The 57,671-nt window shown below is 58.1% G+C and carries 46 protein-coding genes, 6 pseudogenes and 1 other annotated feature (1 of these 53 running past the window's edge); of the genes and pseudogenes, 21 read left to right on the top strand and 31 right to left on the bottom strand.

Features of this window, described 5'->3' with window-relative positions; genetic code table 11:
- The 5 genes from AC27IQ_RS02365 to AC27IQ_RS02345 form a co-directional block, all read right to left on the bottom strand.
- On the bottom strand, window positions 1-305 hold the 5' portion of the coding sequence (locus AC27IQ_RS02365; protein ID WP_487087953.1) for a ubiquitination-like system serine protease family protein. The gene continues 28 nt to the left of window position 1, outside the view; 305 of the gene's 333 nt are visible here — the first part of the coding sequence; the start codon lies at window positions 303-305; the stop codon falls past the left edge of the window.
- On the bottom strand, window positions 302-1,693 hold the full coding sequence (locus tag AC27IQ_RS02360) for a ThiF family adenylyltransferase (protein ID WP_487087951.1): 1,392 nt from the start codon (window positions 1,691-1,693) through the stop codon (window positions 302-304). Before AC27IQ_RS02360 ends, AC27IQ_RS02365 begins: the two co-directional genes overlap by 4 nt.
- The gene (locus AC27IQ_RS02355; protein ID WP_487087949.1) at window positions 1,690-2,796 is read right to left on the bottom strand and encodes a multiubiquitin domain-containing protein; all 1,107 of its coding nucleotides are present in this window, start codon (window positions 2,794-2,796) and stop codon (window positions 1,690-1,692) included. The genes AC27IQ_RS02360 and AC27IQ_RS02355 overlap by 4 nt, the downstream gene beginning before the upstream one ends.
- Window positions 2,797-3,014: 218 nt before the next feature.
- Window positions 3,015-4,241, bottom strand: a complete 1,227-nt coding sequence (locus AC27IQ_RS02350; protein WP_487087947.1) for an ImmA/IrrE family metallo-endopeptidase — start codon at window positions 4,239-4,241, stop codon at window positions 3,015-3,017.
- Window positions 4,242-4,273: 32 nt separating this feature from the next.
- On the bottom strand, window positions 4,274-4,519 hold the full coding sequence (locus AC27IQ_RS02345) for a type II toxin-antitoxin system HigB family toxin (protein ID WP_487087945.1): 246 nt from the start codon (window positions 4,517-4,519) through the stop codon (window positions 4,274-4,276).
- Between the two features lie 233 nt (window positions 4,520-4,752).
- On the opposite strand from AC27IQ_RS02345, the gene AC27IQ_RS02340 reads away from it, so the two are divergent.
- From AC27IQ_RS02340 to AC27IQ_RS02320, 5 genes are all read left to right on the top strand, one after another.
- On the top strand, window positions 4,753-5,361 hold the full coding sequence (locus AC27IQ_RS02340) for a restriction endonuclease subunit S (RefSeq protein ID WP_487087943.1): 609 nt from the start codon (window positions 4,753-4,755) through the stop codon (window positions 5,359-5,361).
- A gap of 8 nt (window positions 5,362-5,369) precedes the next feature.
- Entirely contained in the window at window positions 5,370-6,884 is a 1,515-nt protein-coding gene (locus AC27IQ_RS02335) for a type I restriction-modification system subunit M (RefSeq protein ID WP_487087941.1), read from the top strand.
- 98 nt (window positions 6,885-6,982) lie between these two features.
- Entirely contained in the window at window positions 6,983-8,284 is a 1,302-nt protein-coding gene (locus AC27IQ_RS02330) for a restriction endonuclease subunit S (RefSeq protein ID WP_487087939.1), read from the top strand.
- A complete protein-coding gene (locus AC27IQ_RS02325) occupies window positions 8,281-11,595 on the top strand; it encodes a type I restriction endonuclease subunit R (protein WP_487087937.1) in 3,315 nt (1,104 codons plus the stop codon). The genes AC27IQ_RS02330 and AC27IQ_RS02325 overlap by 4 nt, the downstream gene beginning before the upstream one ends.
- A 2-nt stretch (window positions 11,596-11,597) precedes the next feature.
- Window positions 11,598-12,344 carry a M48 family metallopeptidase gene (locus AC27IQ_RS02320; protein ID WP_487087935.1) on the top strand — a complete coding sequence of 249 codons (747 nt, stop codon included), beginning with the start codon at window positions 11,598-11,600 and terminating at the stop codon, window positions 12,342-12,344.
- A 341-nt stretch (window positions 12,345-12,685) separates the two neighbouring features.
- On the opposite strand, the gene AC27IQ_RS02315 is transcribed toward AC27IQ_RS02320, so the two are convergent.
- From AC27IQ_RS02315 to AC27IQ_RS02305, 3 genes are all read right to left on the bottom strand, one after another.
- The gene (locus AC27IQ_RS02315) at window positions 12,686-13,456 is read right to left on the bottom strand and encodes a DNA/RNA non-specific endonuclease (RefSeq protein ID WP_487087933.1); all 771 of its coding nucleotides are present in this window, start codon (window positions 13,454-13,456) and stop codon (window positions 12,686-12,688) included.
- Window positions 13,457-13,695: 239 nt separating this feature from the next.
- The gene (locus tag AC27IQ_RS02310; protein WP_487087959.1) at window positions 13,696-14,643 is read right to left on the bottom strand and encodes an IS5 family transposase; all 948 of its coding nucleotides are present in this window, start codon (window positions 14,641-14,643) and stop codon (window positions 13,696-13,698) included.
- Window positions 14,644-14,966: 323 nt separating this feature from the next.
- Window positions 14,967-15,932 carry a phospholipase D family protein gene (locus tag AC27IQ_RS02305; RefSeq protein WP_487087931.1) on the bottom strand — a complete coding sequence of 322 codons (966 nt, stop codon included), beginning with the start codon at window positions 15,930-15,932 and terminating at the stop codon, window positions 14,967-14,969.
- A gap of 103 nt (window positions 15,933-16,035) precedes the next feature.
- On the opposite strand from AC27IQ_RS02305, the gene AC27IQ_RS02300 reads away from it, so the two are divergent.
- Both AC27IQ_RS02300 and AC27IQ_RS02295 read left to right on the top strand, forming a co-directional pair.
- Window positions 16,036-16,353 carry a GNAT family N-acetyltransferase gene (locus tag AC27IQ_RS02300; protein WP_487087957.1) on the top strand — a complete coding sequence of 106 codons (318 nt, stop codon included), beginning with the start codon at window positions 16,036-16,038 and terminating at the stop codon, window positions 16,351-16,353.
- Window positions 16,354-16,406: 53 nt separating this feature from the next.
- Window positions 16,407-17,405 (top strand): DUF4238 domain-containing protein, encoded by a 999-nt coding sequence (locus AC27IQ_RS02295; RefSeq protein WP_487087929.1) that lies wholly within the window; start codon window positions 16,407-16,409, stop codon window positions 17,403-17,405.
- Between the two features lie 243 nt (window positions 17,406-17,648).
- Here AC27IQ_RS02295 and AC27IQ_RS02290 read toward each other — a convergent pair whose 3' ends face one another.
- The 8 genes and pseudogenes from AC27IQ_RS02290 to AC27IQ_RS02255 all read right to left on the bottom strand — a co-directional run bounded on the left by AC27IQ_RS02290 (window position 17,649) and on the right by AC27IQ_RS02255 (window position 25,800).
- Window positions 17,649-18,599, bottom strand: coding sequence for a hypothetical protein (locus AC27IQ_RS02290; RefSeq protein ID WP_487087927.1), 951 nt, complete (start codon window positions 18,597-18,599; stop codon window positions 17,649-17,651).
- Window positions 18,600-18,825: 226 nt separating this feature from the next.
- A complete protein-coding gene (locus AC27IQ_RS02285; RefSeq protein WP_487087925.1) occupies window positions 18,826-21,390 on the bottom strand; it encodes a CHAT domain-containing protein in 2,565 nt (854 codons plus the stop codon).
- A 213-nt stretch (window positions 21,391-21,603) separates the two neighbouring features.
- A pseudogene (locus AC27IQ_RS02280) lies at window positions 21,604-22,145 on the bottom strand (transposase family protein); the annotation flags it as partial.
- Window positions 21,751-21,867: a sequence feature (AL1L pseudoknot), on the bottom strand. (Overlaps the previous pseudogene by 117 nt.)
- A gap of 76 nt (window positions 22,146-22,221) precedes the next feature.
- Complete coding sequence (locus tag AC27IQ_RS02275; RefSeq protein ID WP_487087923.1) at window positions 22,222-22,986, bottom strand: DUF6602 domain-containing protein; 765 nt, start codon at window positions 22,984-22,986, stop codon at window positions 22,222-22,224.
- Window positions 22,987-22,995: 9 nt separating this feature from the next.
- Window positions 22,996-23,901: a CBASS oligonucleotide cyclase gene (locus tag AC27IQ_RS02270; RefSeq protein ID WP_487087921.1), complete on the bottom strand. Its 906-nt coding sequence runs from the start codon at window positions 23,899-23,901 to the stop codon at window positions 22,996-22,998.
- On the bottom strand, window positions 23,901-24,401 hold the full coding sequence (locus AC27IQ_RS02265) for an HORMA domain containing protein (protein WP_487087919.1): 501 nt from the start codon (window positions 24,399-24,401) through the stop codon (window positions 23,901-23,903). The genes AC27IQ_RS02270 and AC27IQ_RS02265 overlap by 1 nt, the downstream gene beginning before the upstream one ends.
- Window positions 24,398-24,805 carry a hypothetical protein gene (locus tag AC27IQ_RS02260; protein WP_487087917.1) on the bottom strand — a complete coding sequence of 136 codons (408 nt, stop codon included), beginning with the start codon at window positions 24,803-24,805 and terminating at the stop codon, window positions 24,398-24,400. Before AC27IQ_RS02260 ends, AC27IQ_RS02265 begins: the two co-directional genes overlap by 4 nt.
- A 65-nt stretch (window positions 24,806-24,870) precedes the next feature.
- The gene (locus AC27IQ_RS02255) at window positions 24,871-25,800 is read right to left on the bottom strand and encodes an AAA family ATPase (RefSeq protein ID WP_487087915.1); all 930 of its coding nucleotides are present in this window, start codon (window positions 25,798-25,800) and stop codon (window positions 24,871-24,873) included.
- Between the two features lie 254 nt (window positions 25,801-26,054).
- Here AC27IQ_RS02255 and AC27IQ_RS02250 point away from each other — a divergent pair, with 254 nt between their 5' ends.
- From AC27IQ_RS02250 to AC27IQ_RS02240, 3 genes are all read left to right on the top strand, one after another.
- Complete coding sequence (locus AC27IQ_RS02250) at window positions 26,055-26,753, top strand: response regulator transcription factor (protein ID WP_487087913.1); 699 nt, start codon at window positions 26,055-26,057, stop codon at window positions 26,751-26,753.
- Window positions 26,725-27,651, top strand: a complete 927-nt coding sequence (locus AC27IQ_RS02245; RefSeq protein ID WP_487087911.1) for a hypothetical protein — start codon at window positions 26,725-26,727, stop codon at window positions 27,649-27,651. Before AC27IQ_RS02250 ends, AC27IQ_RS02245 begins: the two co-directional genes overlap by 29 nt.
- A gap of 244 nt (window positions 27,652-27,895) precedes the next feature.
- Window positions 27,896-28,909 (top strand): sensor histidine kinase, encoded by a 1,014-nt coding sequence (locus tag AC27IQ_RS02240; protein WP_487087909.1) that lies wholly within the window; start codon window positions 27,896-27,898, stop codon window positions 28,907-28,909.
- A gap of 113 nt (window positions 28,910-29,022) precedes the next feature.
- On the opposite strand, the pseudogene AC27IQ_RS02235 reads toward AC27IQ_RS02240, so the two are convergent.
- Window positions 29,023-29,277: pseudogene (locus AC27IQ_RS02235) on the bottom strand (hypothetical protein); the annotation flags it as partial.
- Between the two features lie 26 nt (window positions 29,278-29,303).
- Here AC27IQ_RS02235 and AC27IQ_RS02230 point away from each other — a divergent pair.
- Window positions 29,304-29,643 (top strand): annotated as a pseudogene (locus tag AC27IQ_RS02230) (transposase); the annotation flags it as partial.
- 316 nt (window positions 29,644-29,959) lie between these two features.
- On the opposite strand, the gene AC27IQ_RS02225 reads toward AC27IQ_RS02230, so the two are convergent.
- The gene (locus AC27IQ_RS02225) at window positions 29,960-30,826 is read right to left on the bottom strand and encodes an HNH endonuclease signature motif containing protein (RefSeq protein ID WP_487087907.1); all 867 of its coding nucleotides are present in this window, start codon (window positions 30,824-30,826) and stop codon (window positions 29,960-29,962) included.
- Window positions 30,827-31,062: 236 nt separating this feature from the next.
- On the opposite strand from AC27IQ_RS02225, the gene AC27IQ_RS02220 reads away from it, so the two are divergent.
- From AC27IQ_RS02220 to AC27IQ_RS02210, 3 genes and pseudogenes are all read left to right on the top strand, one after another.
- The gene (locus AC27IQ_RS02220) at window positions 31,063-31,329 is read left to right on the top strand and encodes a transposase (protein WP_487087905.1); all 267 of its coding nucleotides are present in this window, start codon (window positions 31,063-31,065) and stop codon (window positions 31,327-31,329) included.
- A 217-nt stretch (window positions 31,330-31,546) separates the two neighbouring features.
- Window positions 31,547-31,813 (top strand): annotated as a pseudogene (locus AC27IQ_RS02215) (integrase core domain-containing protein); the annotation flags it as partial.
- Between the two features lie 477 nt (window positions 31,814-32,290).
- Entirely contained in the window at window positions 32,291-33,499 is a 1,209-nt protein-coding gene (locus AC27IQ_RS02210) for a hypothetical protein (protein ID WP_487087903.1), read from the top strand.
- 8 nt (window positions 33,500-33,507) lie between these two features.
- Here AC27IQ_RS02210 and AC27IQ_RS02205 read toward each other — a convergent pair whose 3' ends face one another.
- The 3 genes from AC27IQ_RS02205 to AC27IQ_RS02195 are packed head-to-tail and all read right to left on the bottom strand — an operon-like array spanning window position 33,508 to window position 37,354.
- Window positions 33,508-34,422, bottom strand: coding sequence for a hypothetical protein (locus AC27IQ_RS02205; protein ID WP_487087901.1), 915 nt, complete (start codon window positions 34,420-34,422; stop codon window positions 33,508-33,510).
- Between the two features lie 9 nt (window positions 34,423-34,431).
- Entirely contained in the window at window positions 34,432-36,438 is a 2,007-nt protein-coding gene (locus AC27IQ_RS02200; protein ID WP_487087899.1) for an ORC-CDC6 family AAA ATPase, read from the bottom strand.
- Window positions 36,439-36,445: 7 nt separating this feature from the next.
- The gene (locus AC27IQ_RS02195) at window positions 36,446-37,354 is read right to left on the bottom strand and encodes a phosphoribosyltransferase-like protein (protein WP_487087897.1); all 909 of its coding nucleotides are present in this window, start codon (window positions 37,352-37,354) and stop codon (window positions 36,446-36,448) included.
- Window positions 37,355-37,552: 198 nt separating this feature from the next.
- Here AC27IQ_RS02195 and AC27IQ_RS02190 point away from each other — a divergent pair, with 198 nt between their 5' ends.
- Window positions 37,553-37,756 carry a hypothetical protein gene (locus AC27IQ_RS02190; RefSeq protein WP_487087895.1) on the top strand — a complete coding sequence of 68 codons (204 nt, stop codon included), beginning with the start codon at window positions 37,553-37,555 and terminating at the stop codon, window positions 37,754-37,756.
- A gap of 334 nt (window positions 37,757-38,090) precedes the next feature.
- Here AC27IQ_RS02190 and AC27IQ_RS02185 read toward each other — a convergent pair whose 3' ends face one another.
- Window positions 38,091-38,327: a hypothetical protein gene (locus AC27IQ_RS02185; RefSeq protein ID WP_487087893.1), complete on the bottom strand. Its 237-nt coding sequence runs from the start codon at window positions 38,325-38,327 to the stop codon at window positions 38,091-38,093.
- Between the two features lie 250 nt (window positions 38,328-38,577).
- On the opposite strand from AC27IQ_RS02185, the gene AC27IQ_RS02180 reads away from it, so the two are divergent.
- Window positions 38,578-38,742, top strand: coding sequence for a hypothetical protein (locus AC27IQ_RS02180; RefSeq protein ID WP_487087891.1), 165 nt, complete (start codon window positions 38,578-38,580; stop codon window positions 38,740-38,742).
- 249 nt (window positions 38,743-38,991) lie between these two features.
- A complete protein-coding gene (locus tag AC27IQ_RS02175) occupies window positions 38,992-41,196 on the top strand; it encodes an ankyrin repeat domain-containing protein (RefSeq protein WP_487087889.1) in 2,205 nt (734 codons plus the stop codon).
- A gap of 225 nt (window positions 41,197-41,421) precedes the next feature.
- Here the strand turns inward: AC27IQ_RS02175 and AC27IQ_RS02170 are convergent, their stop codons facing one another.
- The 4 genes and pseudogenes from AC27IQ_RS02170 to AC27IQ_RS02155 all read right to left on the bottom strand — a co-directional run bounded on the left by AC27IQ_RS02170 (window position 41,422) and on the right by AC27IQ_RS02155 (window position 46,875).
- Window positions 41,422-43,284 carry a LeoA/HP0731 family dynamin-like GTPase gene (locus AC27IQ_RS02170; RefSeq protein ID WP_487087887.1) on the bottom strand — a complete coding sequence of 621 codons (1,863 nt, stop codon included), beginning with the start codon at window positions 43,282-43,284 and terminating at the stop codon, window positions 41,422-41,424.
- A gap of 18 nt (window positions 43,285-43,302) precedes the next feature.
- Entirely contained in the window at window positions 43,303-45,576 is a 2,274-nt protein-coding gene (locus tag AC27IQ_RS02165) for a hypothetical protein (protein ID WP_487087885.1), read from the bottom strand.
- Between the two features lie 399 nt (window positions 45,577-45,975).
- Window positions 45,976-46,113 (bottom strand): annotated as a pseudogene (locus AC27IQ_RS02160) (IS30 family transposase); the annotation flags it as partial.
- Window positions 46,114-46,224: 111 nt separating this feature from the next.
- Window positions 46,225-46,875, bottom strand: a complete 651-nt coding sequence (locus AC27IQ_RS02155; protein WP_487087883.1) for a hypothetical protein — start codon at window positions 46,873-46,875, stop codon at window positions 46,225-46,227.
- Window positions 46,876-47,650: 775 nt separating this feature from the next.
- Between AC27IQ_RS02155 and AC27IQ_RS02150 the strand changes: the two genes are divergently transcribed.
- From AC27IQ_RS02150 to AC27IQ_RS02140, 3 genes are all read left to right on the top strand, one after another.
- Entirely contained in the window at window positions 47,651-47,992 is a 342-nt protein-coding gene (locus AC27IQ_RS02150; protein WP_487087881.1) for a hypothetical protein, read from the top strand.
- A 663-nt stretch (window positions 47,993-48,655) separates the two neighbouring features.
- Entirely contained in the window at window positions 48,656-49,105 is a 450-nt protein-coding gene (locus AC27IQ_RS02145) for an HAD domain-containing protein (RefSeq protein ID WP_487087879.1), read from the top strand.
- Between the two features lie 90 nt (window positions 49,106-49,195).
- Window positions 49,196-51,028 (top strand): hypothetical protein, encoded by a 1,833-nt coding sequence (locus tag AC27IQ_RS02140; protein ID WP_487087877.1) that lies wholly within the window; start codon window positions 49,196-49,198, stop codon window positions 51,026-51,028.
- Between the two features lie 43 nt (window positions 51,029-51,071).
- Here the strand turns inward: AC27IQ_RS02140 and AC27IQ_RS02135 are convergent, their stop codons facing one another.
- The 5 genes from AC27IQ_RS02135 to AC27IQ_RS02115 all read right to left on the bottom strand — a co-directional run bounded on the left by AC27IQ_RS02135 (window position 51,072) and on the right by AC27IQ_RS02115 (window position 57,078).
- Entirely contained in the window at window positions 51,072-51,875 is an 804-nt protein-coding gene (locus AC27IQ_RS02135) for a hypothetical protein (RefSeq protein ID WP_487087875.1), read from the bottom strand.
- A 653-nt stretch (window positions 51,876-52,528) separates the two neighbouring features.
- Window positions 52,529-53,512 (bottom strand): TniQ family protein, encoded by a 984-nt coding sequence (locus AC27IQ_RS02130; RefSeq protein ID WP_487087873.1) that lies wholly within the window; start codon window positions 53,510-53,512, stop codon window positions 52,529-52,531.
- On the bottom strand, window positions 53,509-54,426 hold the full coding sequence (locus AC27IQ_RS02125) for a TniB family NTP-binding protein (protein ID WP_487087871.1): 918 nt from the start codon (window positions 54,424-54,426) through the stop codon (window positions 53,509-53,511). Before AC27IQ_RS02125 ends, AC27IQ_RS02130 begins: the two co-directional genes overlap by 4 nt.
- Window positions 54,423-56,357, bottom strand: coding sequence for a transposase (locus AC27IQ_RS02120; RefSeq protein WP_487087869.1), 1,935 nt, complete (start codon window positions 56,355-56,357; stop codon window positions 54,423-54,425). The genes AC27IQ_RS02125 and AC27IQ_RS02120 overlap by 4 nt, the downstream gene beginning before the upstream one ends.
- A gap of 1 nt (window position 56,358) precedes the next feature.
- Window positions 56,359-57,078, bottom strand: a complete 720-nt coding sequence (locus AC27IQ_RS02115) for a TnsA endonuclease N-terminal domain-containing protein (RefSeq protein WP_487087867.1) — start codon at window positions 57,076-57,078, stop codon at window positions 56,359-56,361.
- A gap of 98 nt (window positions 57,079-57,176) precedes the next feature.
- On the opposite strand from AC27IQ_RS02115, the pseudogene AC27IQ_RS02110 reads away from it, so the two are divergent.
- Window positions 57,177-57,599, top strand: a pseudogene (locus tag AC27IQ_RS02110) (ATP-binding protein); the annotation flags it as partial.
- Window positions 57,600-57,671: the final 72 nt, after the last annotated feature.

The raw sequence follows: 57,671 nt of genomic DNA, 5'->3' as shown, positions 1-57,671 counted from the left end.
CGAATCCAGAAGTGCGACTGGCAGCCGTCACGAAGCCACACCGAAGGGGTTAAGGATGGGCGACCTTTCTGGTCCAGGTCCAGATCCCAGCGTGGCGCAGCTTCTTTGATCAACAGAAGTTCGATCTTCCTGCCACACCCGCAGGGGCAGCGCATCCCTACACACCAGTCTTCGCCGTCGTCCCGCGCCAGCACCAGGGCCCTGACCGGCAGCCTCGGAGGCAGGCTGTCTCCACTGAGTACCTGAACACGGCGAGCCGGGGCCACGTACTCGAACAGCCTCAACAACAGCCGCTTGGCATTCATGCGAATGCCTTCGACTTCGGAGTGCGAAGAGTGGGTAGACCCAGAAGCGGCTCCAAGTCGCCGCGTGCGAACTGCGGGTTGGTCGTCGTCGGGAACGACTCAACCGGGAACGATTCCTCTTCGTTCGCAGCGAGGCTGAATCGCGTTCTGGCGTACGCAGCGTTGGACTCATGGCGAAACGGGTAGGCCCGCGCGATAAACTCCATCACGCATGCGGATGCCGCCCTCATGTTCAACGCAATGACTGCTGGCGCTTCTTCGGTGACGCCGCGCAAATAGCCGGCCTGCATCTCTTCTCTGTGTGCATCCGGTGCTGTGCGCCGCAGGTACTCCGCGCGCAGCGAGGCGGGATCGTAGACCCCACGATCTTGAAGCGTCGGGCCGCCCGGGTGGACGTAGTCGATTCGCCCGCAGACGTCAGCGATTGCAGATCCCCGCGTCGCCCTTCTGGTTGGAATCGAGACCCCTACGTCGAACAGCGGGATCAAGAAGCTGGCGGCCAAAAGATCTGCGATCTGTCGAGCGTCAAGGGTGTCGACGCACGAGAACATCACGTCGGCTTGGCTGGCGTACAGCACAGCTTCGCGTGCCGAGATTGACGCGTTCACTGGTACCGCAACCCCCTCTCCCCTGTAGCTGGTCACAGCTTCAGCGAACGCGACGACCTTCGATCTCTGAGCCTTTGCGTCTTCCAGCGTCGAGTTGACGATTCGATTCAGGTTGCGCGGTTCGATCTTGTCGAAGTCGATGAGGATCACCTGGCCGAATCCAAGCCTCGCGAGTTGCTCCGCGACAAGCGAACCCGTCCCAGACACACCGATGACGCAGGCACTGAGGCGACCGAGCTCTTGGGTCGCCTCGCTGGTGAATGCTATTGGTCGAGGGCTGAACTTCCTGTCGGCCCAATGCCAGGTGAGGTCATCACCGGCAACCATCACAGACTCGACCGAGATCGGTGACAAGTCCTGCCGGTGAAGACGCGCCAACATAGCGCCATCAGGGGTCATGATCGCTGTGCCGTGTAGTCCGCCAAGCGCTTGAAAGAGGCTGGGCACCGTCACCAGATCGCTTCGGTCATCGTGCCGCGAGAAGCCGAACAGACCACCGGGATGCGAGTGGGTCAGCACCAAAGAGAGGCCATCAGCTTCCGCCAAGTCGATGGCCTCTTCGATCGCCGACCCCGGCCAAACCAGGTAATCCGAACGCCGCTCCTTGCAAGCGGAATGCGGCACCAACAGGACCTGCTTCACGAGCAGGCGCACTCGTGGACCAGGAGTTCGAGCGCAGAGCAAGATGGCGGCTGCCTCGAGACCATCGCCTGGAAAGAGGTGATCTCGCAGTTTCCGGTGGTCTGCGTTCGTGATCGTCAGGTTGGTAGGCGGGTTCATTGCGGCACCTCTTTGGCGAGCGCCGACTCGACCAAGGCAAGGTGAGTCACGACGTTGTCGGACTCTGGTCGCCACTGACAGGCATCGGACCGATGGCGTGACCACCGCTGGTAGGACTGGCCACAGATGGCTTCCTGTACCTGCGTGCACTCAAGCGCTTGACCACTGTTGAGCGCGAGACTCGGGAAGACATAGAACATGTCGATTTGCGCCCCGGGGTAGGTCGGCGGCACTTCGAGGGCCAAGGTGATCTGCTGTTGGTTGTAGCCCGCGGGAACCGAATATCCAAAGATCAGCAGCCAGCGCCGCTGGTTGTCGAGCACCGTCTCCCACTGGGCGAAGTGCTCGTCGAGGAAGCGTTCGTCGGCATCCAGCAGCGGGAAGTCACGGCGAAGAGCTTGTGCCGCTTCACCGTTGCTCACGTCTTTCGGGGTCAACCGGATTTTCTCGATGCCGGGCGCCCGCAGGTCAACGACAGAGGTGAGTTCCAGCGCCTTCTTCGGTTGTCCGGCCACCTTGAGGAAGATGTGCCAGCCTTGATTGGTGTCAAAGCCCGCTTGGCGCATCGCATCACTGACAACGATCGTTGGCGTCGGCACCTCGAGGCGGACGCCCTGCATGTTGAGGATCCAGACGGGGGCTCGGCTGTAGAAGGCTTCCACCCCTGCATGGCCGAGATCGACCAAGTCGTGGTCTTGGACGACAACGTCAGCCTTGTCCTGACGCTCCAGGTACAGGAGTTTGTCCGCCTGAACGCCGCCGAGGTGGCGCAGGATGCTCCCGGAGATCCGCTGCGCTGGCCAATCGATGCGCTTTCCATCGATCGTCAGCCGATACGAGCGGTCGGTGACGACCACAACGAACCGGCCGCCGGGTTGCGGAATGCTCACCGCTTCGGTCGGGCGAATGTCTTCCAGTTCGCCGTTGGCCAGCAGGTGGAGCACGGTGACCATCTGGGCATCGCTGTAGCCAGCGGCGCTGGCAATTTGCGCCCCGGTAGGGGTGTGGTCAGCCAGAGGAACAGGCTTGAACACGAGGTCGAGGCCAGCGACCTCGATGAAGTGCCCATCTTGGGCAGGAGGACAGGTGTTTGCGTTGGGCATGGTTGCCCCTTTCGTAAAGCGAAATGAACGTTTTTCTGTGACTGGTCAGCCACGAAAGACCACAGACATCGCTTGGGAGCCTTGACTAGGGGCTCCGACGCAAACACACTCTCAATCGCCAAACCGAGTCGGGCGTTCGCGTCAGATTCACCCCTAAGGGCAAGCTCTCAAGCTTGCCCTTTCCTATTTGCACGGCAGCATTTGTTGCGCCTCCTTTCCTACTGGCAGGCCAGTTGGTTGTTGAACAAGTCGGAGACCTTTCCAGCCGAGCTGATCAGGTTTGACAGCAAGCGCCAGTTCTCCGTCTCCTTGCGAACTCTCCCGGCGATGATGGCCGGATGAATCTGTAGTTGCCGCGCCAGGTCGACCGCGTCCTCGGTGGAGTGGCTGATCCTGACTGGGGCGTTGACCCAGGCGGCCTCTGGAATCAAGGCTTCTCCGGCCTCTCGATCGGCCTCCAGCTCTTGATCGCTGGTTCGAGTCTTGTCGTCCAGGTTGTCCGCAATGCACGGATCCGACGCAGTCAAATGCCGCTGGACGTGGATGAGTTCGTGCAGCAGGGCGAACCAGAAGTTGTCGATGCGGTCGTGCCGAAGCGTCAGCGCAACGATCGGTGCTTCGCCGTCCAGCATGGCTGCCCCGTCAAGGTAGGTCTTGTCGAAGTGCCGCTCAAAGACCAACGCGATGCCATGGTTGGAGAGGTACTCCTGAGCCAGCAGAGGGCCGGACTCGAAGGTCGACAGCCGAGTCAGGTTGCGGATCCACTCTGACGTGATGACACCGTGCTGATACGCACCTTTGAGAGCCATGGGGCGTGCCTTTCGCAGCACGCAGGCTTGCCAGACCTTGAACGCGTACTCGTCCATGGTGCGGGCCCCTGTTTGATGAAGCGTCGCACGCATCATGACTGGCTGTCCGCCCAGGCCTGACGCGCACCGAAAGAAGCCCGTCACCAGTTCTTCTGCGTATTCCTTCAGGGACTGCAGTGGCCGCTTATTCGGCCCGAAGAGGCCGCGTTCCTGCATCTCGGCCAACGGGAACTTCGTATAGTCCACCGTCGAATCAACCGACAGCTCTTGCCCTTCGCCGATCAGCACGTCAGCCGGGATGCCTAATCCTGCGTGAAGCCGGCGGATCATCGCCAGGCTCAACGGACGCTTGCGGCTCAGTACCTCGGAGACCTTGGACATCGAGCCGATGTAGGGCACGAGGTCCTTGTGTGCCAGCCGCTGCTGATCCATCCGGAACAGGATGGCGTCGATCGGGTCCGGCGGCGTAGGGGGGAACTTGGTCTGTTCGTACGACTGAATGAGCAGGGCCAACAGCTCCAACTCAGCCTCTTCGGCGGATCCCCCTGCGGGGTCCATGTCCATCAGCTCAGACAGCCGAGCAACGGCAACAGCGTGATCGCCGTCCGTCTTCAGTACTCGAATCTGCGTGCTCATGTTCTTCTCCTGGTGTCGAGGGTCTTGGGGGCTCACTGGCCGAAGTTCTTTTTGTCGTACTCGGCGTGTGTGCCGCCCCACTCGATCATGACGATGCCGTTCTTAAAACGGACTTTGACAACCAGCCGGTAGCTGTTGCCCTTGATGTTGAAGATGACCTGGTTGCCACCCAAAAAAACTTGCTGAGGCGTAGCGGTCCTTGATGTCCTGAGGGGATGACCAAATCGCTCCCTCCACTTCCTTGCGCCAGGCATCCAGCGCTCCCCGAGCATCTGCATGGGCCGCCTTCAGCTCCTCCAAGATGGGTATGTTGACTAGTTGCATAGGCCTCGCTTTGGCCCCCCGGCATGGTTGAATTGTGACTTCCCAAATGGGGAAGTGTCAAGAGTTCCCTTGTTCACGACGATTGACTCCTTGTATTGTTGTAAAAAGCACTTTCAGTGCGTCATCGTTTATGCTGCGTGTCAAATTAATGTTGGCATCCTAGCATGATTACGCTAAGATGTGCAACATGAACGATGCCGCACTAAAAATGAAGCTGGGCGATCTGGCGCATGTCCGCGCCGGACATCCCTTTCGGGGCGCGGTTGAGGCGTTACCTGAGGGGGCGGTCGCCGTTGTCCAGATGAAGGACATCCTGCCTGGCAGAGGTGTCGACTGGTCGTCGGCGGTCCGTACGGAACTGGTGGGGCGTAAGGAGCCGGACTGGCTGAGCGGTGGCGACCTCCTCTTCGTGTCGAGGGGCAGTCGGTACTTCGCTGTGTGCGTTGATTCGCCACCGGCGCCTGCTGTCTGCGGGCCTCACCTGTTCCACCTGACGGTCAAGGCTCGCGAGCTGTTGATGCCGGAATTCCTTGCCTGGGTCGTTGGGCAGGGCCCGGTGCAACGTCAGCTCCAGCAGGCAGCCTCTGGATCGCTGCAACTCAGCGTGACCCGGCAAGCGCTCGAGGCCCTCGAGATCCCGCTGCCACCGCTTGCGACGCAAAGAGTCGTCACAGATATGGCTGCGGCGGCCGCTCGTGAGCGCGCCGTGCTGACTGCCCTGATCCAAAACCGCGAGTTGCAGCTTGAAGCGCTCGCCTTCGCCCTGGCCAGCGGACAACCCACGAATCTCACCTGAAGGTACCGATGACTGAAATCACGAACGTCAGCCAAGACGACATCAACGCCGCTGTCTGGAACGCCTGCGACACCTTCCGCGGCACCGTCGACCCCAGCATCTACAAAGACTTCGTGCTGACGATGCTGTTCTTGAAGTACGTCTCGGACGTCTGGCAAGACCACTACGACGGCTACAAGCAGGAGTACGGTGACCACCCCGAGCTGATCGCCGAGATGCTCAAGAGCGAACGCTTCGTCCTGCCGTCGGACGCGAGCTTCTACGCCCTGCACAACCAGCGGCACAGCCCTGGCAACGGCGAGCGCATCGACAAGGCCCTGAATGCCATTGAAGAGGCCAACATCACCAAGCTGCGCGATGTGTTCCAAGACATCAGCTTCAACTCCAACAAGCTGGGCGATGAGCAGCAGAAGAATGACATCCTCCGCCATCTACTGGAGGACTTTGCCAAGCCCGAACTGGACCTGCGCCCCAGCCGCGTCGGTCAGCTCGACGTGATCGGCAATGCCTACGAGTTCCTGATCAAGAACTTCGCTTCTACCAGTGGCAAGAAGGCGGGTGAGTTCTACACCCCGCCCGAGGTCTCGGCGCTGATGGCCCGCTTGATGGCGCCGCAGGAGGGCGACGAGATCTGCGATCCGACCTGCGGCTCCGGCTCACTGCTGATGAAGTGCGGCCGCTTGGTTCGCGAAAACACCGGTTCGCGCAGATACGCGCTCTACGGCCAGGAAGCGATCGGCAGCACCTGGGCCCTCGCCAAAATGAACATGTTCCTGCATGGCGAGGACAACCACCGCATCGAGTGGGGCGACACCATCCGGAACCCGAAGCTGCTGGATGGCACGGCCAGCCTGAAACACTTCGACATCGTCGTTGCGAATCCACCCTTCAGCCTGGAGAAGTGGGGCTTCGAAGGCGCCGATGCGGACAAGTTCAGCCGCTTTCGCCGCGGCGTGCCGCCCCGGACCAAGGGCGACTACGCCTTCATCCTGCACATGATCGAGACCATGAAGCCCGGTACCGGCCGCATGGCTGTCGTGGTGCCGCACGGCGTGTTGTTCCGGGGGGCGGCTGAGGGGCGCATCCGTCAGAAGTTGATTGAAGAGAACCTGCTGGATGTGGTGATCGGCTTGCCGGAGAAGCTGTTCTACGGCACCGGTATCCCGGCCGCGGTGCTGGTGTTCCGTAAGCACAAGGCCGACGACAAGGTGCTGTTCATCGACGCCAGCCGCGACTTCGAGGCCGGCAAGAACCAGAACCTGCTGCGAGACGCTGACCTGCAGCGCATCTTGGACGCGGCCGCCGCGCGTCAATCCGTGGCGCGCTATGCCCATTTGGCAACGCCGTTGGAGATTGCTGAGAACGACTTCAATCTCAACATTCCGCGCTACGTCGACACATTCGAGGCGGAGGCAGCAATCGACCTCAAGGCAGTGCGTGAGGAGCGCGAGCAGCTGAAAGCCGAGTTGGCCGGGCTGGAGGCGCAAATGTCCGTGTACCTGAGGGAGCTTGGCTATGAATGAGAGGGCCGAACCATCGAAGTGGTTGGTGACTAAGGCCAGTCAATCGGTGAAGTCCTGTCACGCGCCCAAAGATGCACTAGGAAGCTTCGGGAGATGTGATGCTGCCTAAAGGATGGAGACAGGTGCCTTTGCATACCGTCGCCGAAGTTCGCACGGGGCTATCAAAGAACGCGAGCCGGGAGGGAGCCACCCTCAAGCGTCCTTACATCAGGGTGGCAAACGTTCAAGCCGGGATGTTGGATTTGACAGACGTTAAGGAGATTGACGTTCCTGCGAGTCAAGTAGAGCGATACACGTTGCAAACTGGGGATCTTCTTCTCATTGAGGGCAATGGCAATCCGGAGAACCTCGGCCGCAGTTGTTTATGGCGCGGCCAAGTCCTCGACGCAGTTCACCAGAACCATGTGTTTGCAGTGCGAACACCTTCGAGTGACGAGTTGATGCCGGAATTCTTGGAGCAGCAGGCTCAATCCGAGTACGGGCGGAACTACTTTTTGTCGTGCGCCAAAGGATCAACGGGACTTTCATCGCTGAACTCCTCACAGCTGAAGAAGTTCCCATTGGTGCTACCGCCGCCAGCGGAACAACGTCGAATTGCCCAAATTCTCTCCGCCTGGGACCGAGCAATCGCCCACTCAGTACGCCTGCTGGCGAATAGCCGTACACAATGGCAAGCGCTAATCGGCCTCACCCTGAACTTGCCGTCTGCCACCCTGGATACGGTCAGGCCGGCTGACAACGGCGGATTCCCTCCCTCGGTGCAGCCTGGCATTCCTGCCTTGCCGCCGGCGCCCGGGGGGTGGCGCCGAATTCAATTGCGCGACCACCTTCATGAGGTGCGGAGGCCCGTGGCGCTGGAGGGAGACACGACGTACCGGTTAGTGACGGTCAAGCGGTCCCGGGGTGGGGTGGAGCTACGTGAAGTGCTGCGGGGAGCAGAGGTTAAGACGCCCACCCAGTTCTACGTCCGTGCTGGCGACTTCCTGATATCAAAGCGGCAGATCGTGCACGGCGCTTGCGGCATCGTGCCGGCCGACTTGGACGGCGCGGTTGTCTCCAATGAGTATGCGGTGCTGAATAGCGATGGACAGATCGATCTGCGCTTCCTACGGTACTTGTCCGAATCGCGCTACTTCCAGCAGACCTGCTTTCACTCGAGCACCGGCGTCCATGTCGAGAAGATGATTTTCAATACAGAGCACTGGCTGAAGTGGTCATTCAACATCCCGCCTTTGCCTGTCCAGCTGCGCATCGTCGAGATCTTGGACACCGCGAGGCGTGAAGCGGAACGCCTCGCGGTGCAAATTGATTTGCTCAAGCAGGAGAAGGCTGCACTGATGGCTGATCTTCTTACCGGCAAGCGCCGAGTCCGTCTACCTGCCGCCGAGACCACGCCATGACCGCCGTAGCGCCCAACTCGAAGGAGCAATACGCCACGCACCTGCCGGCCTTGCACCTGCTATGCAACCTGGGCTGGAACTTCCTGACTACGACCCAAGCGCTGGCACTGCGCGGCGGCACGCGCGAGGTCATCCTGAGGACGCGCTTGGTCGAGGTGCTACAGACCCGCCGCTACGAGTACAAGGGCCAGTGGTACCCGCTGTCTAGCAGCGGCATCGAGCAGGTCGTGCGGGAGCTGTCTGCCCTCAGCTTGTCTGAAGGGCTGCTGCCAGCCAATGAGCGGCTCTACGGCAAGATGGCCTTAGGCATCACGGTCACGGAGTTCATGCCGGATGGCAAGAAGCACCAGCCCACCATCGCGGTGATCGACTGGACCGATCCTTCTGCGAACCGCTGGGACGTGACCGAGGAGCCGGAGGTGCTGTCCGCGCAAGGTACGCACCACCGAACGCCGGACGTGGTGGCCTACGTGAACGGTATCCCGCTGGTCGTCATCGAGGCCAAGCGCCCGGAGTCGGGCGGTGGCAGCCATCCTTCGAAGGCCATGGTGCAGGAAGGCATCAGCCAGCATCTGCGCAACCAGCGGCCAGGCGAGATCCCCAACCTGTTCGCGTACGCCCAACTGCTGCTGTCCATCAGCCAGACCGAGGGGCGCTACGGCACCACGCACACCGCCGCCAAGTTCTGGGCGAAATGGCGTGAGGAAGAGTTCGATGACGCTCACCTGCAGGCCGTCAAGAACGCGCCATTGCTTCCGGACGTCCGTGCCGCATTGTTTGAAGGCAAGCCTGCATCACTTGCTACCTACTTCGACGCGCTCTGGAGCGCGCCGATGCAAGCCACTGAGCAGGATCGGTTACTGGTGAGTCTGCTGACACCGTCTCGCTTGTTGGAGTTCCTGAGGGGCTATGTGCTCTTCGACCGCAAGGTCGGCAAGATCGTTGCGCGCTATCAGCAGTTCTTCGGTATCCGCGCATTGCTGTCGTGCATCAGCCAGAAGAAGCCTGACTCGCAGGGTGGCGGGCGCGAGGGAGGCGTTGTCTGGCATACCACGGGCTCCGGCAAGAGCTTCACGATGGTGTTCTTGACCAAGGCCCTGCTGCTGATCGAAAGTCTCAAGGAATGTCGCATCGTGGTGGTCACCGATCGCGTCGATCTCGAAACCCAGCTCTCGCGCAACTTCATGACGGGCGGGGCCTTCGGTTCCAGCATCGCTACACAGAAGGATGGCGAGCGCAGCCGCACCCTGTCCGGTCGTGACCTGGCCCAGCGCATCGGCAAGGGGACCGAGCGGATCACCTTCACACTCGTCCACAAGTTCAACACGGCGTCCAAGTTGCCCGAGTGTCGCAACGACTCTCCGGACATGATAGTGCTGGTCGACGAAGGACACCGAAGCCATGGCGGCGAGACCCATGAGCGGATGAAGAAGGCACTGCCGAAAGCGGCTTACATCGCCTTCACGGGCACGCCGCTGCTCAAGGACGAGAAGACCTCCAACAAGTTCGGGCCCATCGTCCACGCCTACACCATGCAACGGGCGGTGGAGGACGAAACCGTGGCGCCGTTGCTCTATGAAGAGCGTGTGCCTGAACTGGACATCAACGAAGAGGCCGTTAACCGTTGGTTCGACAAGATCACCAACAACCTCAGCGATGCCCAGCGCAGTGACCTGAAGCGCAAGTTCGCGAAGAAGGGCGCGATCTATGGCGCCGCTAACCGCATCGAGCTGATCGCCTGGGACATTGCGACCCACTTTAACGAGAACATCAAGAAGCTGGCCCTAGGTCTGAAGGGCCAAGTCGCGACCGACAGCAAGCTGGATGCCATCCGCTACAAGAAGGCGTTGGACGAGACGGGCCTGGTGACGAGCGCGATCGTGATCTCGGCACCCGATACCCGCGAGGGGAACTCCGAAGTCGATGAGGACACGTTGCCTGAGGTCCAGAAGTGGTGGAAGCAGGCCATGGCCACATGTGGCAACGACCCTGACGCCTACGAGAAGCAGGTGATCGGTGACTTTGGCACTGACGGAGCGCCGGACCTGCTCATCGTCGTGGACAAGCTGCTCACGGGATTCGATGAGCCCCGCAACACGGTGCTGTACATCGACAAGCCGCTGAAGGGCCACAACCTGATTCAGGCGGTGGCGCGGGTGAACCGCTTACACGATGCCAAGCGCTACGGCGTACTGGTGGACTACCGCGGTATCCTGAAAGAACTGGACACCGCGATTCGTGCCTATCAAGACTTGGAGTCGCGGACGCAAGGTGGGTTTGATGTTCAGGACCTCGAAGGGCTGTACCACCAGTTCAGCACCGAGTACAAGCGCCTGCCTGCACTCCACGAGCAGCTGTGGTCCTTCTTCAGGTCGGTCACCAACAAGCTGGACCGCGAGCAGTACCGACAGGTGCTCGCCCCTCGCTTCGTGAAGGACGCCGATGGCACCGAGTACGACGAGCGGCAGAAGCTGCGCGACGACTTCTACGACGCGCTCACCGCTTTCGGCCTATGCCTTCAGACGGCACTGTCTTCGCGGAGCTTCTTCGAGGATAAGAGCTTCTCAGAGGAACTGATTGCTCGGTACAAAAGTGATCTGCGCTTCTTCACCGAACTGCGCCAAACGGCGCGCCGAGATGCCATGGAGACGGTGGACTACAGCGTCTACGAAGAGCAAATCCGCAAGCTGGTCGACAAGCAGGTCATCGGCACGGAGGTGCGAGAGCCTGACGGTGTGTATCTGGTTCACCAGCTGGGCCAGGCAGAGAAGCCTGAGGACTGGTCGGAGGAAAAGACTCGCAACGAGACGGACATGATCCGGACCCGGCTGCGGAAGACCATCGAGCAAGAACTCGCTGAGGATCCGTACGCGCAGAAGGTGTTTGGTGAGTTGCTTCGCCAGGCGATCGCCGAGGCCGAGGCGATGTTCGACCACCCGCTGAAGCAGTACGCCTTGTTCAAGTCGTTCGAGGAACAAGTCGCGTCGCGGGCGACGCCTGGCACACCGGACCAACTGGCAGACAACCGCCATGCCAAGGCCTACTTTGGTGCCATTCGCTTGGTGTTGGGTGAAGACAGCTTTGCCGCTTTGGAGTCCCAGGCTCTCGAGCGCTTGGTCCAGCAGTCCCTGGCCATCGACACCGTGGTCAAGGACGCAGTCGCCGAAAACTCGCTCAACCCCCAGAACATCGAAGCAGCGATCCGCAAAAGGCTGCTACCACTTCTCTTCGGCAGCTTGGGGCTGGACAACGCCAAGCAGGTGGTGGAACAAGTCATCCAGATCACTCGCATCGGTCTCAGCAAGGTGTAATCGTGGAGACCGTGGGCATGGATGGCCAGCATCGTGTGGCGTACGGTGATGAGCAGATTGCGTTCACCTTGCGCCGGCAAACCACGCGGGTGGTCTCGCGTGTAGCCATCCACGTTGAGCCAGATGGACGCGTGGAGGTCGATGCGCCCCCGTCAATCCCGTTGGCCGATGTGCTGGCGGCGGTGCGAAAGCGCTCGCGCTGGATAAGTCAGCACGTCTCCGCTGCTAAGGCGCGGATGGCGCATGTGCTGCCGCGCGAGTACGTGAGTGGAGAGTCCATCCACTACCTTGGTAAGCGGTATCGGCTCAAAGTTGTCGTTGATCCGGCGAGTGCTGCCGAGGCAAAGTTGCATGGGGCGTTTGTGGTGGTGAATGTGCCTCGCCACGACGTCGATCAGATCAGGGTATGTATTGACGCTTGGTACCGCAAACGGGCCCGGGAGATCTTCGAGGCTCGCCTCAAGGTCGTTGCCGAGCCATTGAGGTGGGTTCGCCAGTTGCCGTCGTTTCGCTTGCAGTTCATGACCCGCCAATGGGGCAGCTGCTCCCCATCGGGCCGACTGACACTCAATCCGCGGCTGGTGGCTGCGCCGCGTGAAGCCATTGACTATGTGCTGCTTCACGAGATGTGCCACCTGAAGCATTACAACCATAGCAGCGCCTTCTACCGAACCTTGACGCTGTATCTGCCGGACTGGGGGCGCGTCAAAGCGCGGTTAGATGACCAAGCGGAAATCTTCCTTCGGTAAGAGCCGTCTTCTTGGTTTAGGCGGAGCGCAGGAGGCTGCGGCCTTTAAACGTTCGCGGCATAGCTCAGTGCGCCGTCCGCCGTACGAGCATGCACCTACAGGTCCAGGCATGACAGCAGCCGAAGGAGTGGACGTCGCCAATTCCATGCTGAACTTGTCATATAGCAGATCGAGCATTAGGTCGGCGCAGTGCTTTGTCAGCTGAGCATCGCTAAGCGGCCGTTCAAGCCAGCAGCGGAGGTCGGACCAAATGTCAGCTTGCCAACTCCAACCGTGAGCTCGCCTGCCAGCCGCGACCGGCTCCTGTCGCTGCAAAGCAGCCTCCTAGGCTGCATCTCAGATCAGTGCTGCATTGCCATCCTCGGCAGAAACTCCACCCCAGTTCGCTTGACCAGTTCTTGATAGCTGATGGGCGGCCCGACCGACTCCCCTAGCCTGTTCTGCTGCCAATGCGCCCAAGCCCGCTGTGTGGTGGCGTCATAAACCAACTTGTACAGGTACGTCGGGACTTTCACCTGATTCGCGCCAATTGTTGGACCGCTGTCCGTGAACACCGGCCCAGTGATCACGAACACATCCCCTTTGGCTCGCAGCACGTAGCGGCGCGTGTCCTGCTCGATCTTGTTCCATGCCCCCCCGTTGTGTTGTGAATTCTGGGGAACCATGTTCGCGAGACTGAAGCTTTGGGCCATGGCGGTGGGCGTCGGCATATCGCCCGCGGGAGCCATGTGTCCGCGGCTGTACCCAGAGTTTTTGTAATCCTCCAACTCCGCCCGTTCTCCCCGGGGCAAACGAGCATCCGCAAAGAACCGCTTGGCGCGCTTTTCGTCAGCATCCTCAATGCTCTGGCGACTGAGGCGCTGAGCCACGTACACGGGTGTCCGCGTCGCGCCACTGTGCAGCACCGCAAACGCCTCGTAGCAAAGCTCACGCAGCTCACGCCGTGGCGTGATCGCGGGAGGCTTGCCACCCGCAAAGAACTGTGGGCACTGGGCGAAGCTGGTGGGCTGCGGGGTGAGCAGCGCCGCGCTATCGAATTGGGGTGTGCGGGCGAACGAAAGACCGGAGAACGCGCTGGCGAATGACAGGACCAGTGCAGAAGAAACACGCATTCGGCGCGACCAAGAAAACTTCAGAAGCACTTCGATTCGGTTGCAAAAAATGAAGTGCCGATTGGAACATCCAGCAACTCGACTTCCAGAACCTGGAGGCTGCGCACACAGGGATTTACAGGTGCTTTCACATAGAAGTGATGCCTGCAAATTATCCGCTACTGAACAAGCGCTCCAGATGACCGGGCTCTGTTGCACAAATCGAATTGCAGACGGCATGACCCCAACCCCAGACGGACCTATGCCACAGCAGTCACCGACACGGTGTGAGAACGGCCGATCTGACTGAACCGATTGAGCAAGGCCACGCGGACATGCAGCTCCACAACCTGGCGGTCGAACGTGCGCGCGATCACCCGTTCGCCCAGTCGCTTGAAGCAGTGCATCTTCGTCTCCACAAGGCTGCGCCGGTGGTAGCCGCTCCACTTCTTCCAAATGCCGCGACCCAGGCGCTGGCACGCCCGAATGGCCTCATTACGATGCGCCGAGCCCGGACTCGACCTCTTCCAATGGCTGGCGTTCTTGCGGGGAGGGATCACCGCCATCGCGTGCCGCTCGGCAATGGCGTCCAGGCAGGCGCGCGTGTCGTAGGCGCCATCGGCACTGACGCTTTCGATGGATTCGTCAGTGGGAATCTGAGCCAGTAACCCGGGCAACATCGGCGCATCCCCAATGGCGTTGCTGGTCACCTCGATGGCGCGTATTTCCAGCGTCTGCGCGTCGATGCCCAGATGGACCTTGCGCCATTCGCGCCGGTATTCAGCGCCATGCTTCTTGCGTTTCCACTGTCCTTCGCCCAGGAACTTGATGCCGGTGCTGTCCACCAGCAACTGCAGCGGCGAGTTGGTTCGCTGGTAGCTCAGTTCGACCTGCAAGGTCTTTTGGCGCCGGCAAACAGTGCTGAAGTCAGGTACCGGCCAGTCCAGCTTTGCCAGCCGCAGCAGGCTCTGCACCATGCCCAGCGCCTGTCGCAAGGGCTGGCCGAACAGGCACTTGATGCTCAGGCAGAACTGGATTGCTGCGTCCGAGAAGGTTCGGCTGCGTCCACGCCTGCCGGTCGGCGTGCCAAACCACTGCATGCCCTCATCTAGCCACATCGTCAACGAGCCTCGCGCTTTCAGCGCCGCGTTGTACGCCTTCCAGTTCGTCGTGCGGTACTTGCTCCGCTGCAAGGACAAGGCCGCAATGATCGCCCCGCAAACTCTGAATCGTTAAAGCAATTTGTACTTTCTCACTCGAGGGAAAGGTCGACCGTGGAGGTAGGCATGAATTTTGTCGAAATTGAAAAGACACGAGCGCTAAGCCATCAGCTACATCGAGAACGAGTGGAAAGAGGTAAGCGGCCTGGAACCACGGAGTTTGTTGCGCAGATCGACGGCGTGGAGGCGGGACTCTTGATCTTCGTGCGGGTACCAAGTCTAGTGACCACTAAAGCAATCTTCTCGTGCCCAATGGGGCCAACAGCATTCCCGCCGCTTCCGGCCCGACCCAGTCTTTGAGCTTGGCCTGCCTATGTCTTCTTGCGTGGAAAGAGGGCTTCGATCTTTACATATTCGTCTTCACTCAATATTCTTGCGCTCATAGCAGTTAGTTTTCGCCCCCAGGCATTCGTGACTTTTTGAACCTTGGCCAATTTCAATGGAGCACTCGCCGGGTGTAGATTCTTTAGGTAGATAAGGGCATGTGCCGGGCCCCTTTCAACGTGAACGATTACAGCAGTTGCGTTGACCTTACAGGTGCTGTCATCGCCCCTTTTTTTGGAGGCGTAAGCCTGGATGACACGGTCACCGGGCTTTGCTTCCTTTGCGACCCGCAACCTCATTGGCCAGCTAATCGGTTCTAGCTCGGAGGTCTCGATCTCAGGTGCCAATTTCTTCGCGACGTGAAGTCCCTTAACCCGCTGGAGCGCTAGGTCATCCCTAAGCTTTTCAGACATTGGGCCGGTCGATAGCCACCACGCCACCGATCTGCCTTGGATTCTTACTGGCGGCCTTGGCGTGCTCGGCCCTCCCTGTTCGCGTAGTACAGGGATCTCGGCCAAAACCTCCAGTTGAACAGTAGTTAGCAATGCCTTCGGTGTCGCGAGTTGGGCAACAAAAGATAGCACTTGAGCGTGCAGACCGCTGTCTTGACTCAAAACTGCAGCCTCCACTAACCTGTTCTTGGAGTTAAAGGATGCATTGGCTGACCCGACCAGAACGCTACTACCAATACAGGCGACCTTCGCATGCAGCGCAGGCTGGCTGTAGATCTTCACACCTTTTTTATGAAGCTTGAGTAGCAAATAGCCGTTGCTTTTTCCTGAAGAAATCGAATCAGCTGATGCGTCGCACACCAGGATGTCTCCTTTTTTGAGGTGCAGGAGATCCCGGCTGTAGTAAGCAATCGCTGCCAAGATGACGGTACGTGGGCGTTGCAATGATTTCACCTCATCCCAGAGCGTTTCACTGATCAGTCGGCTGTTGCTCTCATTCATATCGGTCTTTCGGCTTGGTGGCATTCAGGGCAGTTGTTGGGCCTTAGCGGCCGTTGATCAAGGACATCTGCTGTGCGTGTTCATGGCGCTGGACTGACCGGTCATCATCACTGAATGTGCAATCTTCGAGCATTTCCCCCAAACTTCTTTGGGATTCGTGTATGAGATATACGTGCTAGAGAAATTCAGAGCCAAGGGCATTGGCACCCGGCTTTTGTGGCGAGCAGAAACCGTGGCTCGTGATTCTGCGTGCAAGACGATGCGTCTTACGGCGCGCTCTCTCGAGCAAGAGTTCATCAGCGACGTGAAACTGATGTCTTGGTACGCTCGCAACGGTTTTACTCGAGATATCCATGACCCCAGTGGGATGAAGAAGAACCTTGCCGGTAGGTTCACATTTAGCGGTGAATTAGTTGAATAGTGGTTGGTATTTAGGATCGGTCGCAGTGCGCTAAAACCTAACTTAATGAAGCCATGTCACCAAAAAACATCGAAATCAAGAAACGCCACCATTACATATGGGCCAACTACCTAGCCCGATGGGGTAATGGCACCAAGAATGTTTTCTACACCACGAAGAAGGGGAGAATTGCTCACGACAGTGTGCGGTCCATTGGTGTTGATGACTATTTCTACAAGACCACGACGCTTGCAAGAATTCACATCGAAATGATTAAGGGGTTTTCCCAAAAAAGCCCCGAACATCTCCAAAAACAGCACATGTCGTATCTTAATGATTTCCTGAAAATTCAGCAGTTGGAGGCTGCTTACAGCCATTTTGACATTCGGATTCAGGAAATTGAACTGAACCTTCAAGCGATCAAGTGCAATCTACTGGAAAACCTTCACGCATCCCACGAAAAGATGGCACTTCCAGTGTTGGCCGCGTTGGCTGAGGAGAATTTTGACGTGCTTCAGCAAAATCGGCATCTGCTCGACTTCATGGCGTTCCTCGGTCACCAAATCTCTCGTACAAAGGCATTCCGAGATCGCATAATCGCGATTCTACCTCGGAGCAATGCACTGGAAATTGAACTGGCGGATGCGATGGCGCACGCCTGGTGGTTTTTGAGCTATATGTACGGAATGAATATTGGGGCAAGCCTGTATATTGATCGTCACAATACCAAGCATGCGATATTGATGAATAACACCAGCGTGCCTTTCATCACGTCTGACCAGACTGTCGTCAATGTGCACTCATGTGTGTCAGAGACAGTGTTTGCCGCTCCCCAGCATGCTGATTTTTATTACCCGATCTCGCCGCGAATCGCTTACGTCATCTGCGATTCTGAAAAGTTTAAATCAGGCAAGAATGACGTCGACAAAACTACCGTAGTCGAACTCAATTCCCAGGTGGCTGCTCAAGCCGTTGTGCACATTATCGGTGACTCTGAAGATGCCATTCACCCCTTCAAAAACCACATTGGTCGGCGTCACCGGAAAATGCCTGATGGGCGTGTCACGGGTTGACGGAGGAATCGGAGCAGTCATTGCGTTCTGTCAATCGACGCATTACCTCCTGCTTTGACTTCTGGGCATCACCCCTTGCTTGCGCGGAAAGCTTGACGGCCCCCTACGGGCCTAAAGCGGAAGTCGGCCAGGGGAAGCTGTTCCGCGGAGTTCTTAAAGCTTGTTTGCGTCGGATTTACCAACGCCGTTGCAACCTATAGTAGAGCCTTGTGCTGAGATTTCACCCGCAGCAGTCTCATCACTTTAAATGCGTCCTACTGGCCTAATAGCGAATGACCAACCATCTCGACGCATCTCAAACTTGATTAGATTACAGTTCAAATTTTCAGCAACAACCTGCTCCAAGACTCTTGCATGCTTATCTCGACTGGTGAGGTTCGTGTCCATATTCCATGAGGCTACAGTGCCCGCGATAAAGTCTGGAAGCCTAATCATGGGATCAAACCACAGGCCCCCTTCAGCCTTCTCATCCACTGCTATTCCTATTTTTGGAATTCGCTCCTCAGGCAGTTCTTGCTGACACAGCCCCCAATGATTAATTTCAAACAAATCAACATATATCTTAAAAAATGCATCGTGTATTTTGTCACGATCCGCAAACCATACAATGGAGTTGCAGGCGATTTCCTTTGATAGATAAAAACCAAGGATTGCCGCAAGAATGCAGGTTAACGCCATGCGGTGAAATAGTTTTACGTTCGCCGTTGGCCTTTCGAGCTCCCTAGTTGCCAACTTGAATCGTTTAATTTGCTCTTCAAATTTTTCTTTTCCCTCTGGCTGATTACTGCACCACCCATGAAGCATCTCTATGATTTGCTTTAGATTTTTAAGCAAAACAGCTTGCTTACTCGTTTGTTCCGAGTGCAAAAAACCGGAAATATCATCAAGCATAAAAGCCACATGAAAAAAACGTGGATCATTTAACGCTTTAGATGTCTCTTCGGTGATTTTGGATATTTTCTTGATATCTTTGGGGATCAATCGATCCAACTCCACCAAGGAGTGTGGAAGTGCCGCATGATAAGGAGTTAAGGTGAAAGCAATCACATCATTTGGCTTGTCCCTGTCGTCAACGCAATAGTCGCTTATGAGCGCAAAATCGGCAACACCTCTGTGATGCCCAAGGTAGCTCCTTAGATTTTCCAGAAAGGTTTTGTCTAAGGTTCCCCTCAAGGTCTCAAATATATCTTGCATATTAGAAATCTAGTCGCAGTGCGGGCGCCGTTCTCAATAAAAACATATGCATGTACATGCCCGCTTCTGGTCGATCTGAGTCACTCGGCGTAACGGCCCGAATGGCTGTTTTTGCTGTCAGCAGTCATTCAACCTAAGCGTCGTTCAACACGATACTCAGCTTTTGCTTGATCTGTCCTGGAAGCTCGTTGGCTGAGATCGTGAAGGGCAGATGTCGGCTGCTCTGTCAGAGCAGGGTGTAAGTTTGATAGGCGCCGTAGCAGTAGGGCTGACGCCTCAGTACATTCAACTGCTTCGCAGCTTGGAGAAGCCTGTGATCCTCTGGGAACGCGGAACTCAGGTAAGCGGTAAATTCATCATCCGACATTTCGATCAAACTGGCGAGCGCGTGGCTTGCTGCAGCCGCAGGTCGCATGTCGCGCAACGCCGGCGCGAACAGTGCCGTGAACACGAGATTGAAGCGATCCATGATCGCCCAGGACGAGGCAACCACCTCTGCCTTACCGTTCAAGAGGAAGAGGGACGGGAATCCCATCAAGTCATGTGACCTGAATTTGCCTTGGAAGTTGTGATTGACAGAGCCACCGCTATGGCATGTTCCCAAGACGGCAACCCGGTGCGGCCATCGGTACGCGACCTCCTGAAGCCGCGAAACGCTCATGACGGTGTGTTGGTGCAGGCCACCCATATCGGCAAAGGCCGGATCTGTGAACACCCCGATGGACATACCGTGATGCGCTAACACCAGCGTGTCGGTCTTCTCCATCTGCGATGAAAACTCTTCCCAGTTGGGCTTGTTCAGGATCGTCGCGTCGGTGCCAGAACCTTCAAAGAACGCCTTGAGGTCGGCCTGATCATAGGTAAGACCAGATTCCTCCTCTCGGATGCCAAGTGCTACCTTCGGCGGCACGTACGTGCCGTGCGCTGGATATAGCGCCAGGCAGGTGCTGACCGAGAACAGGCCCGCAGCCATCCGCTTGCGAGTAGACTCATGGCAGAGAAGAACGAGATTGATCGGAGTCAGATCCATGCGATCTGGTATGAACAGCAGGCCCCTGCAGTTCTTTGCAGCCACTTCGTCCAGCGCGTCTTTTAGAGAGGTCAGCAACGCGGCTTGGTAGGCGTTTGCGGCAATGGCCAGAGGTTTGCTTTGATCGGGACTCTGGCGTTGGCTGTACAGAGCGACGGCGAATGCGGCGGTCTCACTTTCAGGAAGATCGCAAAGCGTGTATCGGTCACCTACGATCAGTAGAGCCTTATTGTCGGCCGTCAACAAGTTGACCAGTAAAGCGTAGCCTTCGTCGAGCCGGTCCTGAATCAGTAGTTCGGCCTCCGCGGCAGTCGCCCGCTCGAACGGTCGGTCTACATCATGGAGCTCGCACATTCGGTCGGCGTACTCAGCGACCTTGCGCCATGGGTCGGGCAGCATGTTCTCCGCAAAGGGGTCATCGTATTTCTCGAGGAAACCCATGAGGTGAGGGGCACCCTGGTTGGCCACCGTGAATACCAGTTTGTCCAACTCGTCGGCCTCGGAGCACGTTAGCTTTGATTTCAGGCGCCGAGTCCACGCGAGGAAGTGGAGCCAGTCAGAGAGCCTGTTCGACCGCGTTCCGGCAATCACAGCGAGCACGTCGGATGCGTTTCCAGTGCGAGGAAAGCGGACCAGGATGTTTTCGATCCTTGGAATGAAGCGCTCACGCAGGCCCCGACGGTAGTGGAGCTTTTCGACCAGATCCACCGTATCGTCAAGCCTTGAAATGGCTCGTCGGAGGCAGTCGCAAGCCTCCGGAAAATCACCCCAAGTCACCGCATTCTTGGCGGCGATCAGCTCGAGCTCCAGCCCTTGTTCAGGATCCATCGTTGGGATCTTTTCCATGAACACGCGCGCCTGCGTCATTCGCTGGTCAGAGGAAGTTCGATCCCCCAGTTCTCGCAGGCATGCCGAGAGCGTCGACAGCACACCGGCGCGCATTGTCTCCGACAGATCATCCCGGGCAATCACCTCTTCAAAGGTCTGCCTCGCACTCTCAAATTGGTCATCCCAAAACCTACGCGTTGCCCGATTGAGGATGAGAGGCGTTGGAATCGGCTGACCGAGTTGCTCGAAAGCTTTGCTCAGACCCTCCCAAACTCTGTCGGCGTACGCCAGATCGCCTTCAATCATGGAGGTCGAGTGGAGTGCCATCAGAACTTCGGCCAACTCCTTGGCCAAATGATGCTCACGAGCCAGTCGCTCGGCCTCGACAAGCGTTCGGTAGGCTGTTTGAAAGGCGCGAAAGTCGGTGAACAGACTCGCCGATACGAGCATCATCTGGATCGCATCGCCGAATGCATCTGCGCTCAGATGTAGGCGAATGATCTGATGCATCACGTGTTGGACGTGGTCGGCGTGTACGTTACCTGGAAGCAGCGTTCCAACGAGTTCCGCGGCGCGTGCGGCCTCGGCATTCGTCTTGTGCTCCTCGGTGATGTCGACCAAGCGTTCCAGATATAGCGTGATGCGCGCGATATCGCCGTATTCGCAAAATACGCCGACGGAAGTGGCGAGTGCATGCGCGAGCTCAGACGTACGCCGTGCCTCGGTCAGTACCTTGTTGGCAGTTTGCACGTAGGCCTCAGCGTCCCCCTTACTTGCAACTCGGAGAGACGCGTCTACGAACGCATTGACCTCCTCTTCGCCCATGCCTGCACGAACGAGTTTCTCGAGTTGGTCTGCGAATTCCGTTGGGCTGATGGCTGACATGAATGGACGTTCGAGTTCGCCGCTGTTGTGGTGCGAGATCGCGATCACGAGCGAGCTCAGGCCCAGATAATAGTGCTGATTTTCCGTCGCCGCGGCAGCGAAGACCAGAAGACTGGGGGAACCAGGGGCACCTTGTCCAACGAGGGCGTGCAGGCCTCAACGGAGTTGTCGCCGATGAACCGCCCCGATTTCCGCGGAGGCTGTTTGGTTTAAGTCACCCCACCACCGCGGTGGTCTGACTGGCGAATTGCCGGTAGTAGTTTGTCGCCACACCTTGTCGGCACCGTAGACCTGAATGTTGGCCTGCCAGACGCGCTGAATCTGCGGCATAAGCATCTCGTCGCGTTTGGCGCGGGCACAGCGCCTGTGGGGCTCGCGCAGCAGCGCGGCATGGCGCCTATACGCCGACGGGGCAACCTGCAGGACCTTGCAGAGCGGCTCGACCCCGAAGGCTTTGCGGTGCTGGTCTATGAAGGCTTTTACGACTTCAGTCGGCGGTCGAGCTCCGCCTGGGCGAAAAACGCGCTGGCCAGCTTCAGTATCTCGTTGGCCCGGCGCAGCTCCTTGACCTCGCGCTCGAGCTCCTTCATCCGCTGCGCCTCGCTACTCGTGACGCCTTCGCGCGCACCAGCATCGACCTCGGCGCGCTTGCCCCATTCGCTCAAGGTCTGTGGCACGCAGCCAATCTTGGGCGCAATGAACTCGATGGCCGCCCACAGCGACTGGTTCTCCCCACGCCGCTCCCGCACCATCCTCACCGCGCGCTCGCGCACCTCGGGCGAGAGCTTGTTCGACTTGCTCATGGCTCAATCCTCTCAGAGTGTTGAGCCTCCGCAGAAACCGGGGCGGTTCAAATTGTTCAGGGCGGACTATTTAGCTTTACGCATTGATGATGCGACTGTAAGCCGCCCAATCGATAGCCGGTACTGACCCGAGGCTCTGCAATCTCGCGAGAAGGCGAAAGAGAAAATACATCATTGCCGCCGGCTCAGACACCAGATGGTGGGTGTCTCCATAGCAGTCGTAGCAGCCGTGATCCAGGGCACATACGCAGTCGAGGGCCGAATCGGATTGGCCGAGGTGGCCCAGGAAGATGCTATCCAGACCATTGACCCAACCTGAGCGTGGCGCGAGCAGCCCTGCGAGGATGCGGAAGTGCGGCTTGGCCTGGTAGGTACCGCCAGCGTGTGAGATGGCCACAGAAGTCCGGGTCATGCTGCGGACAGACGCTGCCTTCTTCTCCGCATACTCGATGTATCCCTTGTTGACCTCAGGCTTGCACTCGAATATTGCATAAACTGCCTCGGCTGGAATGTACCTATGGTTCTTCTGGTCAAGCAGGGTAGGCGTGAAATGCCGGTCAAAGATGACCACATCGATCTGATCGCTGCGATTTCCCTTCGAATCGATGATGATGCCGGTTGCGACCTCGTAGCGGTTTGGTAGGTAGGAGCGCAGCAACTCCAGCCAGTGCTCCTCATTCACTGAGCCCATTGTTCCCGCGTGGCTGATGGACTGCGTGGCGAGCGCCATCTGGCTACCGAGTGCGGTCTGGACATTTGCGAAAGCTTGCTTGAGCCAGCTGGTGTCGTTGACAGCGGCATTGAGTCCGGTCGGTGTGTTCAGGGTTGGATTCTGGGTCATAGGTGCGCTTTACGAGAGTGGAAATTTGGGGCCGAACACGGCGCGCCACGCCTTCAACGCCTCGCCGTTCTGCCCCTTGCGAGCCAGGTGTATGGCATTGGAGGCCTCGCGGCTCGCAGCGAGAAGCAGTTGTTGTGCACGGTCCTTTCTCGCCGCATCCATCCCGTCGCTGATAGGTGTTCCAAGTCCCGCAGGATCGGCCCACTCGTCCTTGATGCGATCAGCGAGGGATGAGAACATCGCTTGCAATTCATAATCAAAGCGCCCCTGCCAGCCGCCGTGCAGGCACTCCAGCGCCATTACCTCGATAAGGAATGATGGCTTTACAGGTTTGTCTGTGCCATGCTTAGAGTTGTTGTTCCAGTACTTGACCATCCGCACCAGTCCTTTCCACTCCGACGAGAAGGCTTGGTGAGCATCCCGCGCCTTTTTCGCGTGGGTCTCGGGGTTGGTTTTCATCCATTTGCCGGTGTCATTGTTTGGAATTTCGTAGTCGCTGCCGACCGCTACTGCAGGCACTACATCCACGCTGACGACTCGGTAGTCCGTGTTGTCCTCTGCATCCACGACAACGCCGAAATTGACGCTGACTGAGCGACCTTGTTTGCGTACAGCCTCCTTTCCGTACTTCTCAGCCAGCGCGTTGTAGAAGTCTTCCAGAACCACAGAGGGTGCTTGGGGTCGGTACTTCTTTTCCTCGGAGTCAGACAGTACAAAGAAGATGTCAATGTCCTTCAGGGGCTTGGTCTTAGTGTGCCGCTTGTAAGAACCAGTCAAGAAGTCGCGCTGGATCGAAAATCTGGAGCAGATGTGCTCACGAACTTCGGTGTGGCGCTTGGAAGCGTTTGCTTGCTCGCGGTCGTTCAGCTCAAGCCTGGACTTGAACTTTCGGAATGCATCGTCGAGGGAAATCATCAGCGGTTCCTCCAATACGCGGCGCTCGCCCCGAGTCCGCCATGTTCGAGAGTAGATCCAAGAGTCTGGCGCACCATGCCTTCGGTTGAACGTGAAGTGGCCGGACCCCAGCCAGCGACATCCGGCCGACCAGGCTTGATCTTCAGCATGATCTCGTAGCTGGCGCTCTCAGGTGCTACGCCGGCCTTCCTGATGGCGTACTTCAACTGCTCGGTGTCGGTGTAGAACGAACCATCGCCATCGCTCCACTGGTAGATGATGTCCAAGTCCCAGCGGACGATCAGCGCGTTCGTCGCCGGGTTGAATATCTCCAACTCGACCCGTTCAAGGTGCCGGGATTCGATCCAGGTCTTAATGGCGCGGTGCTTGCTATCCCAGCTGTTGACCAAGTTCGCTGGAGAAAGTCCGCTCAGGCGGATGATGTCCTTAAGGCTCTTGAGCACGTTGTCGGTGACGTAGGTGACCGAGTGGGTGTACGAGTAAACGGAAACAGTACTCATGGCTTCAAGAACCCCTGCAAGTCAAGTGTTACGGCGGAGGCGATCGCCGACTTCTTGTCAGCGTCAAATTCAAAGCCGTCCGCTGCATCACGTGCGACCACCCGGTTCGTCTGTTCTTTCAGAGCGGCCTGAACCCAGGTCAGATCCTCAGCAGCAACGGCGACGGATACCTGCCAATCGCCCTTCGTGGCATCGAACCCCAGCTTTGCTTCGTTGCTAGCGGACTCATCGAGCGCGTCGTCGTCGTACAGGCAGTAGATGCGGGTGCGCGGTCCGTCGCAGGTGACGATGATTGGACTAGATTGCGGCACTTGGTCTGTGATCACGCTCGCCACAATTCCTGTGACGCTCAGGAGTTCCTTGCGGGCCGCAGTAGTGGGGCTGCTGGCCGTGATCAGGCCCACGATGGCGCTCCACGTCGCTGCCGCGTCCCTAGAAGGGACACTGCGAAAGTCTCGGCGGACGGTACTCATTCGTGACCTTCCTTACGAGAGCGCGCCAATTTGGCATCCGTCGCGGCAGCGAGCAAGTGGGCAGCTGTCAGCTTGTTCGGATCGGCTGCAACCTCGCGGCTCATAGCCATCGCATTCACCACCATTTTGCGCAGTGCACGACCGTCCAGGCCCTGACAAGCGCGGGCAATCTTGGCCATGTCCTGGGATTTCGCGATGGTCTCGATGCCTGGGAACTGGCCTGCCAAACCGGTCAGGCATTGCTGGAGGATCTGAACTACGGCGTCTTGGCCGGGTGGGGGCACTTCGATGACTAGGTCGCAGCGTGACGTGAATGCATCGTCAATGGCTTGGGGGAAGTTGCTAGTGGCGATAAACAGGATGTTTGGATTGCGGTCTGCCAGCGCATCGAGTTGGACGAGCACCGCATCTGTAGCGCGATGAATATCGACTGGATTTGCCTCCAAACTCATCCTTGAGCGGTCTGCAGCCAAAGTCTCGACCTCATCCAAAAGAACCACAGTCGGCCCATTGTTCGCCTGTTCCGAGATTGTCTGGGAAAACAGCTCGCTGACTGCGCGCTGCGTTTTACCCATCGCCGAGCTCGTCAGTGCATGGGGGTCGACTTCGACCAGGCGGGGCTTGGCCTTTGGCATGAGACCCGCCAGTTTGCTGGCCAGACCCCGCGCCAACGAGGTCTTCCCTGTGCCTGGGGGTCCAACCAGAAGGATCACCCCATGCATCGGCAACTGGTCGCGCGAAACCTTGGGGCGTAGGGAGAAGTTCAAGATAGCCTGAGACAGCAGGCGCTCCTTAATGTCTGGGGCCACGATGATGCTGTCCCAGAGTGCGTCAAGCGTTGCGTGCGGAAGCACTCGGATAGCGGATATGCCCCGCGGCAGGTCTTCGGGGCGAACCAGATGTTGTACTGAGGTATTGGCGTTCAAGTCTGTCCCGTCCTTATGAGGACGCCGTTGTTGTGGTGAACAGAAGTTTTCCAGCAGTTGGGAAAGGGTTGGTGGAAGACCGATTCAGGTGTTGGGGCCACTGCCTTGCTCGGTTACACGTTTCCGTAAAGGCGCCTTGACATCCTTGTCCTGACCGGCTTGTGATTAAGAAAGCTGAACCGCATGCCCCCAAAAATCTTGCACGTCTTTGTGAGATGCTGCGATTCTCTGAAAAGCGCTACTCCGGGGCCCCCATGATTCGCATCGCCATCATTGAAGACGTCCAGGAGGACAGCGACAACCTGAAAGCGCTGATCTTGAACTCGCTGCAGGCTGACATCAGGCAGGCCTATTCCAAGGCGGAAGCAGAAGCGTTGCTGAAAGAAGAAAAGTTCGATCTGGTCCTCATGGATATCGAGCTGGGAACCGGTGCGAGGAATCGCTATGCTGGACTTGGGCTGCTGAGCGATATTCGCGCGAACTGGCCAACGATCGTCGTATCTGGAATGCCGGAGGACAACCTCAGGGGGTTGGCGCTCACGCTGCATGCATACGACTTCATTGCAAAGCCGGTTGATGAGCAGGATCTCATCAACAAGATCGAACACGCGCTCGAATGGTCAAATTCAGAGGCCGGGAAAGACCTGACTACTCAGCAAGGGTTGCCGGATGGTCTGACCGCTGACCCTCTACGGAAGAATCGCTACCTTTGGAAGGGAAACGCGGTGGCGCTGACGATGACACAGCTCAGCATCCTGCAATGCTTGATTGAACGACCTGGTACCGTAGTGGAGACAAGGAACCTATTAAGGAACCTGAAGTCGGGAATGTCAGCCAAGGCAATTGCAACTCAACTGTCAAACGTGCGCACTAAGTTTCGCGAGTTCGACCCCGATTTCGACCGAATTGATAACGAACCCGGCCGTGGCTACTTCTGGAAAACTACACCGTAGTCACTTGCCGCAGTGGTGGCAAAGTTGGGACTTTACCCTCACCACTCTCGCGCTCCTAGCCCTCCTCATCGTCATTTTGGGCGGGGCAGTCTTTGACATCAGCATCTCGGCGCACAGGAAAGAGCAGCTGGTTCAAGAGTCGGAGCTCAATGGACAGCTTGCCCAGTTCCTGCTCAGTACACGTGAACCTGATGGGTCGTCGTTGCTTGAGAACCCCGCGGAGTTTTCGGCGGTTTCTCGAGCGCTGAACGTCATCACGTTGCGTCGCTCGTTCTTCTTCTACCTGCTCCAGACGGGCAACGCAAGGGCGTTCAAGACTGGAGACATCAACTTCGAGGCGCCGAGAGCCTGCCAAGTGGAATATGCCGGTAGTCGGCGGGATGGACCGCTCGCGGGAAACCTGCGTGCCTGTTTCGCAGCAGTGCCAGGGGACCAGACTGGGCGCTATGTGTATTTCTCTTTGCGCTACCCTTCCAGCAAGATCGAGCGCCACCGCCCTGGCCGCCAGCTCGCAGAGGTGAATCGTGTAGCCCTCACGTTCGGCGGGCACCGAGAGAATCATCTCACTCTTGCCTATCAAGTTCCTCCGCTGGCCCGCTCGCGGTATCCCTCACAACTGTCCCGCTTCGAGCAGGTCCACGAGCTTGCCGGATTCGTTTCAGGAGAAGGAGGCTTGCCCTCCCGATTCGTTAATGGGCAGGCATTCGAAAGCCAGGTGGAAGAGGATGGAAGCGCGCCGCAGAGTTTCGTAACGGTAGTAGGCCGACTTGACTCATCGCTCCTGCTGTCAACGGGTTCTGACGAAGCATGGCCCTCAACTGCTCTGAAGCAAATCGCGATCGGTGTGAGGATCTATGACAAGGCATCAACTACCTCGGACACGGAAATTCTTTTTTGATGTGCCTCCTGGAAAAGCTGGCACTCCGGTTGTGTCTCTGACACAGGCTTATCTATCAGCGGTTCCATCACGCGCGTCTTTACTGGTCAGCTCCATTGGCTCTGGCGGTGCTCGGCGCATTCTCTGGCGATCTGACGATGCAGGTATTAGCCAGTCGACGACGCGGCTTGGTGGGTGGTGGCAAGACATCGCTGATCATTGGTCCGAGTTCATCATCTCCAAAGGAGTTCTTCAAAGTGAGCCCGTGCAAGCTTCCCAAAACATGCGAGTTGGCGGAATTTTGAGTGCCCGAGCGACGCTCACCGCTACGCCATTCACGCTGCCCGACCTTGCTACACGTGCGTTCACATGGGTTTCAGCGGCAGTTGGACTCATTGTGGTCTTGGCCATTTACTGGGGGCACAATGCACTGAAGCTACGTCGTCTTAGAACGGTGGCTTACGCAATGGCTGTGCGGCCCGCTGGCGGGGGCGATCTGAAAAAGTTCGCCGCACCCAACGAAATTGGTACCTTAGCGCGCGTTTTTCACCTTTTGCTGAGACGCAATCGATCCCGGGATGCAAACTTAGTCAAGCGGCTACGTACTCAGGAGCTACGGCGCGCTGAAAGCCTTCGGTTAGCGGAGGCTCATGTACAAAATAGGAAGGCGATTTTGGATGCCATCGGACATGAGATTCGAGCTCCGCTTAATTCTCTGGTGAACATGACGAAGGATCAGCATGCCGCTCAGCAAAAGCTCGCGCGCATTCGACGTGCAGTGGAAGCGCTTCATGAGGCGACTAGCGTTGAGGACGGACTTCGGTCAGGCGAGATCGCGATGTCGCCGCATGACCTGGCGGATTGGCTCAGGCGGTTCGCCCACAACCTGAATCAAGACGGCAGAAACGTGAAGTACGTCGGTCCTGATCACGAAGTCATGGTGCAGATGGACTCCATTCAGTTGGAGCAAATCTTGGATAACCTTCTCGACAATGCCCAGCGATACCGTATAGCTGGCAGTAGCATCGAGCTGGGATTATCGAAGTCAGATGACCTTGTGGAACTGACCATCTTCAATCGAGGAGATCCCATTCCAGAGGCTGATATCGAAAGAATCTTCGATTTGGGTGTGTCCGACAGTGAGGCACCAAGCAACAGTGGAATTGGGCTTTTTGCGTCGCGCATCTATGCATTGGCTATGGATGCTACTCTTCGCGCCCGCAACGAGCCTGATGGCGTCTCATTAGTATTGGAGTTTCCACACCAAAGTCGAGATTGAGTGATCGCCTGATCAATTGATCAGCGAGTAGCAGATTTTGTGGTACCAGCCCGACTGGCTCTACGCCGCGTAGAAGGCCAACCAACTGTCATTCTTCCCCGAGTGTGATCTAACTAGTCCGCCCTGAATAATTGAGTTTTCAAGCGGTCGTATGCGACAGAACACGCAAACGCTGGATTGCCACTGCCAAGACGGCAGTCAGACTGATACCCACTCGGGCGCAGTACAGCCGCAGCGGCCAGAATCAGGCGCAGGTTGTGCCCGGCGCCGCACATCACAGCATGCAGTGCATCGCCCAAGGCGCCCTTGAGCGGGTTGCGGCCCAGCCGCCCGGCCATCTTCATGTGCCCGATGGCCGGTTCGATGGCTTCCAAGACAATGACTCCATGGATCAATACACACTGGCCTGGACCCGCTGCCCAAGGAAACCCGCAAGGAAGTGTTCCTCGACGAGATGAACCAAGTTGTGCCCTGGGCAACGCTGGTGGCCTTCATTGCCCCGTTCGCCTCAGGTGCACGCTAGGCCCCGGGTGGCCATCCCCCGTTTCCGATCAAGACCATGCTACGCATCCACTGCCTGCAACTGTGGTGGAACCTGAGCGATCCGCCATGCAAGAAGAACTGCACGAGCGGCCGCGCTGTAGCGCCGCTTTACCGGTCTTGATGGTGCAGCGCGCATGCCCGATGAGACGACGATCCTGCGGTTCCGCCACCTGCTGGAGAAGCACCAACTGCCGCTCCCAGGTGCTGGCCGCCATCAACACCGGATCAGCCCAGCTGCTTATTCCGGACGCGCCTGAGCACTGAGTCCATTTCGACCTGACCACTATGCCGGCACCGATGACAGATCGCCAATCCCACTGTCCAGGCGCTCCTCTAGGGCAGAATTCGGCCAGGAGCTGCTGGTCAACTCAGTTGAAAGCGGGCGCTCAACGTTCGAGCTAAGCGGGCGACGACGGCAGGGTGCCAGGCCCGGGCTGGTGAAAATGTACCGCGTACCACCAGACCGGGCCTGGCACCCTGCCGTTGGCGCTCCGCTTGAGCGAAGGGTTAGGCCGCTCCCGCCGAGGGCCTAAGGTTGGAGGCGAAGAGCTCTGACGAGATTGCACCAGGGTCGAAACCAAGTTCGGCATACGTGTAGATGACGATCTCGGGTTTGCGATCCAACTTGTCAAGCTCGGCCGCCGTGAATGGGAGGTCGCAGATCTGCTTCATGCTCTCCTTTGGCACCACGAAGATCAGGATGCCTCGTGCCCTGCGGCCTGTGATTAGCTCGTAGGTTGAAGTAGCGGCCTCGACTTGTCGGACCCAGATCGGTGCATCGAGGTAGCGCTTCCTAAGCCACCGAACTTCGACGATCAAGTCTTCCGTGAGGTCGTCGTCTTGCCTTACCGCGTCCAGTTGCACCGAAACCTCGCCACGCGAGAACTTTGGCTGGCGCTCGAGCAGCAGTCCTATATCTCGTTCGTATCTCGTAAGCGCGATTTGCTCTAGCGTCAAATACATCAAGTTCGCACGACGAGTCACGCTCTTTACAGGTAGCCCAGGGTCGGACTTCTGTACAGGAGGCACAGGCGCTTGGCTGTCTTGGTCGAGGCTTTTGCCTTGTGCAATAAGGTCCTCCAGGCGTCGCACTCTCTCGGCTAGAGCGGATGAGTACGTGTTCTGCAGAAGCTGCTTGTACTCGCGTAGCGCCTTCCGATCGATGACGCCAGCATGAGCCATCTTGTGGTGCTTGTCGCAGAGAAGTACAAGATTCTCCACGCGGTTGTCAGCGCGGTTCTCGTTTATGTGGTGAATCTCGAGATAGGTATGTTCTCCGCACCTCGTCACGGCGCACGCATGGCCTGACTCGACTTCGACCGCGCGTCGCAGGTCAGCTGGTATGGGTGGTCGTGGTTCGTCGTACTTGGGCATGGAGTGCGCCGGACTGTCAGTTGAGCGGCCTAACTCAATGTAGACGGCAAAACGCGGTTGATACATCCGGGGCGTGACGATACATCTTTTGAGAAAAAGTCTAGCAACCCGTTTGCCTGTTGGCTTGCGAACCTGGTTGCTGTGTAAATAAACAAGTATAAATTTCTCATGATTGAAGCCTCCTCGAAATCTTGATCCAACTGGGAGTAGAGAATCCAAACCCATGGAGTCTCTACATGAAGAAATCCAGATTCACTGACAGCCAGATCGTTGCGATCCTCAAGGAGGTCGAGCTTGGCGGCAAGGTTGGCGAGACGTGCCGCAAGCACGGCATCAGCGAGCCGACCTACTACAAGTGCAAGAGCCGCTTCGCCGGCATGAACGTGTCGAGCCTGGCGCAACTGCGAGAGTTGCAGGACGAGAACGCGCAGCTCAAGCGCATGTACGCGGAGCTGGCGCTGATGCACAGCGCGCTCAAGGATGTCATCGAGCGAAAGCTCTGACTCCGGAGCGCCGCGAGCAGGTCGTGCAAGCGCTGATGGCGGACCATGGCTTGAGCCAACGTCAAGCCTGTCGAGCCAGCGGGATCGCAAGATCCACCTTGCGCTACGGGGCCGTGGCTCGCGACGATTCCGGGGTGATCGAGTTCCTCGAACAGCACATCGCGGTGAACCCGCGGCATGGCTTCGGCCTGATCTACGACAGCGCTCGCCATCAAGGCAACCCATCCACACGCCGGTCTGCAGCCCGCAGAGCAATGGCATCGCCGAGAGCTTCGTCAACACCTTCAAACGAGACTACGTGGCCCGCATGAACCTGCGAGACGCTCGGACGGTGCTGGCACAGCTACCAGCGGCCTTCGAGCACTTCAACGAGGTGCACCCGCATTCGTCGCTGAAAATGCATTCACCTCGTGAGTTCAGGCGCCAGCAGGCCGCCCGCGTGCGACTGGAGCCATCGGTGGATCAGGCGCTTTATTGCGAATAGGACGGGGCCGGGAATACGGGGGCAACATCAGTTCAGCGTTTCACCTGTTCATTTGGGGCGAGCACCCCGAATGACAGGAGCCAACGCGTCTATCGCGCTGGCCAGCAATGTCACGCCCTGATCCGTTCCGTCCCAAGCACTCCCCAGTGCTCGTTGGATCCGAGGGTCGGCGGTCAGCCTGCTGATACCTGAGCCTATGCCAATATTTGCATACTGGAGAGCGAGCCTGACGTGAGGGGTTAATGATTTAATTCGGCCAGTCAGGAATTTTGAAATGGTGTATTGAGGTACGCCCGATATTCTGGATAGGCCCATTTCAGTGTTACCGGGGCGCGCCAGATAGGCGGCCAGAAGTGTGCGAGCTTGCACGACTTCGATGCCTGGCTGGGTTGCTATTCTTGGCATAGCGGCATATCATAGCGTTAATGAAATGAGGGCTCAAGGGCCAGCCTACCGGCCTAAACCAAAACGGCACACATGCGCTACCGCCTGACCCGATCCAACAAGACCCGACGCGCGCAGGTCATGACCCCACCGACGCTCGCGCGCCGGCTGGTGGGTTTGCTGTCAGGTCAGGGGGGTGCTTGGTTAGAGCTTGGTTCGGGCAACGGCCGAATTGCCCAAGCGTGTCTAGACACGTGCAACCCGAGCTCTTTTGTGGGCGTCGAGTTGGACAAGCGATTACTGCAAGGCAGCCCAAGTGATGTTCGCGCCACCTTTGTGCAGGGCGATGTGCTTTCACCCACCGGTCTTGCAGGGCTTCTGGACGAGCAGCAGTTTTCCCGGGTTACCGGCAACCCCCCTTACGGCATGCAGGCCCTGAGCCGCAACGCCCAGTCACGAATTGCCGAGCTCTGCCCTGGAATCCCGCAGATTGCGAATTGGGTGCAACTGGACCTGTACTTCGTTCTTGAATCACTCGCACGACTGAAACGACCAGGTGAAGCGGCGTTCATCGTTGGAGCTCCCATTGCGGAGGACGCCAGGCTTAAGGCATTCCGCCAGACGCTGATGCTCGCAGCAAGCGAGGTCGAGTGCCACGAACTGCCTGCGGACGTCTTTGACAAAAAGGCGGAGGTGCAGTCTTTCCTGCTGGTGGCGCGTTTTGGAGCGACCCGCCTCAAGAACGTTCGCTTGGGTAAGATGGCCGGTGAGGACCTTCATGTGGTGGCCGAGCGGTGGATCAGCGCTGAGCAGGCGATCCAACGACTGGATTTTGCGTTTCACGAGTTCCATGCGCTCAGCGTAGCCCTTCGCAGCCAGTCCGGCTGCCGCACGCTGGAGGAGTTGGGCGCAACGGTGGTGCGCGGTAGCCGCACGCGCGCACAATTCGACAAATTGGGCATAGAGTCGTTCCACACCTCAGACTTCCCGCAGCAAGGTACTGAGGTGCGCTTTGCTCGCGGCCCCGATCACGGCTTCCAGTCGGCGACGGCCAGCGATATCCTGCTGCCACGCGTCGGCACCCGTGTCATGGACCGCCAGGCCTTGGTCGTCAAGGGCCAGCGGCACTACACCGAGGCCGTGTACCGACTGCGTGTACCGGCGCGCCACCACACCCAAGTGGCTGACTGGGTGCTGAGCGAAGCAGGTACCAACTGGCGTCAGGCCGCCGCCAAGGGGTCGTGTGCCAAGCACATTACCGTCGCGTCGCTGATGGAAATGCCCGTCCCCGCCCGCCAGTAGGCAAGCGTTCAGAGCGAGTCGATTTCGTACCAGTGGCGGCGATGAACCCCGAAGGTGCGCTCGGGCTTGCGTACAGGGTGGTCGAAGATCGGTGACAGGATGTCGTGATCAAGCCGGAACAGTGCCGCGCCCAGAGCCATTGGCTTTGTGCCAAAGGGGGCGACGAAGAGGCGGTTGGTGCGACCCGACGCCATACCGGCGTGGGCATCCCTGAGCAACATGTAGGCCGCACGCGGGTTGTTGGCCCCGCAATACAGCACCGTTGTGTTTTGGCGCTCAAGCAGACTGGAGTTGGCCATCAGCGCGTGCAGGTCCCAGCTTGGTTGGAACGGCGGTACGCCGAACACGATGCTCACCTTTTCATAGAAATAACCATCGTCAGCATCGAGCACGCGCATAAGGCGATCGCCCTCGAAGCCCAGGAAGGCCACGAGGTGAGCCTTGTTGGAGCTGCTGAGCAGCCGGGTAAAGGGCGGCAGTTGCAGGTTGCCCAGAAACTTCTCGCTGAGGTCGAAGGCGTTACCCGGCACTACCGACATGTTCGGGGCGCGCTGCTTGTAGCCCGTGGGCTCGACATAGAAGAAGCCGCACCGAGGGCGGTCATGCTGCATGCGGTAGGCGCTCAGCACATAGAGGATCTCGGGGAATTCCATGGTCGTCGCATCGATCACGAGCGACCGCGCGCGGAACTTGCGGAACAGGTCCTCGAGGTCGTCTACCCGGAACACTTCATCCCCCACCGTCAAGCTGAACTTGGAGGGGTCGTAGCGAACCCTGTAGCTTTTCTGAGCGGCCGCGCGCGTCAGCGCCGCTGAATGTCGGCTACGGTCGTCCAGATCGTCTCGCCCATAAAAGCCGACGTCGAACTTGCCAACTTGGCCAGCCTCCAGTTCGCTTACCACATCCTGTCTGATGAATTTCATGCGGCAGCCTCAGAACAGGGTCATGGGGTCGTCGCCGGCGGGATCTTGGTCGGCCGGGTCAACAAGCTGCTTGAGCACAACCTCGTACTGGGCCGTAGACTGGCACAGCAGGATGTCGGCATGCGGCGCGCGCAGGGTGACCTTGCGACGCTTGCGATAACTGATGCTGAAGTGAGGGGCGTAGATCGGGTTCAGGATCAGGTCGGTCTGGGCAATATCGTAGTCCGCCTTGTTCTTGGTGTCCTTCGCCTCGTAGAGCACCGACCAGATCTTGGCTTCGCGCAATAGCAGCTCGGCTTGGCTGGACAGATTGGCCCGGTCGGCGTTGTCGATGGAGAAGTGGTTGACCTCCGGCTCACTCTGGCTGCGTCGACGGTTGAACGCCTCGAAGATACGGCCGAGTCGCCCCGTGATCTCCAGTAGCTTGCTGCCATAGGAGCCGAGTTGCAGGATGTCTTGGAACAGCTTGTCTGACACCTGCTTGGCCGCACTCGCTTGGGTCTCAACGTCGACCCTCAGTTGCCCCGAGACCTCAGTGCCGCTCTGACGCTTGTAGGCAATCGAGAGCGTGGCGTGACACAGCGACTGGAAAAAGCGCAAATTGGGGTCGGCCATCATGCAGAACCGGTCGAACCCCGCGTAGTTGATGTTTGGTCGGCGCGGAAGGCCCGCGTAGAGATGAAAGAGACAACCGTGCAGATTGTTGTCGATCCAGCCGCCGACCTTAAAGAAGGGGTCGCTGTCGCTGGGATTGGCAACGGCTGCGTGGTATTGGGACAGCAGATCCTTATCAATCTGGCTACGCCGGTTTAACAGGGCTCCCATGACGATGCTGGCCTGAGGGTGTGCTGAGCTGATGAGATCGTCGGGGTTTACCTTCTTGTCCAGCCCCTGCAGCACCAGCCCCTTCTGGATCATCTCGCGCAGCCGGCGTCGCAGCGGCGGATCCTCGATGACCTCGCGGGAAATGCTGGCCGCGCTGGGGCTGGGCAGGATTTCCCGGACGCAGCGCAGCACTTGGTCGCGGTAAGGCTTGGACATCCGGTGGACAAGGTGGCGTTGATCGTGCAGCAGACCGGGCTGGAACAACGGGCAATCAAACTTACCCCCACCCTGAGTAACCCGCAACAGGAACAGCTCGGCAGCGAGCAACTCGAACTCGCCCTCCCAGGACAGCTCTTCTTCTAGGTCGATGGTGCGCAAGTCATGGCCTTCAACGACGCGCTCCTCGCTGCTGGTCTTGAAGTCGACCACAGCCTGCTTCTTGTGCGCGATGTGTACGACCAAGCGGGGGCTGGGGTGCTTGATCGCGTCGCACACTACCTCCCTGTGCTCGCTCTGCAGGTTTTCAAACTCGTCGATGAAGGCCCGGAAGGCAAATTCGGCAAGCTGGGGAGAAGACGCAGCCACATCCTGGGCGAATCGCGGCAGCACGGATGCGAAAGAAACAAAGGACGGGACTGGGCTGTGTTTGGGATTGCTGACCCAGGATTCCAGTTCCACGAGCTTGAGGTCAAGCTCAGCCTCCAGCGCGCTGACGTGCCGGTCAGTTAACCCGAGCTGCTTGGCGAGTGCCGGGCTGAGCAAGGGGTCGCCAACGGCGATCGGGCCATTGGCAAACCGTGCCGAACCGATCGAAGCCAGCGACTGGCAGGCGTCTTTCAGCAGGTTGAGCGCCACATAGTGGGAGAACGCCAGCTTGGCTTGGTGCGGTCCCAACCATTCGGGAATCATGAGACCGCAGAAGCCGGTGTCGGGGCGCAGGTACAGCCCAACAGTCTTCAGCTCAGATTCGGAAATGTCGTCGCGGTTCGTGTCGAACGAGGAGCCGTGGCTGAAGTAGCGGATGAACATCGTCTTGCCGCAGCCGCGACCACCCAATATCCGCACCGAGCCTTGGCCAGCAAAGATGTTGATTCGCTGGAAAAACGGCGGAACGATGAACTGTGAGAACAGCGAGGCGGGCGAGAGGTAATCCGCCCGGTTATTCAGGAAGGGATCGGCGATCGCGGTCATCTCGGATTCAGCGGGTCAAAAGGTTGTGCCACGTGGGCGAGGACACGTGCATGATCGGCAACGTGTTGTTCGGCGTCGCATGGTGGAAACCCACCAGCAATTCCAGGGCAAAGGCGGCGGGCGAGCGGATGCCGCCCCGCTGGCATAGGCTTTCCATGTGGGCGCGCACGTCGGCCACGGCGTTGACCTTGTCGATAGCCCAGATCAGCGGCTGCTCGGAGTCACTCCTGAAGAAGCGGTGCGATTCACCGAACACCTCGACCGGGCAGACCTGCAGCCAGGGGCATTCCTTGGCCAGGTGCGCCAACCCCGACTCGAAGGCAGCCAGCGGGCAATAGATCAGGTGGTGCTTCTGCGAGATCGCCTTTAGCTGGTGGACAGTCGAATAGGTTTCCATCTGGGTGCCGGTGCCCAGCATGTCGTCGATGAAGACCAAGCATTTCACGCCGGCAGGCTGCTTGGTGATGGCGCTAGATAAGCAGGTCAGCGATGTGTTGACGCCGCCGAGGCGGTGCAACTCGCGCATCAGCACGGCACCACTCTTGCCGGGCTTTTCGCCCTTGGGGTCGTCGATCTCGACGAACCGCACGGGGTGACTTTTGCCGCCGCGTTCCAGCGATGCGATGAACTCGTCGACGCTGGGGATTGGCATGCCTCGGCGACGCAGCTCACAGGGCAGGATGCACTGCAGGATGTGGTCGATAGCGCTGCCGACCATCTGCTCGGAGCGGAAGGATAGGTTCTCCAGGAGCCGCGCTCCCAGGTACTGGTCTTCCTCGGTCAACAGGTTGGAGAGCCACATGTCGAACTGGGTCTCCGTGATGCCGGTGACGATGTTCTTGGACAGCAGCAGCCGAAAGCGCCGCTCGACTTCTTCGAACAGACCGATGTGTGCCTCGGGCACATGAAACGTCATTCATCCTCCTCCACTGCGGCCAAGTCTGGGCCGCAGTTGCATCAGGCACTGGTCTGGCGCAAATGCAGCTCGGCACGAAATATTCAAATTTTTAGATTTTCAGACTAGTCTACGACGTATCTCCCCATACATACTCGATAGTCCTAGTCGTTCAAACTGATAATGGGGAATCCATTTCTCCAACACAGGAAAATTCGGATGACAGCCTTCGCAGTCGCATTCAAGCAGGAAGTTGTGCGCATGGTGCGCAAAGAGGTCAAGGACGAACTCATGATATTGCGCAAGACCAATGCCAGTCAGCGCAGCGACATCGCGGGCCTTAAAAAAGACCTCAAAACCCTCATCGGTCAAGTGAAGGCGTTGCACAAGGCTCAGCAGCGAACGATATCTGCTCCGAGTTAAGTCCCGGCAGAGGCTCAAGTTGCGTCGAAGGCTGGAGGCGGTGGTCGCAAGTTCACCTTCCAGCCAGAGGTCTTAACCGCCAAACGTGAGTCGCTGGGCATCACACAACGGGACATGGCGACCCTGCTTGATGCTTCTGCCCTCTCCGTGTGGAAGTGGGAAAAAGGCAAGGCGATTCCCCACACAGCTCAGTTAGAACGAATCCGCGGAGTCCTTAAATTGGGCAAGCGTGAGGCATTGGCCAAACTGGCTGCATAGTCTCTGCCGCCAGGCAAGCCACGCCAATCCCAAAACCTCTTTCAAGTTTTTCGCCTCATCGGCATGAGCGAGTTTCCTAGCGGTAAACCACTCCTGCAGATTGATACCCCCCTGCCCGAGCATTCCAAGCTGAGGTCAGCACTTCACGCACATTCAGACCATGGGCCAGAAAGCGCTTTGCTGCCCGCTTCATATACTTATGCTGCAGTATCTGGTCAACATCGCTGGCCAAGCCTAGTTTGGGCAACCAGACCTTTTTGCTTTCGTCTCTAATGGCGACGGGGATATCTAGCTGGATCTGCTCCGCCTTCATCATCTTCTCCAGTCCTGCCCGCGCCGCCCTTTCCTTTTCATATCGAGCTTCTTGGTCTTCACGCTTGGTCTGCTGACGGACTTCACTGACTTCAGCTTGGTACGGCTGGCAGGGGGCAGGTCACTCACGCTGTACAGACCACACACAAACTAGTTTTTTCTGAGCGGTCGCGCGGCAGACGCTGGGAACGCCTCTCCCTACCCTTCCGGGTGTTGCCAATCCGCGCAACGTTCAACGGAAAGGAACTTCTATGTCCAAGCACTCCCCCCAACCCAAGCCCATGACGCCCGACGCTGCGGCCCGTATCCATTCCGCTGAGGCCAAGCGCCAGGGCGGCCAAGTCAAGGCAGGTGATTTCGCTTCCCGCGTGCAGCGCGCGGCGGCACGCTACAGCAAGGTCAACAGCATCCAGTAATGTGAAAACGGAGATCGCCCCTCGGGGGCGCTCTCCCCCATCCACCATGCGATATAGCAACAACAAAGATATTTCCGCCACCGTGCGGTCCCTTCTGAAGGAAGGTTGGCAGATCATGCCTGGCAAGAAGCACGCGAGGCTCATCGCACCTAATGGCAGAAAGATGCCGATTCCCGGAACGCCCAGTGATCGGCGTGCCTGTCTGAACTTCCAGCGGGACGTTCGCCAACTTACCGCGACGTTTTGTTCATGAGCGAGAACCTGCCTCCCTATCCCCGGTTTGGGGAATGCATCGCCATAGTGGCCGGCGCGCTCGACATTAAGAAGACCGGTAGCGACGTTGGCCGTCTGGCGCGCGAGGGCGATTTCGACTGGGAACGCTTGGATGCCGTGGTAGATGAACTCCTGGTCCAGGGCCTAGCCGGTGTGATCGGCGATGCCGTGCCGCGGATTTTTATACCCTGGCTGAGCTCCGTAAGGGGTGACTACACCGCCCTAGTGCTGGATGTTCCCCTCGACGCGCTGGACCGCGCCGGAGCCCTGCCGATCCTGGTCGATACCTTTTTCGCACCGGCGGTAGCGGACCTGCTGCGACGCGCCCATAGCGATCTGCCCGGGCCAGAGCTAGGGCAGCTGACATCTGCCGATCAATGTCCGATGGAAGTCACTTTCCAATGGCTTGACGGGCTGTTGGGCCCTGGGTTCGAGAATGTGCTCTATCCCCAAAGTACCGGACCTGACCGGGTGGAACAGGAAAAGCTCAGAAAGTGGCGAACCGGGGCCGACACGCCGTCGACGCAGAGCATCAAGCTGCTACGCCAGCGGCTGGAAAACCTGCCAAGCATGAAGGGCAAAGCCATAACGGTTGCCCTTTGGATTCTGCTGGCAGCTGCGTTGAGGCGCATCAAGCGCATAGAAGGCATGGACTTCAAAGCGAAAGTAGCTCAGCACTTGGACTGCAGCCGCCCAGACGGCGTCACAGTGCGGTCGCGGCTGCAATACGCAGTAGCCCAGGTGGCGATCACTTGGCCGACGCTCGCCTTAGCCGGCCGGCGTCTTTGGAGTGAACTGCAACGCACGACGGCCAAGCACCCCGGGGATTGGGCCCGCACGTGGCAGGCCATCGAAGCCCTGCAGGCGCAGGCCGGCCTCGACGACTCGCAAGGCTGCACGGCGTACCACTACCCCTGGATGCGAGGCCGATGGCATGTGCTCACAGGGGAGTATCAGGAAGCGCTACCGCACTACGAAGAGGCTTTTAGGCTGGCCTGCTACCGGGCCGGTCACCAGATCAAGGACCTGATTCAGGAAGCAAGCTGCATTGCGGCGTTCCTAGAGAAGAAAGTCTTTCTAAAACAGCTGAAGCACGTGAGCATCGCTCTGGGCATGTTCCAAAAGCAACGCGGCGCTGCGGTGCTGGAGGTATGGGAGATCGAAGAGTTCGCGCGGCAGTTGCCGCTACTGTTTCCTCGACCCGGCCGTTTCTCCGAGGCTTCCTCTGACTGGAGCAAAGTAGCTGCCATGGGTTGGATGCACATCTCTGCAGAGACCGTCGCCCGTTTGCAGCCCGACCTCAAGAGCCCGAACCGGGTCCGGGCTGTGAATTATGGGAATGGCTCTGTGCGGCGCTGGCCCCAGTTGCGGATGTTCGCCTCCTTCGGCAGGACGGCCGAGGTCAGCGCTCTGCTGCAAGCTGGCGCGGCGGTGGACGTACTTGACAGCTCAGGCGCGTCGGCCCTGCTGTGCGCCTTGCAACATGCGGAGACAACCGGAGACCGGGCGGCGCTCGATCTGCTCCTCGCGCAGCCGCACCTGCCTGACACGCTTAATGCAGTGACGCAGCGCAAGCGTCTCACGCCACTGATGTGCGCCATAGACTATGGTGCACCCGATGTGATTAAGGCCTTGCTAGTTATGGGCGCGAAACCGGAACAGCGCGCGCTGACAGACGGCCTGTCACCCCTCTACTACCTGTGCTCCAGAATGTCCATGGTACAACGGCCCCAGCGGGCCATCGCTATGCTGAAAGCCAGATCGTTGCAGGCGCCCGATCTCGTGATGCAAGACACTTTGCGGCGCTTCGGCGTCGGCATAGCTGGCACGTTTGGCGCCGATACGAGCTGTCTGCAGTCTACTCCCGGTGCGAGCGCGGCCATTGCCAAGCACTTGGTGCAGCAGCACGCTCGCCGACACTCTGCAGCCTCACTGATGGCCATCGCCGCACTGCTGCTCGAAGCCGGCGCTCAACCCAATGCTTCGCACTCTTATCCTACGCGCGGCCGCACTCCGCTCATGCTGGCCGCGGAAGACGATCTGCCCGAACTGTTCGACTTGATGTGCAGGCATGGAGGCGATCCACAGCAGCCTGATGCAGAAGGCCATAACTGCTGGGACATCTCCAGGTCCTTCGGGGCCTGGAAGGTCATGGGCTACCTGCAACGGATGGCGAGCTGAGTGCGCACCCAGCGCTCAGGAACACCGGGCTTCTTGTTCAAGCGTGCAGTCCATGCCTTGCCATCCCTTTCTGATAGTAGGCCGCTAGCGGCGAGCAAGGCTGGGGAACGGGCAAAGTCCCGCCACGTTCATAGCGCCGCGAGTCGGCTCACGCGAGGGCGCGAGAGAATCAAGCTCGATGAAAGCATACAGTTCGCCCAACGCCTTGCGGAAGACCCGTTGAGATCACGAGAACAATCTGGACCAGAGCGATGCCTTCGCCGGTTCAGTCTCGGCTTGAGGCTTTGCGGGTGTAGCCTTTGGCGTGATGGTTTCAATGATCGGCTTGGTATCGATCACAATCTCCGGTACGCTTTCCCAGGCTGCCTGATGATTTCCGCCGTGACTGTTGAACTCGCGAAACTCAGCGTCGATGGCGGTGCCGTCGTCGTACCACTTCTTGAACCGCACCTGGCGTTCATGCAGCGCGCCCATCTCTCGGTCAATGGAGCTGAGTTGCTGCTTGAGAGTCACGAAGGTTGGGAAGAACTGGTCGGCAAAGTCTGGTGCGTCGATCAGCTGAACCACTTCTTTGGACTGGGTCTGGAAGTTGGAAATCATGCTCTCGATCACCTTGGAAAACTGTGCCTGACGCTCCTGTTCCTTGTAGCTGTCCCACACCTTGAGCGCGACACCCAGAATGGCCACCGCGCTGCCGAGGTTGTTCGCCAGCTTGGTGGCGCCCCAAGGTTTGAACTTGAGGTACTTGCTGATGTCCAGTCCCACCATTTTCGTGGCGGCATTCAGTCCGTCGCGAGCCAGCAGGACATTGTCTTTGGTGATGAAACCCGGCTGTGAGAGGAACTTGACGCCCTTTTTGCTCATGGCGTTCAACACGTCGTCGTAGTGCTTCAACTCGTTGTTGACGTTCATCTGTATGCGGTACAGATCCGTGTTGATGCTGCCGATTTCCTCGCTGAATATTTCCTGGATACGCTGCTGCACCAGGCAACCTTCATTTCCAATCTCGCGGTGCATGAAGTCATCGAAGGTGGGTAGTCCGACTTTCCGGGTCTGCAGTTGCAGATCCTCGAAGTAGCGCAACAGGCGACCACGTAGTCGCGTCTGAGCCTGTGCGATGTTGCCGTGGACTTTCTGCAGTTCTTGGGCCTGACTTTGCTTGATCTCGGTGATCCGCCGCGCTTCATCCGCCAGCAAGGCATATGCTTCCTTGGCGGCCGGAAGCTGTTGGGTGATGAGGTCGACGATGATGGATTTCTGGGTTTCGTTCGCCAGCGAGACCAGTCCCCCATTGCGCTCAATCTTCTGCTGGGTCGCGCTTTGAAGCACGCCGATGCGCGAGAGGTTGCGGAACTCGGCAAGATTGCGCAACCAGTGGTCGACGCCCTTGTCGAAGGGATTGGCCGAGACAGCGACAACGGAAAGATCGCTCTGCTCCTGCGGAGTCAGCTCCAATACGTCATTCAGCCGCTTGGTCACCGAGTTCTTCTTGACGAGGAATTTATCCTGAAAATCCGCATCCTCCGCCACGTCTGCAACGTCGTCGAAGCGGCTGAGAACGAACACGGTGCGAGGCAGCAAGTTGAGCGTGCGGAACAGCCATTTCAGGTCTTCCGTGTGACTTTCCTTGATTGGGTTGGCTGAATTCATCACATACAGCACGAGGTGAGCTTCGCTCACGTAGTGCTTGGTGATGTCTTTGTATTTCTCGATTTCCTGGCTCGTGGCGTTGGTCTTTTCCTTGAAGCCGAACAGCCCGGGTGTGTCGATGATCTGCAACTGATCCTTGTATTCATAGATCTGGACTTCGCTGGACGACTCCGCCTGGCTGATGTTCATGCTCTTGCGATCCAGTTCCTCCAGCCAGGCGGCGGCGATCGATGTCTTGCCTTCGGAGAAGCCACCGATCAGAGCGACTTTGAGCTTCTGCTCCGTTGCTTCCCGCACCGATTTCTCCAGCTTCATCACGAGATCTGGATGGACATGGATGCCCAGACTGCTTCCCTCCTGCACGAACGTGCTGAGTTTGGACAGGATTCCAAGGGCTTGCTGCTTTTGCAGTTCGAATGAATGAATTGCGCTGGTCATGTGACGTTGCTCCAGTATTCAGGCGGCTGCGGCTTCTGTGGCCGGCGTGGCTGCAGGGGCTGCGGAGACCGGCTTGGGGACGAGCTTGTCCCGCAGCGTAGCCATCTTGGCGGCAATTTCCTCCAGCGCCACTTTGGTGTTGAGACTCTGCTCGTAGGGAATGCGCATCTGGGTCTTGGTCGAGAGCAGGGCCTCATTGATCTTGGCGCTGGCCGATTCGAGATTGCCGTCCAGCATTTCCGTGAGCTTCTCGAACACCTTCTCAATATTCTCGTCAGCGGACTTGCGCTGCTGCTCCTTCTTGTAGTCGCTGCTGAAGAAGCTGCGAACGGCCTTATAGAGACTGAACACGAGACCGACCGCACCGATCACTGCCGCAGTGGTCCAACCCACTGGGTTAGACGCAAGGAATGATGCCCAGACCAGCGCTGCAGCTCCGCCTAGCGTCGAGATCAGTCCCACGACGTTGATGCCATTGCTCATCTTGAAGTCGGTGTTGAAGTCCAGTTTGAGCGATGAGAACGGGTCATTGATCGTGTAGTGCAGGATCTCGCTGACGTTCTTCTGATTCTTCTGGATGATGGCTTCAGCCTCATCGGTGAACGACTTGAACACCTTCGCGAAGCGTGCCTCCAAATCCCGGCCGACGCTGATCTTGAGTGCGTCGATCTCGCCAATCAGGTACGCTTTGAAATCGTCATTGCTCTGGTCGCTTTCGATGTAGTCGTAGATGGCCCTGCGCATGGCGGACTTCTTGCCGCTCAGCTCGTCATGGCATTCGTTCTTGAGCTTCTGCGACGTCCCGGACAGCAGTCCATCGATCTGAGATGAGGCAGATTTCTGCTGCACATCCAGCTTCTGTGCAGCATTGGCGAAGTTGTCTCGCACCTGATGTAGGTGACTGATGCCGTCTTGCAGGCAACTGCGAATCTTCTTTACATTGGCATCGCGGATCTTGGTCTGAAAGTTCTGGCACAGCTCCGAACGCAGGAACTCGAGGAAGGCATGCATGCCGCTGCGCTGGAGAATTTCATCGCGTCCCATTGATGCGAGGAACTTTTCACGGCTTCTGACATGAGGGTTGTTGGGGACCAGACAGGTGGCAGCCGCCAGAAAGGCCGGCATGCTGCTGACGCAGACATGTCCCTTATAGGTCTCGGTGCCTAGCGAAGCGGTCAAGGATTTGTCCATGTCGGCCAGACCGACGGCATCGTTCTGGTTGATCAAGGTCTGGCCTTGCAGAACCTGTGGGTTGGTCGCGCTCTTGTTGAAGATTGCCCAGACTTCGGTCTGCTTGCCCAGCTGGCGTCTGATCTTGTCAATGGTGCCCTCCTGTCCCTCGCTGCCGGAGCCGGGCGGGGTGGCGTTGCGCGTCACGTAGAACACCGCGTGGGCCTTCTTGACGGACGAGTTGATAGCGCTCATCACCTGCTTCTCATCACCTTCGATGCCAGGCACGTCGATCAATTGGAACTGCTGGCCTCCCGCCACGAAGTGGTAGGCATGCGACTGGAGTGTGAAATCTGAGCGCCCGTTGCCGATGATGCATCCATCCTGCAGAGGAGCCAGCCGTGCGAACGCGCTTTCAACGTTGGCTTTTTCGCCTGTCTTGGCCGCCAGCTCGGCCTGGATCTTGATGGGCTCGGCGGCGATGGTTTCCAGTCTGGCCTGGTTTCCTGCCTTGAGCTGCACGAGCGCCAGCTCCTGCTCTGGCAGAGCCTTCTCCTCATCCAGCTTCTTGAAGATCCGCATCAGCTTCTGCCAAAAGTTCTGGCTCTTTCGCTTGTGCTCGATGGTGGCCCTTAGCACGTCGAGGCCAACCTCTTGCTCCTCCTCCTCACTCTTCAACTGCTGCGTGAGCTGGTTGGCAAGTCGCTGGCTGTCCGCGAGTTGAGCCTGCAACTTCTGAATGCTTAACTCGAGCAACGCAAGGCTCTCGGGATCCACGCGCAGATCCATAGCCAAATCCTTGAATTTCTGCTGTGTGGCGAGTTTTTCACTGTCCCCCAGCAAAATGCGTAGTGTCTCGATAAGGGTGGATTTTCCAGCGTTCGTCTCACCGTAGAACGCGATGGTGAACGCGTCCCATTCGGACAGCTCGCGCAATTCGCGGATGTCCTCGTTGGTCCGATCGCGCATCTGTTCCAGCAAGATTCTGGAGTTGGCGATGGCATTTTCTATATCCTGATTGGCATTTGTCGTCGAGCCTTTCTTGAGCACCGCTTCAAGCGACTGATCGACCAGCGCCGTCACTTGGTCATAGACCTGATCGGTCTTGTTGGTTTTGGACATGCGTACCTGTTGAAAGTTGCTGATTGGATATTCGACGATCCGGGAGCGAGTCGTCGCTGCAGCCCTGCATTCGACCTGCGATGGCGTCATGCCGCATGGATACAAGTGAACGGCTGGGGAATTGCAGATATTGGTGGGGCAATGAAGATGTATCTAAGGCTTCGCACCGATAGCCAATGCAGATCTGGCGTGTCGCCGTCAGATGAGCGGTATTCTTTGGGAAGCCGGCTCTTGTTGTTGAACGATGGGGAGTTTCTTGACTTGACATAAAGATTCTCCAATGGGTGTTGCCGCCATGTATCTTAATGTTTCTGGCGGATTCAACCGGTCGGTGCAACACACATTCGCTGAACATCTCAGCGGGTGTGTATAACCGAGCGTCTTGCGCGGCCTTTCATTCGCAAGGATCCGATGGATCGACGAGCGGGCTCGATCAAAGAGCTTGCCGATCTCATGCAAGGTCCAGCCTTGTTTCCATCGCTCCCACCTCAGCGCCTTCTGGCCATTCGAATAGTAGATTCTGGGTCGCTGCTTCATATGCAACACTCCTGCCGCCTATGCGGTGATTAGCGTGTTGCAACGAGCGGTTGAATCCGCCAAAACCAGATGTTGGTAACAAGGCTGGAATGACAGTTTGAGACAGTCTCACTAAGGGGTAACGCCAAGATCTTGAGCGATAGCTGCACGCAATGCGCCTACTTCCGGGCTATTCAGAATCAACTCGATCGTTGCAATGAACTCAAGGTACACAGCATCGATCTTTTCTGGCGCATAGGCGAATGTCGACGATTGGTCTTCTTCGAAAGTACTCGGGTCGAAGCCGATGGTTGGAGTTCCCTCTGAAAGCCCTATGTGAATCACACGTCTCACGCGCCCCAAACCCCTTAGCTTCTCTTCAGAAAGGTGCCCTTTCGGTATTGGATCGTAGTGAACACCTCCGAGCTTATTGGCGACATACAACAGAATGTCATGTCGCGTCAGCAGCACTGCTGGGTTCAGCGCTCTTGGTGAGGTTACAGAGCGCGTCGGGATGAGCGGTGGGCTCATCGCAACTGCCTGCTTTAGAAAGGAATCAAGCTTCAGAGGGACACGGGCTTCAGGATTGAAGCTTTCCCCCAATCTTTGGGTTCCCATGTGGATTACCATACCTGCAAGCTGGATGCCGAAAACTTCGACACCCAACAAAAAAGAACGCCGCGGCGCGGTTGTTCCGAGCCGCTCTGACCAGAGGGTTGGAATCGGCGGGGTGAAAGAGGAGTGGAAGCTGTCTACGGCCCACCGCCGCTGGAAGCTCCCCATCAAGCAAAAGTCGTCTGACAGAAGCCGCATGCACTCGCACGTAGTCTTCAGTCGGCCTCTGAATTTCCTTCAGCTTAGTCAGATTGCATAAATCACCAAAAATTACCGCATCGCGTGCGAGATCTTGCCTCGGTTCTGGGGTCATGCGTCAATGTTACAGCAGCGTGCAATACGGCATCAGTCGCACCCAAGGGTCTGCAATCGCTCCGCTATTGGCCAACAGTAGCCATGCGCGCGGACGATGCTAGCGTCCGCAACCAGCCTAAAATAGCCCTCCATTGCTCGCGCGGCTTCAAAAATCAAGAATCTATTGATCTGAGTGTGACGACTGCCTCCGCAATAAAAAAAGCGCTCCAAATGAGCAATATCAGTCAGTTAACAATTTGCACCCGGCAAACCATGAAAAAGGAGCGCAAAATGCGCTCCTTTTGTGTTTCTGGCGGACGATTTTCCGACTGCTCAAGGTTTAACTGACCGGCATTACTCCAGGTGAGCGCTTTTTCATTTTCTCTGACACTACTTTTGCACTAACTTAGCAAGTTTTGCACTTTCTCTGTCATTTGGCATGTCCGTAATAGTGCGTCTTACATCTCGCTCAGCCTGCGGCCACACGGTTTGCAAGCAATGAGAATATCTGCAAAATCAATGAGAACCTACAAACCGCAATCTGGCACACAAACTGAACCAAGTTTCCGGTGCCGGGCCGGTTCGAAGTGATCAGGCCACTGATCTCACAACAACACTGGCGACAGGGGTTCGCACCCGCAACCTGCTCTTGAAAATCAACGATGGTCAGCCGGTGTCGTCCAAGGCCGTGCTGCTCATGCCCAAGTGCCCTGGCTCTGTGGAGCTTGAAGCTGCTTGCGAAGCCTCCAAGACGGGCATACCCACCGCCGAGCAGCAAAAGCTCCTCAGCGGAAGGGCGGGCCTTGGGTGCCGGAATCCAGTCGGCCTGGATCACATCCTCGTGTCGCAGAGCCTGGCAACCGCAGTGTCCAGCACGAGCAAGATCGGGCTTGGGGTCTTTGGTGGTTCGCTACCGCCAACGGCCAATCGACCCGATCCCCTGCTCGCTGTTTCGGACCACTGCCCATTGGTGGCTGAGATTCAGTTGTAGCAGCCATCCACTGTTGATCGGCTGCCTGAGCGTCAGGATAGTCACTGCGACGACGGAGCCGTGGGTCGAAGCAAGTTAACTGTCGTTTTTCGCAAAAACGACAGTTAACTTGTCAATGCTTGCGCTGCAAGCCTTCCTGGTTTTCGCTGTTCGTTGCTGCGTATTCCGAACATACTCCTCACATGAAGCGACGGGAGCCAGCGTCTTTTCGACCTCTAGGGCAAACTTGCAATCCAGTAGGCTTGGCATCCCGTTGAAAACGCTGTCTCAGCTCAGGATGAGCATATGCATTTCCAAGAAGACTCCGCATCCAAATCCTCACTCGTCCAGCGCAAGGTAAGCGGCCAGGGGAAGTTGCAGATGACGTATATGCAAGAGTGTCTTGCGAGACCTCCGAACAATCGCAATCGCTCAATGCTCCTGTACGACCGCCACAAGAACCCTTGGCGGCTATGAAAAAGAAGATGGGCCGCTAAGTTCGGCGTACTTCGCTGCTTTGAGTGATGACGCCAAGCGACACGCGCCCAAGGGCAGAAAGATTCGTCAAACGGCTTTTTTTCATGGCCGATAGCTCGGGACTTCAAAGTTTCCAACACAGTTGGCCTGAACAAAACTGCTGGAATACACATGACCACGTCTTAGCAGATACTGATGGATGGTGGTATGCGAACGCTTTTTCTGGATTTCGATGGAGTCCTTCACCCGGAGTTCTGTCACGAATCCAAGCACTTCACGTGTCTCCCCAACCTTGAGCAGGTGCTGCGCAGTGTGCCCGACTGCGAGGTCGTGATCACCAGCACATGGCGTCTGCAATTTTCGGTCGATAACCTGAGGGCCCATTTTTCCCCGGATTTGACGTATCGGGTGATTGGTGCGACACCGCAGTTCTGTGAATTGGAAGACGTTCCCAGTTCTCTACTGGGCTATGAGCGTGAAGCTGAGTGCAATGCTTGGCTTCGTATAAATGATCGTTCGGTGTTCCCTTGGCTGGCTGTCGATGATCGGCCATGGCTTTATCGTCCCTTCAACCGATCCTTGTTCCTAGTAAACGGCAAGACCGGCCTGACTGCCACGATGGCGGAGGAACTCATCATTCACCTGAACAGGTTGTAGCAGTGTCGAAGCCCTGGGCGGTGCGCAGAGGATGTGCCGATCAATGCACAATGCTTGGCGTGCCAATGCAATGACTTTCAGCTTCACCAGGTGACCACCTCTCCCGTCCAACTGGCACGATCGCCGAAACAGATCGAACTCAAAACACTCAAACTCGACGCCGACAAGCGATTTGTCTTGTGGTGGTACGGCGCCATTTGCCGGTCGATGCATAAGAACCATGTCCCTCGGGTCGTCGTGTGGTTCCGGCAACTGCACGACGACGGTATGCTTGGCAACTTCTTTTCGAACACGGTAGCCCTCACAAGCCTTGGACAACTGCGAATGGGCTCTGTGTGGGAGAACAAGCGCTCAAGGGTTCAGGTCCATTACACCAAGCAGCTGTTCAACGTGAACTTCCGGGAGGAACACTGGACCCATGCACGAAGCAGCGCGATGCACCGAAATGGAACAGGGGGTGAGCTAATCCCTCAAGATGTGTACCCGCTTAGATTCGGAGCCAGAGACCGCAGCAAGCTTCTAACACTCAACCACCACCAAGGCACGCTCCTCATTCCCTGTCTTGAGTTCCTGCGGTGCTATGGACGCGATCAAGAGATCAATCGGGTCTTGACCACGTACGGGTGGGACGAAGTGGTACACCGCTTGCGACTGGATGAGCCCGTGACGCACATGTCAGGGTTTCGCGTGGTCGACTTGCCGTGGTTTGCTACCGATCCCGATGCCCATCTTCTGTCGCACCTGAGATACGACGGCTTCACACGGCGAAAGGTACGCGGTATTCGCGCTGAGATCGAGAATGAGCTGGGGTCTCCAAGTTCCGGGAATCATTTTGCGTTCCCGACCATTGGCCCATGGTTTACAGGTCCTGCACAGATCGAGGTAGAGGGGCTGGAGATCTCGCCAGGGTCGTTTCTGGGACTGCGCATCACTGGATATACGGTTCCATTGAAGCCCAGCATCCACATCTTGCGCAGTGAGTTTCCTAAAGTTGGCAACAAGGACCATTCCGGCAAGCCACACCCTCAGCGGAACACGCGAGAGTTCGGAGAGGACGAAATAACGCCAATCGGCGACGATCTCACGCCGCAACATGGCAACGAGATGCTTGTGATCGCCGACCCCTCCATTCGGATACTGGAGGCCGCACCAGTCACGAAGCTCACCACAGACAAATCGGTATCGCGCGGGTCTCCTGGCCCCGCTGCGCAAGCAGCTGAAGTGGGTGCACCTGGTGAGGCAGGGGGTTCAGGGAAGGGAGTTGGCCTTGCGCGCTTCGTCTCCGACATTGAACTGGAACCGAAGAGCGCGCTGCGTGACCTTTGGAATGGGCTGCAACATCTTCAATCGCAACACCCCGAGATTCTGACCGTGCTGGGTTGGTTTAGCTTCAAGGGCACCACTTCTCCGAGTGCCAACCAGGAACTTAAGCTGCTGAGCTTAGGATTTCCAGAGGATGTCGAAGGCGGGAAATCGCTCAGTGCGCGCGCGACGAAGTGGGTGTACATGCACACCGACGAGCCGACAAAGCCACGCGGCTGCTTGGTAGTCGAGGTCGGTTCACCTCTGGTCCACGGCTACTTGTTCGAGGTGCAGCGACGCATCATGTCCAAGGACTCTGACAAGGACGCTAAAGAGGAGCCGTATTGCGGTCTGGCTATAAAGGCCCCCGCCGGGAAATCTCCAGCCGACTGGATTCCAGAGGTGCTTTTTCAGATCGCTGAAGCCGAGGGGATTATGAAAACAGCACTTGCAAACTTGCCCTCGCTCAATGGCCAAGTCTACCGAAGATCCTTCTCCAACTCCGACGAAGTAATTGGTCAGTCGACGGCAGCCAAGGCACTAAGTAAGTTGGACATCACGTTTCCCAAGCGCAGTAAAGAAAATGCCCAGGCAAAAAGGAAACGAAATCCAAACGGTTAACAAGGCACGGCGACTGGGTTGCGCACGAACAGCCGGTTCGGATTCACTCGACCGCTTGCACACCTGTGGACGCACTTGGTGGCTTCGGCAACCAGTACTTGGCGTCCTCAACGACCAGTTCGTAGCCGAAATCAGCTTCCGTCAACGACCCTTCTTTCAGGAGACTCCTGGCCTGAGTGCTCGATCGCTCGTGGAAATAGGCCAGTGCGGTGTGAAGCCAGCGGCTTTCGAAGTCTGAAGGACGCGGCTGCTCTTTCGCAAGAGCAGCAAGTTGCTTTCCAAGCGCTTCACGCTTCCCGGAGCGTCGACGGCGGCCTATCACTGAGGCGCTCAGTTCTATGCCGTGCTTGACCTTCAAAAACCCGAGAAACGTCGAGAGTGCAGCCCGCTGGCCAGGCGTCGCGTCCAGGAGTTCCGCCACGGCCGCCTGATCTGGTGTCCGCTGCCAACCCGCATCTGCGCGCTCCAACAGCGACACGGCAGGACGAAGTGACAACCGCATCGATTTGGGTTTCATCTTGCCCGCACGCACCTTGGCGTGAAGGTCGGTATAGAACTCGTCCAGCAGCCGGCGCGCGACAGTCTCTGGCGGCGCGATTGCAACGAGTGCTTGAGACCTTCCCAGCTCGGCTGCGGCCTCCTTCTCCTGCGCATTGATCTCCAGCGCACTACTGGCGTGCATCCAACGAACCGGTAGCTCGAATTTTCTGAGGCCAGCGGTGCCAAACACCCGCAGCATCAAGGGTGCACTCCATGGATCGTTGCCGGCCTGCTGCTCCAGCAACTCGAAGAATTTCACGTGCCGGGGAAGCGATCGAACAAGGCGCGGCAGATCAATCTCTGCCATCGCCCAGCTGACATATCGCTGAAACTCCTCGCGAACTCTGGCACTCGACAACAGTTCGCACAGCTGCGCCCCTACCGCTTCACCTCGCGCCTTCCAGTAGCAATCTTCGCAACGGCTACCACGCCCCGCGGCCATTGGGGAGGCACAAGCCTCGCACTTCGTCGTTCCCAGCTCATCGCACTTTTTGCAAACCCGTGTGCCGTCGGGTCGATCATTGCAAAGACGATGGCGTCGGCAAAGCGAGCAGGTTCGGTGGTGGGCTGTCGCACAGCGTTGGCAGACGAGCTTCTTGCCCTCATCAGACTCGACGTGCTGCGGCCGTTGTGTAGCCTGATGGCACTGAGTGCATGTCACTGACTCCCTGAAGTACGGGTAGCAAGAATTGCAAACTGGCCCAGCCTCGGTGACCATTCCGAGCTCGCGTCCAGCCCTCGCACACCTGATACAGGGAGCACTGGCCATACAACTGCGGCATTTAGGATCACTCGCACTCGCAAGAAGGCGGCTGAACATCCCACATCCCGAACAAAGCCGGCGTTTGAAGCACCGTGCGTAGCAGGTGATGCAGTACTTTCTCCCGCCTTCAACGCGATGGGCCTTCGAGATGTCACGACCGCACTCATCACAGCACTGGGCCAATGGCTCTAAGGTATTCACCACAAGCGATTCCTACGCAGCCAACGTGCCCAAGCCTCTTGCACCCGCTCTCTGGCCAGTGGGGAATTTCGGGGTCGCCTGGCGCGCGGTTTCCTCAACTGCGGCGATTGTGCGGAACGTGGGGTAGGACGAAAGCCAGCAGGACGAACCGCAGGCATAGCTTCACCGCTCAAAATGCCCGCCAAGACCTTAAGCCTGGCTTCGCGCTCCATCGGTCCCTGCAGCTCGAACCATAGTCCGATCTGGCGATATCCCATCGCTGTGGCCCTTTGGGCATCAACCTGGCATAGGTCCTTTGCGAGCAGACTCCTGGCACGCTGGAACCATTCCATCCGCGAAACCTGATCGCACCCCCAGACCGCCGCTCCCGCAGCGAATATCTCGTTCGCGCGCATCTGCAAGCTCAACGCCTGGTCGTCCACGGGCTCGCACCTGGAGCCGCGAAGATCGAAACCGCATTCAACGCAGTGGGCGAGATCGCCGGTCGCTGCCGTACTGCGATGCGGCTCGCAGATCGCATGGCAGCGATCACAACGGTCCATGAGGCGCACACCATGGCGCTCGCACCCTACCATCCAGGCAAGTCGCCACTCCAAGCGGTAGTAGGGCTGGATGTCGTCCGCAAGGCACTTGGGGCAGAAGGGCAAGCCCGCTCGCCTGAGGCGATTGCGACTTCCCTGAGCAACGATCCAAGGCCACAGAGGTCGACTTGCGTCCACGTTTCCATGCAATTTCTCGCCCACGGCTGTCAGTGTGCAGGCGCAAACCGCTTCCACAGGCAATTTGAACCACAAGGCGGCGACCTGGGCATGCTCAGGGCTGATTTGCCTGTCCGCGTCTACTGTCCAGATACGCCACCCAGGCCAGATGGCCCCAGTAAGAACCAGCGGCTCACAACCGCTGTGCACGGCCACCCTTGCAAGCCACGAGGTCAGCAGTTCATGATCACACGGACCTGGCCGAAAATCCGTGCGAGTCATTCCCCCAGCTCCCTATGCCCTTTGGTCGGCTTCAGCCACTGGTTGGACTGCACGATGTCCATCGTGATCTGCTCCGTACCCTTCGAGATGGCGTTGATCGTGCACTCGATGAGCAGCCGGTGCAAGTCCCCCAGGTTTCCGTCGCAAATGGTATGCAACGCCGTTGCAAGCTCAGGATCTGCAAGGTTGGACTGGCGCTTCAGCGGAAGCACGGACTCGAAGCCCGCCACGAGCGTCTGGAAGTCCTTGTTCAACTGCCATTTCGGGAGAGAGATCACATCGAAGCGACTCGCATGCTGCGGATCGGTATGGAGCACCCGGACTGCATCCCGAGTTCCGACACCGACCACAGGAATGCACAACTCATTGCACAGCATCTTGATGGCATTCATCAGCAGCCGCTGCTTCACGGCCGGCCCAATCAGAAGCGAATGCAGTTCCTCAATGATCAGCACCTTGGCTTTGCAGCGCCTGAGCTTGTTGATCGCTTCGTGGCGCAAGACCGTTGCGGTAGCGTTTGCTCTAACGGGTGACCAGAACTGGCTCAGGATCGAGATGTACAGACCCTTCTCGTCGGCACCAGGCGGTGATTCCGCAATCACGATCGGACGCACTGCCTCAGACTCTTCATCAACATAGCCGGTGCCACACAACTTTTCAAAACGGCGGATGATGGTGGTCTTGCCGTTGTTCGAGTCACCAACTAGAAGCAGGTTGGGCATGCGGGGGCGCTTGGGCTTGTTCATCAAGCCGACCAGCGTGTCCATGACGAACTTTGCATGGGAGTACCCAACCCAGCGCGGCTCGTCAAGAAATGCGATGCGCTGCGCATCGGACAGCTCGCACGCATAGCGGAACTGCTCATGCACGTGGTGGTACTTCTTTGGCGAAGGCGGCGCATTAGCGGCTGTCATGCGATGTCATCCGTCGCTGAAACCGAAGTCGCAAGGCCCGATGGAGGCGTCAGCTTGGCCAGAGGTGGTTTGGGTGGCGCATCTTTTGCGAGTGCGCGCCGCTGTGAGGCGAGCGGGTCGGCAGGGTTCACGGCCTTCGCGTGGTCGGCCCTTCGCTGGGCTTCACGCCTGGCCTGCTTGGTCTTCTGCGCGCTGTCCTGGACCATGGCACGCCGCTTGCCGATCGACTGAAATACGGCCTTTTGATCCGAGGGATCAAATCCTGCCTTTTTGATTTCCTCCTTCGCCTTCGTGTACTCCCAGATGCTGCACGCGGGCGCATCTTGGTCGGCCATCGGAATCTTTGAGTAGTGTTTGGTCTCGGGGTCGTAGAACCACAGGCAGCTGATGTCCCGTGGATCCCGCCTGAAAATATGCTTGCGAGCCTCGCCCGTCTCCGGACCTTTGGCGCCAATCCAAAGCCGCAGAACGTCGGCGTAGTAGCGGATGTTGTCCAAACTGACTCCGTCCGCCTGGATCGTGCGCTCGAAGATTGGCAGAAAGTCCAGATACACCGTCATGCGGTCTGCGGGCCTGGCAGGCATACCACGGGGAGGTTGTCCTGCTCCCCCAAAAATCCCGATCTCCCACTTGCGCAAGGGAGGCATGCCCAGCGCCGAATGCTTGCGCCGGTGGTACTCATTGCAGATCAGCATGAGGATCTGCTTTTCGAGCTCCGACTTGGTCATCACGGCCAGGCCTTCGGAGTCGTATTCGCCCTTGTGGGCCACCGAAGAGAATGTCGACCCAGGAAGGTCGTGCAACTCCTTGAGCAGGGTACCCTGGAGCCGCTCGATATGTCCGCCATAGTGCGGCGAGCCCTTCGGTCTGACCGCAAGGTCGATTCCATGAAGAGCGCAAGACTTCTTGAAGCTACCCGACTTGAAGTCAGATCCGTTATCGCTCTTTACCACCTTGGGCCTGCCCCAAACCGGCCACTGAGCCTCGATGCCATGAAGCATCAGCCACTCCTCTTTGGGCAAGATCGCATGGGCCAGGCACATGCCAGATGACGTCATCGAAGGCGCGTCGAAGGACATGTAGTAACCCAGTGTCATCCGACTGAACTCGTCAATCGCGACCGTGAGCCATGGCCTCCCAATGGGCAACCTATGTACATCATCAACGACCATTACATCAAACGGCGTGTGGTCGATCTGAACATGAGAAAGCGGGTACTTGCCGTCAGGTGATACCCCTGGCGTTGGCGAGAATTTGTTCTTTGCCTTCTCCTTCTCGCCACGTCGTCGCATCCGTTCGTACTCTGGAATCCGTTCAATGCGGGCTCTGACGGCGGTTCCGCTGGGCAATTCCATTCCCCGCTCGTGCGCAAGCCGCTGAACTTCCCGGACCGTTTTCTGCGCCGTAGGCCGCTCAGGCGTCAGATGGAAGCCTTCGATCACCTCTTTGATCAGCGCTTCAGCAGCGGCCGAGATGCGACCATTGCCGGTCTTCCACCCTCGCTGGAACGGAACCAGCCCAGAAACCGCATCAAGCGACCGGTAGCGCTGCAACCACCGGTAAACCGTAGCTGGACTGATCCCAAGCTCTTTCGCCCTGTGCTCTACGCTTTCCCTGGACTGAGCCCCAGGCTCCAGAAGCGGTTTGACTGCCGCATATCGGCTTTGGGCGACGCGCCAGTCGTCCTCATCGATTGCGTCAATGTCCACGTCATCCTTCACGTCAGGAGCAGACTCAATCGACTGGAGCTCGCCGATTCTCAGTACCTGAATCCGCCCTGATTCCACGCTCGTAGCCGTGACTGTGTCGAAGTCCAGCACATCGTCGATACGGAACACGCCATCAGGATGCTGAACGAGAGCGCCGCTCTGCACCTCGATACGGCGGCGCGAAGGCGCAAACACCGATTTCATCTCTTCATCAGCGTTCAAGTTAGCGGCCATGGGGCACCCACACTTCCGTCATTTCGCCCAAATCCCTGCCGACATCACAGTCCAGACGCCGGCGGGCGATCAGGTGCCAAATGTGGGCAATACCCCGCGCGCGATAGAGCCCGGGGAAGTGCTTGGCCAAAACATAGTCCACCTTCACTGCACCGCGGTCCCGCACGTCTGCAACGATGGCGTCGCTGTCTTCTCGCTCGACGTCCAGATCGCGGTACTCCTTCAAGAAGGCGATGTTGTCCAGCGCTGAGGTCCTGATGCGATCCTCATCCATGATCTTGAATCGCCACCCGTGCTCAGCAGCATAGCGGCGCGCGGCCTTCCACTTTGGTGACCACTCGCGCCAGTTTTCCTGCCAGTCCTTTTTGGACTTCACCTCCACCAGCAACGGCGGCGGCTCCCATCCGAGCGCGATATCGGAGACTGCGTAGGTCACCAGATAGTCCGGCGTGTACTCAGCATGGCGCCCAGAGTGGGTCACAAAAGGAATCTTGCAAGGCTGGGACAGCAAGGAGGACACCGCGAGCGAGAACTCCTGGCGAAGAACGAAGTCGCGTTCAAGCGGTGACTCATAGGGAACAGGCTCGGATTCGCGCCAGCTGACATGCCCCGTGACATGCCTAGTGTTGATCGGAATGTCGCGAACTGGCCTTCTGGGCCGGGAAGCTTTAACGCCGTCTCGCCTATTTGAAGAACTCAAAGCTATCATCTCAGCTAATGCAGAAATTTTGTCTCACTAATTGCCAGCGTCGCGCTGGCAAGTCATTGAATCATATAGGGGGCGTCTCAGCAATAAGAAAACCCGACAGCGGCTCACCCCCACGGCCCGGCGAGATCTCGCTCGCCCACCATGGCGTCCTTTTTCTCGATGAATTTCCGGAGTACGCCCGCAGTGCGCTGGAAGCCCTGCGCGAGCCGCTGGAGACAGGCCGCATCACCATCGCCCGAGCGGCACAGCGGGCCGAATACCCTGCCCGCTTCCAGCTGGTGGCCGCGATGAACCCCTGCCCTTGCGGCTTTCTCGGCTCCGGCCAGCGCACCTGCCGCTGCACACCCGACCAGGTGGCACGCTACCAGGGCAAGCTCAGCGGCCCGTTGCTGGACCGCATCGATCTGCATGTGGAAGTGCCCGCGCTGCCCCCGGGCGAGCTGCTGCAGGCGCCGCCCGGCGAGGCCACGGCGGCGGTGCGCGAGCGTGGGCTACAGCCTGGGCGCGCAGCGCCAGCACGAGATCGCCACGATGCGCTCGGCGACCCGGCGCGGCGTGCCGATGAGGTTGGTGCGAAAGCCGTCGTTGTATTG

Source organism: Acidovorax sp. KPB24-07 (assembly GCF_057543315.1).
Note: the sequence above shows the minus strand (reverse complement) of the source record. Positions and strands in the feature narration are given on the sequence as shown.

What these genes read in the sequence shown, in the direction of transcription:
- AC27IQ_RS02360 (WP_487087951.1), bottom strand. Translation starts at nt 1,693, where the DNA reads ATGAACCCGCCTACCAACCTGACGATCACGAACGCAGACCACCGGAAA.
- AC27IQ_RS02355 (WP_487087949.1), bottom strand. Translation starts at nt 2,796, where the DNA reads ATGCCCAACGCAAACACCTGTCCTCCTGCCCAAGATGGGCACTTCATC.
- AC27IQ_RS02350 (WP_487087947.1), bottom strand. Translation starts at nt 4,241, where the DNA reads ATGAGCACGCAGATTCGAGTACTGAAGACGGACGGCGATCACGCTGTT.
- AC27IQ_RS02345 (WP_487087945.1), bottom strand. Translation starts at nt 4,519, where the DNA reads ATGCAGATGCTCGGGGAGCGCTGGATGCCTGGCGCAAGGAAGTGGAGG.
- AC27IQ_RS02340 (WP_487087943.1), top strand. Translation starts at nt 4,753, where the DNA reads ATGAACGATGCCGCACTAAAAATGAAGCTGGGCGATCTGGCGCATGTC.
- AC27IQ_RS02335 (WP_487087941.1), top strand. Translation starts at nt 5,370, where the DNA reads ATGACTGAAATCACGAACGTCAGCCAAGACGACATCAACGCCGCTGTC.
- AC27IQ_RS02330 (WP_487087939.1), top strand. Translation starts at nt 6,983, where the DNA reads ATGCTGCCTAAAGGATGGAGACAGGTGCCTTTGCATACCGTCGCCGAA.
- AC27IQ_RS02325 (WP_487087937.1), top strand. Translation starts at nt 8,281, where the DNA reads ATGACCGCCGTAGCGCCCAACTCGAAGGAGCAATACGCCACGCACCTG.
- AC27IQ_RS02315 (WP_487087933.1), bottom strand. Translation starts at nt 13,456, where the DNA reads ATGCGTGTTTCTTCTGCACTGGTCCTGTCATTCGCCAGCGCGTTCTCC.
- AC27IQ_RS02305 (WP_487087931.1), bottom strand. Translation starts at nt 15,932, where the DNA reads ATGAATGAGAGCAACAGCCGACTGATCAGTGAAACGCTCTGGGATGAG.
- AC27IQ_RS02295 (WP_487087929.1), top strand. Translation starts at nt 16,407, where the DNA reads ATGTCACCAAAAAACATCGAAATCAAGAAACGCCACCATTACATATGG.
- AC27IQ_RS02290 (WP_487087927.1), bottom strand. Translation starts at nt 18,599, where the DNA reads ATGCAAGATATATTTGAGACCTTGAGGGGAACCTTAGACAAAACCTTT.
- AC27IQ_RS02275 (WP_487087923.1), bottom strand. Translation starts at nt 22,986, where the DNA reads ATGACCCAGAATCCAACCCTGAACACACCGACCGGACTCAATGCCGCT.
- AC27IQ_RS02270 (WP_487087921.1), bottom strand. Translation starts at nt 23,901, where the DNA reads ATGATTTCCCTCGACGATGCATTCCGAAAGTTCAAGTCCAGGCTTGAG.
- AC27IQ_RS02265 (WP_487087919.1), bottom strand. Translation starts at nt 24,401, where the DNA reads ATGAGTACTGTTTCCGTTTACTCGTACACCCACTCGGTCACCTACGTC.
- AC27IQ_RS02250 (WP_487087913.1), top strand. Translation starts at nt 26,055, where the DNA reads ATGATTCGCATCGCCATCATTGAAGACGTCCAGGAGGACAGCGACAAC.
- AC27IQ_RS02225 (WP_487087907.1), bottom strand. Translation starts at nt 30,826, where the DNA reads ATGCCCAAGTACGACGAACCACGACCACCCATACCAGCTGACCTGCGA.
- AC27IQ_RS02220 (WP_487087905.1), top strand. Translation starts at nt 31,063, where the DNA reads ATGAAGAAATCCAGATTCACTGACAGCCAGATCGTTGCGATCCTCAAG.
- AC27IQ_RS02210 (WP_487087903.1), top strand. Translation starts at nt 32,291, where the DNA reads ATGCGCTACCGCCTGACCCGATCCAACAAGACCCGACGCGCGCAGGTC.
- AC27IQ_RS02205 (WP_487087901.1), bottom strand. Translation starts at nt 34,422, where the DNA reads ATGAAATTCATCAGACAGGATGTGGTAAGCGAACTGGAGGCTGGCCAA.
- AC27IQ_RS02200 (WP_487087899.1), bottom strand. Translation starts at nt 36,438, where the DNA reads ATGACCGCGATCGCCGATCCCTTCCTGAATAACCGGGCGGATTACCTC.
- AC27IQ_RS02195 (WP_487087897.1), bottom strand. Translation starts at nt 37,354, where the DNA reads ATGACGTTTCATGTGCCCGAGGCACACATCGGTCTGTTCGAAGAAGTC.
- AC27IQ_RS02190 (WP_487087895.1), top strand. Translation starts at nt 37,553, where the DNA reads ATGACAGCCTTCGCAGTCGCATTCAAGCAGGAAGTTGTGCGCATGGTG.
- AC27IQ_RS02185 (WP_487087893.1), bottom strand. Translation starts at nt 38,327, where the DNA reads ATGAAGGCGGAGCAGATCCAGCTAGATATCCCCGTCGCCATTAGAGAC.
- AC27IQ_RS02180 (WP_487087891.1), top strand. Translation starts at nt 38,578, where the DNA reads ATGTCCAAGCACTCCCCCCAACCCAAGCCCATGACGCCCGACGCTGCG.
- AC27IQ_RS02175 (WP_487087889.1), top strand. Translation starts at nt 38,992, where the DNA reads ATGAGCGAGAACCTGCCTCCCTATCCCCGGTTTGGGGAATGCATCGCC.
- AC27IQ_RS02170 (WP_487087887.1), bottom strand. Translation starts at nt 43,284, where the DNA reads ATGACCAGCGCAATTCATTCATTCGAACTGCAAAAGCAGCAAGCCCTT.
- AC27IQ_RS02165 (WP_487087885.1), bottom strand. Translation starts at nt 45,576, where the DNA reads ATGTCCAAAACCAACAAGACCGATCAGGTCTATGACCAAGTGACGGCG.
- AC27IQ_RS02155 (WP_487087883.1), bottom strand. Translation starts at nt 46,875, where the DNA reads ATGGGGAGCTTCCAGCGGCGGTGGGCCGTAGACAGCTTCCACTCCTCT.
- AC27IQ_RS02145 (WP_487087879.1), top strand. Translation starts at nt 48,656, where the DNA reads ATGCGAACGCTTTTTCTGGATTTCGATGGAGTCCTTCACCCGGAGTTC.
- AC27IQ_RS02135 (WP_487087875.1), bottom strand. Translation starts at nt 51,875, where the DNA reads ATGGCAGAGATTGATCTGCCGCGCCTTGTTCGATCGCTTCCCCGGCAC.
- AC27IQ_RS02130 (WP_487087873.1), bottom strand. Translation starts at nt 53,512, where the DNA reads ATGACTCGCACGGATTTTCGGCCAGGTCCGTGTGATCATGAACTGCTG.
- AC27IQ_RS02125 (WP_487087871.1), bottom strand. Translation starts at nt 54,426, where the DNA reads ATGACAGCCGCTAATGCGCCGCCTTCGCCAAAGAAGTACCACCACGTG.
- AC27IQ_RS02115 (WP_487087867.1), bottom strand. Translation starts at nt 57,078, where the DNA reads ATGATAGCTTTGAGTTCTTCAAATAGGCGAGACGGCGTTAAAGCTTCC.